The sequence below is a fragment of the Pseudomonas fragi genome (assembly GCF_002269505.1).
Taxonomy (GTDB): domain Bacteria; phylum Pseudomonadota; class Gammaproteobacteria; order Pseudomonadales; family Pseudomonadaceae; genus Aquipseudomonas; species Aquipseudomonas fragi_D.
On record NZ_NQKQ01000010.1, the window covers coordinates 56,056 to 113,726 of the forward strand.

Consider the following 57,671-nt stretch of genomic DNA (forward strand, 5'->3'; position numbering starts at 1 on the left):
GCAACACCCTGTCGACGACACGGGACATTGCGCAGAACCCCAAGCACCTGAAAATCCGAGAACTGGAAGGGGCGTTGCTGGCGCGGGCGGTGAACCAGGTTGATCTGGCATTCGTGTTTGCCAACTACGCGCTGGAAGCGGGCATCGACACCAACAGTGCGTTGATCGTGGAGAAGGGCAAGGATCTATACGTTGAGTATCTGGTTGCGCGCCCGGACAATATTCAAAGCCCGGCCATCCAGAAACTGGCCCGCGCACTGAACTCGCCGCACGTGCGCGAGTTCATTCTGACCCGCTACAAAGGCCAGATCGTGCCGGGATTTTGAGCGCCGTTAGCTGACCTGACCGCCGCTTTGCCGTACATCCTGCACGGTGTTCAGCGCAGTTGTCAGCGCGATGCGCAGCCCCTCAATCTGGGTTGAGAGGGGCATCGATGGCCCACCGGATCGAGCCGCCTGTTCCGGCAGTTCAGGGACGTGGATAAAACCGCTGCGCACCGCCGACCCGGCCAGCGCATGTTGCAGGCAGTAGAACACCTGGTTGCAGACGAAGGTGCCCGCCGTGTGCGATACCGATGCGGCAATGCCTGCGGCCTTCAGCGCCTGCACCATGGCCTTGAGCGGCAAGGTCGTGAAGTAGGCGGCTGGCCCTTGCGGCACCACGGGCGTGTCGATCGGCTGCTCGCCCAGGTTATCGGGGATGCGCGCATCGTTGAGATTGATCGCCACCCGCTCGATGCACACGTCGCTGCGGCCAGGGCCCAGGCCTACGGCGATCACCAGTTCAGGTTCGAACTCCTCCAGCAACTGCTTGAGCCGCGCCGGTGCCTGGGCAAATACGCAGGGCAACTGGCGGGCGACTATGCGGATGTCGTCCTGCAGCCTGCCGTCCAGGGCGCGTACGGCCTCCCAGGACGGGTTGATGGTGTCTTGATCGAACGGTTCGAATCCGGTCAGCAGTACAGTGCGCATGGGGCCCTCACATCAACAGGTAAAGAAGCACGATATTGACCACCAGCATCATCAGCGCGGTGGGCATTTGTGCCTTGATCACCGCATATTTGTCCGGCAGCTCCAGCAGGGCCACGGGGACAATATTGAAGTTGGCCGCCATTGGCGTCATCAGTGTGCCGCAGTAGCCGGAAAACATGCCGATTGCAGCCATCACAGCCGGGTTGGCATCGTAGATGCCGACCAGTACCGGCACGCCGACCCCGCCGGTCATTACCGGGAATGCTGCAAAACCGTTGCCCATGATGACCGTGAACAGTGCCATGCCCAGCACGTAGACCATCACCGCTACCAGGCGATAGTCCATGTTGATGTAGGCGGTGGTGACATGAGCAACGGCGGTACCGACCCCGGCGTCATTGAACAGCAGGCCAAGCATGGCGAGCATTTGCGGCAGCACCATGGTCCAGCCCAGCGCTTCGGTGAGACGGCGTGATTCGCGCAAGCCTTGCAGCGGGGTGTCGCGGGTCAGGATGCAGGCCAGCACCAGGGCCACCATACAGCCGATGCCGAGGGACACGAACGTGGTGTTTTTCGGGTCAAGCAGTGGCACGCCACCGATCTGGGTGTTTTTCAGCAGGATCGAACCAATCACTGTCACCAGAGGAATCGACAGGGCCGGGATAAACAGCTTGTGCCCCAGACGGCCAGCACTGGCCCGTGCTGCCTTGACATGCAACTCGGCGTGGGTGCCACGGCCAACGCCGCCAATACCTGCAATGCCGGCCATGACCAGCACGCCAATACCCACCACGAACGGCGAAAGGCGATCGCCAATCAGGAACACCATGGCGAACAATGCCCAGAACAGGCCGCTGGTCCAGCGTTTGGGGTGGGTGCGGTCGGTCAGGATCATGCCTGCGGTGATCAGCAGCAGCACACCGGCCAGCCAGTAGAAGTACTCAATGGAAATAATCATCGTGCCAGCTCCTGAGCTGCGTCAGCTTCTTCGCGGGCAACTTCGGCCATGCTGCGCTCCAGCATCAAGTCAAAGCGATACAGGCGCAGGGCATGCACGATAAAGGCGCAAATCGCCGTCGGAATTCCCCAGAAAGCAATGTGCAGCGGCTCGACATCAAGCCCCGAACCCAGCAGGAAGGTGTGCATCAGCGCGATTGCGCCGAAGGCCACAAAAACGTCTTCGCCAAAAAACAAACCGATGTTGTCGGTGGCGGCACACATGGCCAGGACTTTCTGGCGCACGGGAGCAGGCAGCTTGCCGTACTTGTTTTCGGCAGCCCCCTCGGCCATCGGGGCCAGCAGCGGCCGGACCATTTGCGGGTGCCCGCCGAGGCTGGTCAAGCCCACGGCGGCGGTGGTCTCACGCACAAACAGGTACATGATCAACAATCGGCCGACCGTTGCGCGCTGGAAGCTGGCGATCCAGTTTTGCGCGTGCAGGCGCAGACCGTGACGCTCCAGCAGGCCGATCACGGCCAGGGGCAGCAGCAGAATCAATTGCAGGGCGCGGGTTTGAAGGAAGCCTTCCCCCATTTCACTGATGATCTTTTCCAGCGGGAAGTTGGCAGCAAGGCCGGTGACGATGGCGGCCGCACTGACCACCAACAGGGGGTTAAAGCGCAGCACAAAGCCGATGATGATGACGAACACGCCAATCAAGGGCCAAAGATTTACGACGGTTTGCATGAGGGGGCAATCCCTTTAGCTGATTACCGCAGCACCAGGGCAGGCTGGCGTGGGCAAGTCGAAAGCGGTCAGGCGCACTTTCGAAAAATCGGTACGCTGCCGGACTCAGCGTGTTTTTTTATTTTTGACACTCTGCGAGCATCATTGGCCGTTATGGTTGGTGGCTTTGGGTTGCGCGTCCAGTCAATAAAAGTTGTCACCCCTGAACAGAAAAGTTTTATCAATCACCGACTTAAGCCGACTGGCAGGTCACTGCGGCAAGGGTTTACAGTACTGCCCTGGTTTTGATTGGGTGGGGCGTCCTGTATGAACATGCGATTTCTTCTGACATTCGTCTGGGTAGCGCGCCTTGGCAGTTTTCGACTGACCGCCGAAAAACTCTCCAGTACCCAGGCAGCCATTTCCAGTCGTATTTCGGTGCTCGAAACCGAGCTTGGTGTGCAGCTGTTCCAGCGCGATTCGCGTGGGGTCAACCTCACCCGTGAAGGCCATCAGGTGCTGGGTTACGCCGAGGAGATGCTGGCGACCCAGCAGCGCTTGCTGCAATCGCTGGGGCAGGCCGACAGGTTTGCCGGGCGTTTGCGCATCGGCGTTATGGACACCGTGATCCATAGCTGGCTGGGTGATCTGATCAGTGCACTGAGCCGCGACTACCCCCAGGTCGAGGTTGAGCTGACCGCCGATACGGCACTGAACCTTAATGAACAATTGCTTAAAGGTCAGCTGGACCTGATTTTTCAGACGGATCTGTTACGCGCCGACGGTGTGCGCAATGTACAGCTGGCCAGTTACCCGTTGAGCTGGATTGTGGCCAAGGACGCTGTGCTGAACCGCAACTACCATGACCTGGCGGATCTTTGTGAGGAGCGTTTGCTGACTTTTTCACGCTTGTCGCGGCCGCATCAGGACATGCTCAACTTTCTGCACCAGCACGAGATTGCCGCGCCACGCATCAGTTGCATCAACTCGGTGGCAGCGATTATCAAACTGGTGGCGGACGGTTTTGGCATCGGCGCCTTGCCGCCGGTTCTGGTCAGCCGTGAGCTGCAGAGCGGGGCCATGATTGCGTTGCCCATCGAGACGGCACCGGGCTTTGCAGTGTATGCCAGTTGGCGCACGGGGGCGGGGCTGGAACTGAATGAAGCGGTCGTCAGCTTGAGCCAGACGGTAGTCGCCGAATACCAGCGCAGCGTTGTGCCTGAACACTTTGTGCTGCCGGGCATCTGATCCGTATTTTTTCACCTTAACTGCGCCTGTTATGTATGCAGGCAGCGGCGCAAAATTCTCCTCAACCTTTCGAGACAGACGAGGACGCGAGTACACAGCAGCGCGTGTGTGTGCCCGGTTGATGCTCTGCGCCTGTTTTATTACGAACGACTGACGGGAAAACATCATGAACAAGATGGCTTGGTTTTTGGGCGGTTTTTTGGTGCTGACCATCGGCATCGGTATTTTGGCGACGATCCCGCCGGGTTGATAAATTCCTCACGACATGTAGTCGCTGAGGAGCGAAGCGAGGCTGCGATCGGCGGCGCAGCCGTCGTGAGATCAGTGCATGCGATGCTTCAGATCAACCGCGTGCCCAGGTTTACGGTCGCTTCGCGACCGATCGCAGCCTCACTCCGCTCTTCAGCGACTACAACGCCTGCTCTATATCCGCCAGCAAATCGGCAACGTCTTCCAGCCCCACAGCCAGGCGCACCAACCCTTCACTGATCCCGTGCCGTGCCCGCTCCTCCAGGGTGTAGGTAGAGTGAGTCATGCTCGCCGGATGCTGCGCCAGTGATTCGGCTCCGCCCAGGCTGACTGCGCGGCTGAACAGTTGCAGTGCATTCATAAAGCGCTTGCCCGCAGCCATTCCCCCTTTAAGTTCAAAGGCAATCATGCCCCCTGGCAGTTTCATTTGTCGGGAAGCCAGGGCGTATTGCGGGAAAGTGGGTAGGCCGGGGTAGGCAACCCACTCCACGGCAGGGTGATCCTGCAGCATCTGCGCAATGCTCTGGGCGCTGCTGCAATGGCGATCCATGCGCAGGGCCAGGGTTTTGATACCGCGCATGAGTAAATGCGCATCATGGGGCGACAAGACTGCTCCGGTCAGGTCCTTCAAGCCTTGCAGGCGAATCCGGTCAGCCAGGTGCTGGCTGGTGAGCACCATGCCGGCGGTGATATCGCTGTGCCCGCTCAGGTATTTGGTGGCTGAATGCACCACCACATCGGCGCCCAACTCCAGTGGCCGCTGCAAATACGGGGTGCAGTAGGTGTTGTCGATCACCACCAGCAGGTTGTCGTGGTTGTGGGCGATGCGCGACACAGCAGGGATGTCGACCAGTTGCATGTTCGGGTTGGCCGGCGTTTCGAAGTAGATCATTCGTGTTGCCGGGCTGATCGCTGCTTGCAGTTCGGCGGGGTTGGCCATGTCCACATGCTTGACCACTACCCCGAACTCACCGATGCCGTGGTGCAGCAGGGCAAAGGTGCAGCCATACAAGGTACGGTTGACGATGATTTCATCGCCGGGGCGCAGCAGGGTCCAGAAGGTGGCGGCAATCGCGCCCATGCCGGAACTGAACGCCACACCCGCTTCAGCGTTTTCCAGCGCCGCCATGCGTGCTTCCAGCAGGGCCAGCGTCGGATTGGATATGCGGGTATAGAAATAGCCGTGCTCTTCACCGGAAAAACAGCCTGCTCCGTATTCGGCCGTGGCAAAGGCAAAGGTCGAGGTCATATAAACAGGGGGGATTACTGCTCCGTTGTGTTCCAGCGAGTTGTAACCGTAGTGGATGGCGCGGGTAGAAAAGCCGAAGTTGTTGTTCTTGTCGTTCATGGCGAACTCTCCGATATTTCCTACAATGCTATGCTTTAAATGAACGTGGAAAATTCCAATTTTGCCTGTAAATACGGCGCTTCTTAGGACAAAAAACAGCAACGCAGACAGGGAGGGGTAATTTATGCCAAACGCTCTGGACAGAACCGATAAAGCCTTGCTTTGCGCGCTGCAGGGCAATGCCCGACTTACCGTTGCAGAGTTGGCCGAAAGCGTTTCATTGACCACTTCGCCGTGTTGGCGACGGGTAAAAATGCTGGAAGATAGCGGAATCATTACCGGTTATCAGGCAGTTCTTTCGCCTAAAGAGCTGGGTTATGGGGTCACGGCGTTTGTCAGTATCATGATGGCTTCTCACTCGCAAGAAGTGGCCAGAAGCTTTGAGCAACGGTTATTGGATATCCCTGAAATCGTCGCCTGTCACAACGTATCGGGGCGTTACGATTTTTTATTGGAAGTCGTGGCCAGGGATCTTGAGTCGTTCGGCGAGTTTGCCCGTGAAGTCCTGCAAGCCTTGCCGGCGGTGAAGGAAATTTATTCGAGTTTTTCGTATAAGTCGGTCAAACCATGGCGAAAGGTGCCAGTTGAAGGCTGAGCGCACTCAAGCGTAGACTGGTTTTGTTAATAAGACGTATGTTGACCAGCATGATATTTGTTAATGCATTGCTCATGTTGAGAGATCCTTCTCGTTGTATGAGTCAATAGTATTAGTGGGGAAGATTGAAAATTGCAGGTTGAATCTTGGGTGGTTTGTAAGTTTTTTTGTGAGTTATATAGTTTTGGTCTGGTTGCTCTTTTTGTGACGGCTGGTGCGCGGTTTTAGTGCTTGGCTTTTACTTTTAATTGCATTGAATAAGAGTAAAAAACCCTGTTGAATCGCGTGGGCAGTGGCGTCGGCGGGCTGGTACTGGAGTTCGCGCAATATCAATACGCTGGCAGACGGGGATGATTTCGAGCGCGTGACTAGGGCTCATCAATGCTGGCCTCAATGGTCAGGCCCACCGTGTGGCGCTGTACCGCGAAGCATTGGGTTTATTGCACGCCAGAGCGGCTTGATCAGGCCATAATGCCTGCGCACTTTGCCCGCAGCCATTTTGGAGCCATAGATCAGTGATGTTCGAGATTAAGCCGATAGACCCCGAAGCATATCGCCAGCAAACTCGCCGCAGTACGCTGTATATCGCGTTGACGTTCGTGCTGCTGGCGCTGTTGCTGTCCGGCTTGCTGGTCATGGTTTTGGGTGTCGCGGGTGGCGACAATTTTCGCTTGAATCTGACCGGGGTCATTATTGCCCTGGTCACGACTATCCTTCTGGTGCGCTACCTGTTCTGGTCTCAGCCCTGGATGGCGCCCGCAGTCTACGGCTGGCAGCTCAAGCGCAGCCTGATGAAGGTAACCAATGTCATGCATCACGTGACGGCGGGAGTCATGGCGGGAGATGTGACGGCGATTAAGCTGCTGCGCTTTTATCACCTGGGGGTGACCCAGATGTACCAGCTGGACGCCAACTCCAGTGCGTTAAGCCAAATGGGACGTGAGATTGATTTGCACAAGGCGCGACTTGAGGCGCTGGGCATCGACACCGAGCAGACCCGACTCGATCCGCAGTGGCTTGATGCGGTGAAAAAGTTTACCCCACTGAAGTAATGCTGCTCACCAGACCTGCGGTGTTTGTGTGGGGGCGAGCCTGCTCGCGAAGTTCGTAAACGATAGCCTGTCTTTACGCGATAATGGCGACGATCGGGAGGTCTTCACCAGCAGGCTCGCTCCCACAGTTGGGGCACGCGAGCCTTGTAGGGTGAGGTTCAGCTGACGACGCGGTAGCACGGCTCATATGCAGCGCCGCCCGGCAGTTTCATGCGGTGTTGTTCAACAAATGCCTGCAGCAATTTGTCCAGCGGCTTCATCACGGCAGCGTCACCGTGGATCTCGTAAGGCCCATACTGTTCGATCAGATGGATGCCTTTCTCTTTGACGTTGCCCGACACAATCCCGGAAAAAGCCTTGCGCAAGTTGATGGCCAATTCATGTGCTGGCATATCGCTACGCAGTTTCAGGCTGGCCATATTGGCGTGGGTCGGGTCGAACGGGCGCTGGAAGCCTTCGTCGATTTTCAATAGCCAGTTAAAGTGGAAAGCATCGTTGCGCTCGCGGCGGAACTGTTTTACCGCCTTGAGCCCGGCGGTCATATGACGGGCTACTTCGGCCGGGTTGTCGATGATGATCTGATATTGCTGTTGCGCTTCTTGACCCAGGGTGGCGCCGACAAACTCATGCAGTTGCTGCAGGTAGGGTTCGGCTTCCTTGGGGCCGGTCAGGACAACCGGGAACGGCACATCCTTGTTTTCCGGGTGCATCAGAATGCCGAGCAAATACAGGAATTCTTCTGCTGTGCCGGCGCCGCCCGGGAAGATAATCACCCCGTGACCGACCCGGACAAAGGCTTCAAGACGCTTTTCGATATCCGGCAGAATGACCAGTTCGTTGACAATGGGGTTCGGCGCTTCGGCAGCAATGATGCCCGGCTCGGTCAGGCCCAGATAACGGCCCCCGGTCAGACGTTGTTTGGCGTGGGAAATGGTCGCGCCCTTCATCGGCCCTTTCATCACACCGGGACCGCAGCCGGTACAGATATCCAGGCTGCGCAGGCCCAGTTCGTGGCCGACCTTTTTGGTGTATTTGTACTCTTCGGTATTGATCGAGTGGCCACCCCAGCACACCACGATTTTCGGTTCGACGCCCGGGCGCAGCGTGCGGGCATTGCGCAGCAAGTGGAACACGTAGTCGGTGATGCCCGCAGAGCTGCTCAGGTCGATGCGCGGGCTGTCCAGGCCGCTCTGGGTATAGACGATATCGCGCAGGGCGCTGAACAACATCTCACGGGTGCTGGCGATCATTTCGCCGTCAACAAAGGCGTCGGCGGGGGCGTTGAGCAGTTCAAGACGCACACCGCGGTCTTGCTGGTGAATCCGTACCTCGAAATCCTGGTAGGCCTCAAGGATGGTCTTGGCGTTATCGACGTGAGCGCCAGTGTTCAGAATTGCCAGTACGCACTGGCGGAACAGTGTGTAGCTGCTACCTGAGCCCACCTCACTCAGCTGTTGTACTTCACGTTGGGAAAGTGTTTCCAGACTGCCTTTCGGGCTGACCGAGGCGTTGATGACTTGTCTTTGGACCATTGCGAGCTTCCTTGAGCGGGGTCGAAAAATTGCTTGGCGCAGCTTTTGAGTTCATGCCATCAGTGCGAGCGAGGCGTCCCGACTCTTGCGTCTTTGGGTTGTGTTTCTTCAAGCATAGTAGCCTTGGCCGTGTAATTAAAAGAGCCTTCAGTTATCTCCCGTTACAGTACCAGCAGTGAGTGCGGCAGCGATAAGATAACCTCGCAAGTCACTGAAACAGAAAAAGGACAGGCAAATGATCATCACCACCACACACAGCATTGACGGCAGAAAAGCCACTGAATACCTCGGGATTGTCAGTGCCGAATCGGTCCACGGCATCAATGTGGTGCGGGATTTTTTTACCGGTGTGCGCGACTTTTTTGGTGGGCGTTCTCAGACGCTGGAGCGAGCGCTGAAAGAAGCGCGAGCAGAGGTCACGGACGAAATTCGTGACAGGGCAAAAGCCATGGGAGCAGATGCGATTATGGGGCTGGGGTTTGAAATCAGCATGCCATCAGGTCGTGGCGGCATGCTGGTGGTGTTTGCCACGGGCACGGCTGTGCGCTTGAATTGAGGCTTGGGGTTTCGACCGCGCAAGGCGGTCGAATGGGCCCGTACGGTTTAAACCGTTTTCGCCAAAGGCACGCCGGCAGTGGTTTTGGACAGTGCGTCCTGCAGTTTCTGCTCTTGCTCGGGGGACAGGGAGGTACGCAAGACCTTGCCCTTGAAGTCCGAGTCTTCCAGTTCTTTCAGTACTTTTTCCGGCTGGAACTTGCGCAGCAGAACGAACAGGGCCGAGGAATCATTGGGAATGGTCTCGCTCAATGACTTGATGAAATCGTCATCGATCCCGTAATCGCTCAACGAACCTGACAGGGCGCCAGTACCAGCACCCAACGCGCCACCGATGGCAAAGCCGGCCAGCGGGTTGAGAAACAGCAGCCCGACCAGTGCGCCCCACAGACCACCGGTGACCAGGCCTGAAGTGGCGCCGATCGCGGTCAGATTTACACTCTGCTTGATATGGATCTTGCCTTCGGCATTACGCACCACAATCACTGCATCTTCCAGCTCTACCAGGTGCTCTTTGCTCAGCGAAACCATCTTGGTGAGGGCACGATCTGCTTTTTCGGTGTCTGAAAATCCCACTACGATTAAATCGGACATGTCTTTCATTCCTTGATGGTACAGGTCCAGCCCGGCGAAGGGCTGAAGGGTGGAGGAGTTTCTCAAGGCGTCGCAATGCAAACACCCTGGTGCGCAGTGGTTCAGCTGTCTGGAGCCTGCTGCGAGGAATGAGCGTGGTCGCTAACCGTGAAACGGTCAAGTCGACAAGACATATCTCTTGAAAAAGAGAACGCTGCGGCAAGGGCAGGCAGTGCCGTGGCAGGTGCGGTGTGCAAATGGGTTGAGGAGGGCTGGCTGAGCAGCCCTGACCTCAAGCCCGGGGCTGATGCCTCACAAGCTTATGGCTGTTCGTTCTTTTCAGGTGCATTCAAGCCAGCCTGGATGCGTTGGTAAATTTCTTCACGGTGAACCGCTACATCCTTCGGTGCATTGATGCCGATTCTGACCTGTTGTCCGCTGACACCTAAAATAGTGATCGTAATATCGTCACCGATGTTTATGCTTTCACCAACTTTGCGGGTGAGTATCAGCATTTTTTTCTCCTTGATGGCTTTGTAAGGCACGTCTCTGAGACGGTGCGGCTTCGGTCATGACTACAGAATACTGCTATGTACGTATTTTTGCGCCGCTCATTACAGACGACATGGCCAGAGGTTTAATTCCCTTTATGGGGAAAATTCTCGCGCATAAGCCTTAAATTGGGGCGCTTTGGATTTGTTCAAGGAGAGCAAGGCCGCTGCCCCAGTGATAAAATCTACCCATTCAAACAGACAGGGGAAACGCAGTGCGTATAGTCATCGTGATGACAGCTATTTTGGCCTTGACGGCTTGCGGTCAGGAGTCTAACGATAAAATCCAGCGGGCTAAAGCAGCTTCTGAAGCAACAATGGCCCAAGCCCCTGTTGCTCACTGGGCTCTGGAGATTACTGAAGGCCAGAGAGCGACCATTCCGGACACTACCGGCAGACTGCTTGACAACGGATTTACTCCTTACATTTTCGAGAGCGGCGGTGTTCAGCACTTCCTGATCGGGCCGTTTACCACCGAGGCTCAAGCACTTGAGGCCCAGCAAAAGATGAAACTCAAGCCCAAGCTGGACGGCATTGAAACCAACGTGATCGAGCTTCCCGCCGCGAAATAAACTGATACAGCGTCGGGTAATCGCCTAAGCGTAGCTGCCACAGGCGTTATTCGGCGCTTTGTGCAGGAAATATTTGCTCACTCGGCGCACATCAGAGCAGCACGACGGCAAGGGCAATAGCCATGAGCAATCACAAGATCGAAATTCGACGCAGCAATGTCGAAAAAATCCTTCTGGGGGCCGAAAGGGTATTTGCCGAAAAGGGCTTTGCCGGTACGGCGATGGCGGATATTGCGGCGCAAGTTCAATTGCCACGCTCCAACCTGCATTATTACTTCAGCACCAAGACTGATCTGTACAGCGCGGTATTGCTGGGGTTGCTGGAAGTGTGGAAGCAGGATGCGCTGTGTTTCGAGACCTATGACGATCCGCGTCTGGTATTGAGCAGTTACATCCGCGCCAAAATGAATCACTCACGCACCCGGCCCCATGGCTCGAAAGTATGGGCCAATGAAATGATTCACGGCGCGCCGACATTGGGCCTGGCGCTGGATGCCAGCCTGTATGACTGGGCCAAGATGAAGGAGGCGAAAATTCGCCAATGGGTTCAGGACAAACGAATTTTGCCTGTGGAGCCGTCCAGCCTGCTGTACATGATCTGGGCTTCAACCCAGCATTACGCTGACTTTGACCATCAAGTGATGATCATCAACGATCACCAGCCGTTGTCCGATATCCAGTTTGAGCGTGCGGTGCAAACCGTCACCAGCGTGATCCTGCGCGGGATCGGGCTGGAGCCCTGAACGCCTGGTTCGTAGTCGCTGCCGAGGCACGAAGGCTGCGAGCTCTTGTCTTGCTGCCACTCGAACAAAGGCTCGCAGCCTTCGTGCCTCGGCAGCGACTACGGGCTAACTACGAAGCCACGCAATACGGATTACGCGGGTCATGGTTCCAGTCCAGAAATGGCAGTCCATTGTTGTGCGGCACCATTTCTATACAGTCCTGCACCGGGCAGGTGATCTGGCACAGGTTGCATCCCACGCATTCATCGTCGATCACTTCGTAACGGTGTGTCCCGTCAGCCTGTTTCAAACTGGCGATGGCCTGGTGTGAGGTGTCTTCACAGGCAATATGGCAACGGCCGCAGCCTATGCAGGTCTGCTGGTCGATTTTGGCGATAACCTGATAGTTGATATCGAGATATTTCCAGTCAGTGGTATTGCCTACAGCCCGGCCCGAGAAATCATCCAGGCTGGTATAGCCCTGACTGTCCATCCAGCGCGACAAACCATCCTTCATCTCGTCCACAATCCGAAACCCGTGGAGCATCGCTGCGGTGCACACCTGAACGGCCCCACAGCCGAGCGCGATAAATTCTGCAGCATCGCGCCAACTGCCTACACCACCGATACCGCATATGGGCAGACCTTTGGTCAAAGGGTCGCGGGCAATTTCAGCCACCATATTCAGCGCAATCGGCTTGACTGCCGAGCCGCAATAGCCGCCATGAGTGCTTTGGCTGCCGACCATCGGTAATGCCACCATGCGCTCAAGGTCGACGCTGGTGATCGAGTTGATGGTGTTGATCAATGACACCGCATCGGCCCCGCCACGATGGGCCGCCCGGGCACTGAGGCGAACATCGGTGATATTGGGCGTCAGCTTGACGATCACCGGCAATGAACAGTAGGTCTTGCACCAGCGTGTGACCATTTCCACGTACTCGGGCACCTGACCCACTGCCGCGCCCATGCCGCGTTCGGGCATGCCGTGGGGGCAACCGAAGTTCAGTTCGATGCCATCGGCACCCGTGGCCTCCACCAGTGGCAGGATATATTTCCAGGACTCTTCTTCGCAGGGCACCATCAGCGACACGATAAGGGCTCGATCCGGCCAGTCCTTCTTGACCTGGGTGATCTCGCGCAAGTTGATTTCAAGGGAGCGATCGGTAATCAGCTCGATATTGTTGATGCCCATAACCTCGCGGTTGGGTCCGTAGTGCGCCGAGTAACGCGAAGACACGTTGACCGCGGCCGGGTCTTCGCCCAGGGTTTTCCAGACCACGCCGCCCCAGCCCGCCTCATAGGCGCGTACTACGTTGTAGGCCTTGTCGGTGGGGGGCGCAGAGGCGAGCCAGAACGGGTTAGGTGCCTTGATACCGGCGAAGACAATCGAAAGATCGGCCATTTACGCAGCCTCCTGATCAAGCATGAGTTGGGCATGCATGGCTTCTGCGGCCAGCTTGCCGTGTTGTACGGCCTGTACGGTCAGGTCTTGCCCCAGGGATGTGCAGTCGCCCCCGGCATAGACCCCGGGAATACTGGTGCGCAGGTGTTCGTCGACTTCGATGCGATCGCCCGCGCGCTTGAGTGTTTGCGCCAGCGGATCGCTCAGGGCTGTGTCATCAAAGGCCTGGCCGATGGCCTTGAACACCGCGTCTGCGGCCAGCTCGAAAGTTTCACCGGTGGTCAGCAGGCGCCCGTCTTCCAGGCGCGTACGGGCAAAGCGCATGCCGCGCACCTTGCCTGTGTTGTCCAGCAACACGTCCTGTGGCTGTGCCCAGGTCATCAGCCGCACCTGATTGGCCTTGGCAATCTCCTGCTCGTGCCCGGTGGCGCCCATGTCCTCAAGCCCGCGGCGATACACCAGGTTCACTTCCCGGGCGCCCAGCCGCGCCATTTGCACGGCCATGTCGATCGCGGTATTGCCCGCACCCAACACAATGCAACGTTCTGCCAGGGGTAATTGGGTCAGGTCGTCGCTTTGGCGCAATTCGCGGATGTAGTCAGTGGCGGCCAGAAGACCTGGCGCGTCTTCGTGGGGCAGGCCCAACTGGCGGCTCGCCGCCAGCCCCAGACCGAGGAACACCGAATCGAATTGGGCATGCAGTTCGCTCAGGCTCAGGTTGTCGCCCAGGCGCTGGCCGTGACGCACCTCGATGCCGCCGACCTGCAGCACGAAATCCACTTCGCGCTGGGCAAAATCGTCCACCAGTTTGTATTTGGCAATCCCGTACTCATTGAGCCCGCCGGATTTTTCCCGGGCTTCGAATATCACAACTTCATGGCCGTGCAGCGCCAGGCGATGGGCACACGCCAGGCCGGCGGGCCCTGCACCGACCACGGCGATGCGTTTGCCGGTGGGCGCGGCGCGCTTGAAGGGGTGTTCGCTGAACTGTGCGTGGTCCACGGCATAACGCTGTAACAAACCGATCAGCACCGGCGCGCACTCTTGCGTGTTGTTGCGCACGCAGGCTTGCTGGCACAGCACTTCGGTGGGGCATACGCGGGCACAACTGCCACCGAGGATATTGGCCGAGAGAATTTTCTGGGCTGCACCCTGGACGTTTTCCTGCTGAATATTGCGAATAAACGACGGGATATCGATGTCGCTGGGGCAGGCGTTGACGCATGGCGCGTCGTAGCAATACAGGCAGCGTGAGCTTTCCAGTACGGCCTGGCGAGCGCTGAGGGGAGGGGCCAGATCGGTAAAGTGGCTGGCCAGCACCTGCGCATTTTCGTGCGGATGCGGTAAATGATTCAGGGACTTGATCACGGTGTTTGCCTCACGGTTGAGGGGATCGTTCTGCCTCTGTCGGGCAGTGGACTGATACTTAGCGTTTAACGGCCACTGGCTGCTGATGCTCGGCGCGTTTTTTCAACAAGTCGAACACGGCGGGGTAGGCCGGACGTTCGATATAGCGCCCGGCGCCGCGTTCGGCCCGCAGATCGCCATCGACCCACACCAGGCGACCCTGGCTAATGGTATGGCTGGGCACGCCGCGCACGGTCTTGCCTTCAAAGATATTGAAATCGACATTTTGATGGTGAGTCTTGGCCGAAATGGTACGTGTGCCCAAAGGGTCCCACAGCACTAGGTCGGCATCGGCACCCACCCGGATCGTGCCTTTGCGCGGGTAGATATTGAAAATTTTTGCGGTGTTGGTGGAGGTCAGCGCCACAAACTCCTGCATCGACAGGCGCCCGGTGTTCACACCCTCATCCCACAGCAACGCCATGCGGTCTTCAATGCCTGCCGTGCCGTTGGGGATCTTGCTGAAATCATCGCGCCCGGCGGCCTTTTGCTCGGCGCAAAAGCAGCAATGGTCGGTGGCGGTAGTGTGCAGGTTGCCGGATTGCAGGCCGTGCCACAGTGCTTCCTGATGCCCGCGAGGGCGGAACGGCGGGCTCATCACATAGCCCGCGGCCGTTTGCCAGTCGGGGTGCTGGTACACGCTGTCATCCAGCAGCAAATGCCCGGCCAGTACCTCGCCATATACCGGTTGGCCCTGACTGCGGGCGTAGGTGATTTCGTCGAGTGCTTCACGGGTCGAAACATGCACCAGGTACAGCGGCGTACCGATGGTCTGGGCAATGCGGATCGCCCGGCTGGCGGCTTCGCCCTCCACCTGGGAGGGGCGTGACAGCGGATGGGCTTCCGGCCCTGTCATGCCCTGAGCCATTAGTTTGCGTTGCAGGTGGTACACCAGTTCGCCGTTTTCGGCATGCACCGTGGGCACTGCGCCCAGCTCCAGGCAACGCTCGAAGCTGGCCACCAGGGTGTCGTCTGCGGCCATGATCGCGTTCTTGTACGCCATGAAATGCTTGAAGCTGTTGATGCCGTGCTGGCTGACCAGTTCGGCCATTTCTTCACGCACCTGTTCGCTCCACCAGGTGATTGCGACATGAAATCCATAGTCTGCTGCCGACTTTTCGGCCCAGCCGCGCCACTGATGAAACGCCTCCAGCAGGGACTGCTGCGGGTTGGGAATGACAAAGTCGATAATCGACGTAGTGCCGCCAGCCAGACCGGCTGCAGTACCACTGAAGAAGTCTTCGCTGGCGACGGTGCCCATAAATGGCAATTGCATATGAGTGTGGGGATCGATACCACCGGGCATCAAATACTGGCCGCTGCCATCAAGGACTTCGCAGTCTGAAGGAACATCAAGATCAGTACCAATTGCGCGGATTAGACCGTCAGCGCAATAAACATCCGCACAATAACTTTCATCATGGGTCACAAGCGTAGCGCCACGGATTAACAGCGACATACGGAGTTCCTCGCAGGCTGACCGGCTAGAGCCGGCTCTAAGTGTTGTTATTAAAATTAGTGGGAAGTTTGCATTCCTGCCACTGGTGACAGGAATAAAATCTAGAGGGTTGTTGAAGAATGATCAAACTTTATTTTTTATGATGATATTTAAATATAACTAACTGATTTATAACGTTATTTAATTTAAATCACCAAAATGATGCACGATCTCACCATTTTGACGCACTTGACAGGATTCAAATATAAGCGAAGTTTCTTATGCAAAATCAGGCGGTTGAGGAAGCGAGTCAGGGCAGGTGAGTCGATTAAGTTAATAAGCACGCACCGAAGTGTTTCGTTTGGCGATATAAAATTAAACGATAGCGGGCGTAAACAGGAATGAGAGTCATTTGAATAAGGGCGTGAAACGGTTTTAAAGCAGCGAGTTGCAAGTAATACAAGGCGGTGTGTGCAGGCGGGGCAAGTAACACGGCACAGTTCTTGATTGTTGCTGCCATGACCGTACGGGCCGAGATAGACAAGTAAGTGTCCAGGCATGGGAGCGCACTGTGTCCCTACACAGCGCCAGGCCGTTTAACCAAGAGCACCACAACAAGAGAGTGATCGAATATGCAACCGAGCAGATCCAAAGTCACCGAACGTAACGGTTTGTACGAACTGGATGCCGGGCCTGAAGTCCTCGATAGCCCCCGGTACAACCCCGACATCGCCCCCACCAAAGTTCATGAACGCACCTGGAACAAGTGGCATATCACCGCCTTGTGGGTCGGCATGTCCATTTGCGTGCCCACTTACACGTTGGGCGGGGTGCTGACTGCGTATTTCGGGCTGTCGGTTGGCGAGGCGCTGCTGGCGATTTTGCTGGCGAATATCGTCGTGTTGATCCCGTTGACCCTCAATGCCTTTGCGGGCACCAAATACGGCATTCCCTTTCCGGTACTACTGCGTTCTTCTTTCGGCATTATCGGCTCCAACGTACCGTGCCTGATCCGTGCCCTGGTGGCTTGCGGCTGGTTCGGTATCCAGACGTTATTTGGCGGGCTGGCGATTCACCTGTTTCTGGGCTCAGTGTTCGAGGGCTGGAAAAGCCTTGGCGGCACAGGGGAAGTCATCGGCTTCATGATTTTCTGGGCGCTGAACCTGTGGGTCGTGTTACGCGGTGCCGAGTCGATCAAGTGGCTGGAAACCTTGTCTGCGCCCTTGCTGGTACTGGTCGGCCTGGGCCTGCTGGTGTGGGCACTGCCCAACGTGTCGATGAGTGAACTGCTGGCCCAACCGCCCAAGCGCCCTGAAGGTGCCAGTGTGTATGGCTACTTCTTTGCCGGCCTGACTGCGATGGTCGGTTTTTGGGCAACATTGTCACTGAATATTCCGGACTTCAGCCGTTACGCAAAAAGCCAGAAGGACCAGATTCAGGGGCAGATTTTTGGCCTGCCGCTGACCATGTTCCTGTTCGCTGCCCTGGGCGTGGTGATGACAGCCGCGTCGGAAAAACTGGTAGGCGTTACCGTGTCCGACCCGGTGAGTCTGATCGGCCATATTCAGAGCCCGGGTTGGGTGGCACTGGCAATGGCGCTGATCATCATCGCCACGCTGTCGACCAACACGGCGGCCAATATTGTGTCGCCCACCAATGACTTCCAGAACATCGCCCCCAAGCTGATCAACCGCACCACGGCGGTGATATTGACCGGCCTGGTGGGCCTGGCGCTGATGGCCCATGAACTGCTGAAAAAGCTCGGTTTGCTGGTCTCGGACGTGAGCCTGGAAACGGTGTACTCCAACTGGCTACTGGGTTACTCCAGCCTGCTGGGGCCGATTGCCGGGATTATGGTGGTCGATTATTTCGTGATCCGTCAGCAAAAACTCGACCTTGCAGGACTCTACCGCGACGGTGTGTACCCGGCCTGGAACTGGAACGGCTTTATCGCCTTTGGCGTACCTGTGGCGCTGACGTTGCTGTCGTTGGGCAGCAGTGCCTTCAGTTGGTTTTATGACTTCGGCTGGTTTACCGGGTCGTTGCTCGGGGCCGTGATTTATTACGGGTTGTATCGCCTGAGCAGTCAGCAGGCAGAAACCGTCAAAGGTACGGTTTGAAGCGCCTTCTTATAAAAAACTGGATGAGGAATACATCATGAACGCCGCACACGACCTTCAGCAGCAACGCGGGCAGTTGATCAACGGCGAGCGCCTGTGGGCCTCGTTAATGGAGCTGGCTCAGCTTGGTGCCACGGTAAAGGGCGGCGTATGCCGCCTGGCCCTGACCGACCTAGACCGCCAGGCCCGAGACATTTTTGTACGCTGGTGTGAAGACGCCGGTTGCACCGTCAGCGTGGATGCCGTGGGCAATATCTTTGCCCGCCGCCCTGGGCGCAATCCCGACTTGCCGCCGGTGATGACCGGCAGCCATATCGACACCCAGCCCACCGGCGGCAAGTTCGACGGTTGCTTTGGCGTGCTGGCCGGGGTTGAAGTGTTGCGCACCCTCAACGATCTCAATATCGAGACCGAAGCGCCACTGGAAGTAGTGGTGTGGACCAACGAAGAGGGTTCACGCTTTGCGCCGTGCATGATGGGTTCCGGCGTTTTTGCAGACAAATTCACGCTGGAAGAAACCCTGGCCAAAACTGATGCCCAAGGCGTGACCGTGGGTGAGGCCCTGAATGCGATTGGCTATGCCGGCAGCCGCAAGGTCAGCGGCCATCCGGTGGGGGCCTATTTTGAAGCCCACATCGAGCAGGGGCCGATCCTGGAGGACGAGCGCAAAACCATCGGCGTAGTCCTTGGCGCCCTGGGGCAGAAATGGTTCGACCTCAACCTGCGCGGTGTCGAAGCCCATGCCGGGCCGACCCCCATGCACCTGCGCAAGGATGCATTGGTTGGCGCGGCGGCGGTGGTTGCGGCCGTCAACCAGGCTGCTTTAGGCCATCAACCCCACGCCTGCGGCACGGTGGGTTGCCTGCAGGCTTATCCGGGCTCGCGCAACGTAATCCCGGGTGAGGTGCGCATGACCCTGGACTTCCGGCATTTGCTGCCCGAGCGGCTGGACTCGATGATTGAACAGGTACGCGGGGTCATTGAAGCCACCTGCAAACAGCATGGCCTGAGTTTTGAACTGACCCCCACAGCAGACTTTCCACCGTTGTACTTCAACCCTGATTGCGTCAATGCCGTGCGCGATGCGGCCAATGAACTGGGCTTGTCGAACATGGATATCGTCAGCGGGGCAGGTCACGACGCCATCTTCCTTGCTGAGCTGGGCCCGGCGGGAATGATATTTGTGCCCTGCGAAGGCGGCATCAGCCACAACGAAATCGAAAACGCCGACCCCAAGGATCTGGCGGCGGGATGTGCCGTGCTGCTAAAGGCGATGTTGGCGGCTTCAAAAACCGTAAGTAATCGCTGAGGAGCGAAGCGAGGCTGCGATGGGGTGCAATGCACAACCCTGTGCTTTGGTCATAACGAAGGGCCTGTGGCAGCGGCTACAGGTTCACCCCCGCATCACGCTCTCACCTGTAGCAGTTGCCGAGTAGAACGAGGCTAGGTGCGGTTTGGTGCGCCACTGCGACGCAGCAGTCGTAAAACCGGACACAACGCTCGTTCAGATAAACCCCGGGCTCAGGTTTTACGGTCGCTACGCAATCGGACACAGTCTCGCTCCGCTCGTCAGTGCTACAAAGATTGCGTCGCACACACTTGCGCCAACAGGTCGGCCAGTTGGCCGCCTCGGAGGATATTGATCTGCTTTTGATCTTGATCTACCTGCCCCATCGGGAGGCCGAGAGGAGGTTCTGCGCAGTGGGCCTCCCGGCATGGATGCCGGGAGAGCCGCGATGGGCCATGGATGGCCCGTGGCGGCGTGCCCACTGAGCGGGACCGCAAGGAGGGAACCTGAGCGCAGCGAAGGCCGTACGCCAGGGGCAAGGCCTTTTTGGTTCCTTTTGTGGCTGTTTGACAAAAGGGACTCGCCGTAAGGGCGAAACCATAATTTCATTCAAGCGCGAATGCTGGATATGTACTCGAGTTAACTGTTTTCCTGTAGCCGTTGACGAGTAGAACGAGGTTACGTCCGGTTGCGCAGCGGCCGTGAAGCCCGGGTGTAGGGTCTAGCTGGCACACCGCAGGTGTCTGCTCTTACGACTGCTGCGTCGCAGTGGCGCACCAAACCGCACGCAGCCTCGCTCCGCGAGTATCTACAGAAACACTGCAACTGTGGGAGCGAGCCTGCTCGCGAAGGTCGTTCGCGAGCAGGCTCGCTCCCACAATAAGGCTTGACCTGCAACAGAGTATTTACAAAGAGCCCATGACCGACAACAGCGTATTTACAGGTTTTGTGCTGACTGATCCCGGACGCCCTGCAACCACCTAAAAGGGAGTGGTGAAAGCCGCTCCCAATTCCTTGTCGACCTATGTGATCTGCCCATAAAACTGCATATGTGTTGCATGATGTTTCTTTTTGCCTAATCTGATCGGCTGCTTTGTATTTGATCTTTTCGAGATAACAAGGGTTTAGAGTCTTCCTAAGACATATCTGTAGGTCGGTGTAGGGGTTTTCTATATATATTTTATTGATGTAATTGTTGAGTGCGGATATCTTTAATTTCAGTAAATTATTTTAGATGTGGAGATTGCTTTATTCGGTATTTGGAATATCGAGATCTAGGTAGTGGAGGTGTGTGTGAATCTGGAAGATATTGGGAATACGCCCTTAGTTGAATTGACGAAAATTGCCTGTAATGGAGGAAGGTTGTTTTCCAAATGTGAGTACATGAACCCCTCTGGTAGCCACAAAGATCGAACCTATTTAAATATTATTTCTTCATTGGAGCGCGAGGGTGTTATTCGGAAAGGGATGACATTGGTTGATTGTTCCACTGGGAATGGTGGTGCAGCGCTCGCGTGGATTGGTAGGAAAACAGGCTATGCCGTGAAGATATTCATGCCGGAGGGTATGACGCAAGAACGAAAAGATCAAATTGCACTTTATGGTGCGCAAGTGATTGAAACACCGCGAGAGAATTTTTTGGAAGGAGCCGTTGATGCGGCGAAGGCATATGTTAAAAACAAAAACTCTAAAGAGGTCTTTTTTTTAGATCAGTCGAGCACATTGCTTAATAAATTGGCATGGCGCGCATGTGGAGAAGAAATCGTCAGAGAACTCAATAGTGTTGGTGTTGTACCTGATTATTTTGTGTGTTCCTTAGGTACTGGAGGAACATTTACGGGCATTGCCGAAGTGTTGAAACAATGCTATGGGGATATCAAAACAGTTGGTATTGAAGTAAATCGTTCGGCACCATTGTATGCAGCCAGGCAAGGGCTGGAATTTGAGCATCGTCCTCACAATCTCATGGGCCTGGGAGCCGGTGTATTGTCGGTTAATACTAGGTCTGAATTGATTGATGACGTTGTGGTCGTGGACGGTGATGCGGCCTGGAACAGAATGAGATCGTTTGTATCTGAAAGTGGTTATGGTGTTGGGCCAACGTGTGGAGCCAATTTGTTAGTGTGTGAGAAAATAGCACGTGAGACAAGTGGTTTGAATATGCTCACACTTTTTTTTGATAGTGCATGGAAATACAAAAGTCGTTGGGATGGTATTTATCCGGAGTATGCGGAGGTCAAATGATGCTGCTTAGAGAAGTATACGAAAGTGCAAAGGTTGTGAGCGTGGGGGCGACACGAATCACTGTGAATGAATTCACGGACCAGTTGCCTGCATTAAGACCGGAAGTGCTTCTCGAAGCAGCTCGCGGTGTTATTAAGGTAATGGACTGGCAAGTTGATAAAATTGTGACGGAGGAAGATAAGGGGGCGCCGCTGGCAACAGCAGTTTCCATCTTGACTGGTATTCCAATGGCTATGGCTCGATGGTACACGTACAGTCTTGATGCAGTGAGTGAAATATGCGTGGATCTGCAGTCGGAATATTATCAGGGGAAGCTTTATCTCAATGGTGTAGCTGCGGGTGATAGAGTCATAATCATCGATGATACGCTGAGTACGGGTGGGGCAATTAATTCATTGGTGGAGGCTGTGCGACGTAGTGGCGGCGAAGTGGTTGATATAGTCTGTGCAATAGAGAAAATACAAGGTAATGGGCGGAAACACGTTTTTGATCAGACCGGTATGATTGTTAAATCTTTAGTGAGGATCACGCTAAGCGACACAGAAGTGATGGTGTTGGACTGATCAGGTAGTGGCTGTGTGTCTTGATTTTAGTTAATTGTATGTCTAATGCTCATTGTGGAAAAGGCACTTATGAAACCGGAGAAGTTGGGTGTGGCATTAGGCTTGTTATTTTGTTTTATCAGTGCCGCCTTTGATGTTTATGTCGCGTTTATGACACAGACCTTCGATACAAAAGTGGTTATTTTCTATTGTTTCACTTCGTCGGCTGCACTTTTCTGGATGTACTGCCTGTGGGGCGACAGGTACAGACTGGTGCGCAAGATCAAGCAAGACTGGCCCCTGGTGGTATGGGTCAATGTGTCGGTTTTGTTGAATTGGGGCGGGCTGTTTTATGCCCTGCGATTTCTGGAGCCAGCGGTAGTAGGGGTTGCTTCAGTGGCCTGCGGCCCGGCTTTGACTTTGCTGGTGTCGAGCTTCGTAAAAGGAGCTGGCAAGGCCAATGCTTTGGAAACCCTGATTGCAGGCTTGGTGTTGCTTTCGGTTGTCATCATGCTGTTTCAGTCTTTTATCGGGGAAAGTGGTGTTTCTTCGACTTCTATAGAGCAGAGACTTGTCGGTATTGTCAGTGTGGTGCTGTGTGCATTGGGCACGGTGTTTTATACGATTGTTTCCAAAAAAATGTTTTCCTGTCACTGGAAAACTTTTGAGATTCTGGCTGTCAGGAACACCCTGATGGTAGTTGTTTGCAGCCTGTATATCAGTATCAGTGATGCATCATTCATTATCGCCAGCCAGTGGCTTTTACCGTTGACTGTACTGGTTGTTGTCGGTCATCTGCTGCCTGTTTATCTGATTCAAAAAACAATCCTTTATCTCAGTCCGATGGCGGTGGCGTTCGTATTGTTGACGCTGCCGGTGTTTACCTTGTTGCTCCAATATATGGATTCGCGGGTGGAGTTTTCGATACCGAGCATTCTTGCGGTCAGCCTTATTGTGGCACTGCTGGCTTGGCTTGCTATTTCAAAAAAGCGAGGTTTGACATGATCAGGGTCGTCATAGTTGACGGTTTCTCGTCGGGTAAATGGCTGGCAAAAAAAATGCACGATGATGGCTGCGTTTTATTGCATGTCGCCTCCAGCCCTGCAATCGATGGTTACTACTACGTCGGGTTTGACTCGGGCCTGTACCAACGCTCAATCGAGCATACGGATATAGCGTGCACGTTGGAGGCGCTCAGGTATTTCGGGCCCGATGTTATTGTCGCGGGTGCTGAAAGCGGGGTTCTGTTGGCTGATCTGCTGAATGAACAGCTAGGGCTGGATTACGCCAACGACTTTGTCCGTACTCGGGCGCGCAGAAATAAATTCCATATGATCAAGTGCATCACAGATGCCGGTTTAGCCGCGCCGGCGCAATGCGCAGTCGATACATGGAACAGCGCCAGAAGCTGGGTGATTGCCCATGGCCAATTCCCGGTAGTCGTAAAACCATTGGAAAGCGCAGGGGCAGACGGGGTTTTCATTTGCCATGATCTTGACGCGTGTGAGCGTGCATTCTTGGGGGTGCTGGGTACGCGAAACAAGTTGAATCTTGAGAACAGCCAGGTGCTGCTTCAGGAGTATTTGGCGGGTACTGAGTATGTCGTCAATATGGTGTCCTTGAATGGGCAACAGTTGGTCACAGAGGTGGTGAGATACACCAAGCGTGTGCTGGAAACGGGCAGCATCGTATATGACATCGATCAACTGCTTGCTTGCACCGACGCTCCCTATGCCGAGTTGGTGGCCTATACCCGCAAGGTGGTCAGGTGCCTGGGTATCCGCAATGGCCCCAGCCATGCCGAGGTCATGTACACCGAGCACGGGCCAAAACTGGTGGAGATTGCAGCACGTACCGACGGGATTCTCAGGCCTGGTGTCTCGGCCCTGACCACCGGGCTGGGACAAATCGATGCGTGCGCACTGTCCATCACCCGGCCCTTTGAGTTTGAGCAGTTATTGGCCAGCAATCAGGACTATGTCCTCTCCAGGCACACTTACAATGTGTGCCTGATCAATCGTTCGGAAGGTGTTTTCTGCACCGGGGCATTTGAGCAGCAACTGCGCAGCCTGGCGTCTTTTTTCGAGGTGGTGTTTTACGTCGAAAATGGACGGCGAATAGCGCCTACCCAGGACGTATTCAGTCAGCCGGGCACTGTTTATCTGGCTCATGCCGATCTGGCACAGGTCGAAGCTGATTACGTTCGCATCCGCGAGATGGAAGAGGCCGGGATTTACCTGCAATCAAAGAATTAATACACCCCTGCAGTCCTGGTGGGAGCCGGGTTTGTCTGGGGGGCATCTACACGATCAGCACCAGAGACAGCGCTGCCTGCTTCGCGAGCAGGCTCGCTCCCACAAAGGCAGGGGAAGGCTTCAGCCCTGCCAGCCACCCCCCAACGCCGTCAACAACCCCACGCTGGCCTGTAACTGCCGGGTATGCAACGCCTGCACCTGGCGCTGGGCCTGCAGGGCGGCGGTTTGAGCGGTGACCACGTCCAGGTAGCTCACCGCGCCGGCCTCATAGCTGTTGGTGGCAATCGCCCGGGTGTGTTCGGCCGCGTTGGCCGCGGCCTGTTCATCGAGGCTTTCCTGCTGCAGGTCGCGCAGTTGGGCGAGGTTGTCTTCTACTTCACGCACCGCCTGCAGCACCTGGCTGCGGTAGTGGGCCGAGGCTTCGGCAAATTCGGCCTTTGCCTGGCGTTCCTGCCCATCCAGCCTGCCACCGTCAAAAATCGGCAGGTTGACCAACGGCCCCAATGCCCAGAACCGATTACCGGCAGACAGCAAGTTGCCGCTGCCCTGGGTTTGCCCGCCAAGCAGGCCGGTCAGGCTGAAGTCCGGGTACCAGGCGGCCTTGGCCACGCCGATCCCGGCATTGGCGGCAAACACCCGACGCTCGGCCGCAGCGATGTCCGGGCGCCGCTGCAGCAGGGTGCTGGGCAGGGTTCGCGGCTGATCCGGCAGGTTTAACGTCTGGGTGTTGGCCGCCAGCTGGAAGTCGCTGGCAGGCTCGCCCACCAGTTCACCTATGGCGTGTTCGGTCAGGTTGCGCTGGGCGCGGACGTCATCCAGTTGCGCCTCGGCTTCGGCCAGCTGGCTCTGGGCGCGGGTCAGGTCGAGTTCGGAGGCGATCTGCCCTTGATAGCGCGAGCGGGTCAATGCCAGGGCCTGGCCGTAATCATCCAGCGAACGGGACAGGATCTGCTGCTGCGCATCCAGCCCGTCAAGTTGCACATACAAACTGGCAAGCTGGCGTTGCAGGCTCAGTCGGGCCACGGCCAGGTCATCCGCCGAGGCCTGGGCCTGCGCATCACCCGCTGCAACCTGATTGCGGATTTTACCCCACAGATCGAGGTCGAAATTCAACGCAAATCCCGCCGTATTGCTGTTGTAGATCGAAGGTTGAGTACTGCCGCGTAAGGGGCGGTTGTCTGATTGACGCTGGCGCAACGGCTGACCACTGGCGGTAATTTGTGGAAAGAGCCCGGCATGCAACTGGCTGGCATACGCCTGCGCCGCATCAAAGTGGGCCAGCGCGGCGGCCAGATCCGGGTTGGCACTGAGCAACTGCTGTTGCAGGCTGTTCAGGCGCTCATCCTGGTATACCCGCCACCACTGCGTTGACAGCTGGTCGGCCGGTTGCGCGCTGTGCCACGGGCCGTCGCTGCTTTGCTCGCGGTAGTGTGCGGGCAGCTGCAGGTCGGGTGCCTTGTAGGTCGGCGCCAGCGAGCAACCCTGCAACGCCAGGGCCAGTAACAGGGCGCTGCGTTTAAGCCTTGGCTGCATGGGGGGCTCCTGCGTCGGCAAGCTTGACCGAATCGCCTTCGCGCAAGGCATCGGGCGGGTTGTCAATAACCGTGTCGGTGGCCGTCAGGCCTTGATCGATCACCAGCCGCTCGCCCAGATCAAGGCCGATATGGATCGTTTGCAGATGCACATGCCGGGCATTGTCGAGCACTGCCACCTGAGTGCCCTGGGCACGGAAGATCAGGGCGCTGGCCGGGATGCTGACGCCGTGGGTGTCGGCCGGGATTGACAGCACTGCCTCGGCATAGTCGCCGGGCATCAGGGCGTCGCCAGGGTTGAGGGCGACAAACTGGGCCATCAGGGTGCCTGAGCGCTGATCAATGGCAGTCGAGTTGCCGATCAGTTTTGCGTTGAACGTCTGTCCCGGATGCTCCGGCACACTGAGCTGCACCTGCATGCCGGGGCGGATCACGCTGGCGTAGTTCTGCGGCACCGGCACATAAAGGCGTAGCTGGTGAGTATCGGCAAGGTCAAACAACTCGGTATCGCTGTCGGTGTCGGCCTTGATCAACTGGCCAATGTCCGTGTTGCGCGCGGTGATGGTGCCAGCAAAAGGTGCGCGAATGGTCTTGTAGGCTTCGAGTGTCGACAGTCGTGCGTAATCTGCCTCTGCGGCTTGGGCATTGGCCTTGGCTGCAGCAGCATTGGAGCTTTTTTCATCGGCTTCCTGACGCGACACCGAATGGCTGGCCAGCAGGTTTTGCCAGCGCGTGGCAGTAGTGGCCGCGAGCCGGGCGTTGGCTTGTTCCTGCAGCATATGGGCGCGGGTTTGCGCCAGTTGTTGATCCAGATCGGGGCTGTCGATCACCGCCAGCACCTGCCCGGCCTTGACCTTGCTGCCAATGTCGGTTTGCCAGCTTTGCAGGTAGCCATTGACCCGGGCATGGATCGGCGCCTTGCTCCAGGCCTCCAGATGCGCGGGCAGGCGCAGGGTATCGCCATGGGCGTTATGGATCGGCTGGAACACGCTGACCACCGGCAGCGCTGCCGCTTCAGTCCATTGACTCACTGCGTGCTCGTGGCGACTGCGGGCGGCAAGGCCGTTGGCGACCAGCAGGGCCGCCAGCGTCAGGCCACCGATGCCCAGGTACATCAAGCGCTTGCGCGAGGGTTTTTGATCAGACGACATGGGACGTTTCTCCAGCAGCAGCGCGTTTTTTTTCACGGCCGTGCACCAGGCTAAAGACCACGGGCACGAACAGCAGGGTGGCAACGGTAGCCAGCATCAGACCGCCTATAACGGCGCGTCCGAGGGGGGCGTTCTGTTCTTCCGACAAGGCCAGCGGGAGCATGCCGATCATCATCGCCAGTGCGGTCATACACACCGGTCTGAAGCGCGTGTAGCCGGCTTCGAGTGCCGCCTTGAGGGCGTCGCCATGCTCGGCCAGGCGCTCGCGACAGAAGCTCACCACCAGGATCGAGTTGGCCGTGGCCACACCCATACATAGAATGGCTCCGGTCAAGGCGGGCACAGACAGCGAGGTGCCACTGAGGAAGAGCATCCACACAATTCCGGCCAGGGCTGCGGGCAGGGCGGTGATGATCACGAACGGATCGACCCACGACTGGAAGTTGACCACGATCAGCAGGTAGATCAGCACCACCGCACCGAGCAAGCCGAAGCTCAGGCCACTGAAGGCCTCATGCAGGGCATCGATCTGGCCATGCAGGCTGATGATCGCGCCTTTGGGCCGCAGGTCGGCTGCGCCATCAATCACCTTTTGCACATCGGCCGCCACCGAGCCCAGATCGCGGCCTTGAATATTGGCATACAGGTCCAGCGTCGGCTGGATGTTGTAGTGGCTGACCACGGCCGGGCTTTCGACGCGGGTGATGGTCGCCAGCCCGCCCAGGATCTGTGACTGGCCGTTGCTGCCGGTCACGGGCAGGGCTTCAAGGGCCGGCAGGCTGTCCAGGCGGTATTGCGGCGTTGCGGCCACCACACCATAAGACACACCGTTCTGCGGGTTGAGCCAGAAGGTCGGTGCCACCTGGGAGCTGCCCGCCAGGGACGCCACCATGCTGTTGGTGACATCACGCTCGGTAATCCCCAGGCCATTGGCGCGCAGGCGATCGACCTTGACCTGTAAAGACGGGTAACCCACCGACTGCTGAATCCGCAGATCGGCTATGCCGGGCACATGCTGCAGGCGCCGTTGCAGTTCCAGGGCATAGGCGCGGTTGGCCTCGTCGTCATGCCCGGAAATCTTCACGTCCAGCGGTGCCGGGGCACCGAAGTTGAGGATCTGGGTGCTGATATCTGCAGGCATAAAGGCAAACTGGCTGCCGGGAAAACTCTCGGGCAGGGCTTCTCGCAAGCGTTTTACATAGTCGGCCGTGGGGCTGTGACCCTCTTTAAGCGTGACCTGAATATCGCCGTCCTGCGGGCCGATAGTGCCGCTGCTGCTGTAGGCCATGTCGATACCGCTCAACGGAATGCCGATATTGTCGATCACCGTGTCCAGTTGGTCGGCGGGGATGATTTCGCGGATACGTGATTCGATGCGATCAAAGTCCGCAGCGCTTTCTTCGATGCGCGTGCCCAGCGGCAAGCGTACGTGCAGGGCCAGGGCCCCGGCATCGGTGGCCGGGAAAAAGTCCTGGCCCAGGCTTGGCAGCAAGGCAAAGGAGGCCAGTACACAGGCCATAAAGCCCAGCAGAAAGCGTTTGCGGTTGGCCAGGGCCAGCTCCAGTACAGCGTAGTAAGTGTCCCGTACAGCCGAGAACCGGCGCTCGAAACCCGCCTGAAAATTCAGCAGTGCCCGCACTGGTGGCGAGTGCTGGCGGGTGTGCTGATCACCCTCGTGATGGTTGATGTAGCCGTCTTCCGGGTGATGCCCGGCCCCTTGCTCCGGTACATGTGGCTTGAGCAGAAACAGCGCCAGGGTCGGCACCAGAGTGCGCGACAGAATAAACGAGCTGCCCATGGCGAAAATCACCGACAGCGCCATCGGCCGGAACAGGTAGCCGGCAATGCCCTGCAACATGAACATGGGCACAAACACGATGCAGATACACAGCAGCGATACGAAGGCGGGGCCGACAATCTGCTTGGCGCCGTCGAGAATCGCGTCGCGCACCGACTTGCCTTGCTCAAGATGCCAGTTGATGTTTTCGATGGTGACCGTGGCATCGTCCACGAGAATCCCCACTGCCAGCGCGAGCCCGCCGAGGGTCATGACATTGAGGGTTTGCCCGCTCAGGGCCAGCAGGGCGATGGCTGACAGCACGGCCAGCGGGATCGACACGGCAATGATCAGGGTTGAACGCCAGCTGCCGAGAAACAGCAGAATCATTGCGCTGGTCAGCAGGGCAGCAATGATGCCTTCCTGGGCCACGCTGCCCACCGACTGCTTGACGAACACCGAGGCGTCGCCCAGCAATGAGGTTTTCAGTGACGGCGGCAAGGTTTCATTGATGCGCGGCAGCATTGCGCGAATGCCGTCGACGATCGACAGGGTAGAGATGTTGCCGTTCTTCAGCGCCGGCATCAGCACCGCCCGATGGCCGTCGACGCGCACGATATTGGTTTGCGGCGGCGAGCCGTCACGTACGTGGGCCACCTGGCCGATGGTGATCAGCGCACCATTGACGGTCTTGATTGGCAGGTCATTGAGTTCGTCGATGGCCTTGGGGCTGTTGTTGAGCAACACCGTGTATTCATAGGTACCGAGTTTGGCGGTGCCCACCGGGATGATCTGATTTTGCGCTGCCAGGGCATTACCCACGTCCTGAGCCGACAGACCTTTGGCTGCCAGGGCCTGGGGGTCCAGGTCGAGGGTGATCTGGCGTTGCTTGCCGCCCATCGGGGTGGGCATGGCCAGGCCGGGCAGGGCGCTGAGGGGCAGGCGGATGTTGTTCTGCACCAGGTCGCGAATTTTTGCTTCCGAAAGTGTCGGACTGGAGAACGCCAGTTGCAGGATCGGCACCGTCGAGGCGCTGTAATTAAGGATCAGCGGCGGGGTAATGCCCGGTGGCATCTGCTTGAGTACGGTCTGTGACACGGCGGTCACTTGCGCGTTGGCGGTACGAATATCGACGCCTGGCTGAAAGAAAATTTTCACGATGCCCATGCCCGGCAGTGACTGCGACTCGATATGTTCGATGTCGTTGACCGTGGTGCTCAGCGAGCGTTCGTAGGTGTAGATCACCCGGCCGGCCATGTCCGCCGGGGCCAGGCCGGTGTACTGCCACACCACGGCGACTACCGGAATGCCAATGTCAGGGAATACATCAGTGGGGGTGCGCACAGCGGCGAGCGGCCCGATGATGCAGATGAAAATCGCCAGCACGATAAACGTGTACGGCTTGTGCAGTGCGGTCTTTACCAGCCCGAGCATGCCAGAACCTCCGAGGAGTGGGATTGCAAACCTCGGCAGTCTCACCGGTCAAACCTAACGATCACCTTTCAGCAACGTGAAGGATCCTTTAGGAAAGGGCTGAAATTCCCTTCATTTTCATTCATTTGGCCGCAGGCCCGATGAGCGCCAAGCTTGAGACCTATTCGACGGGCCGGCTTTGTCCCCTGTCGTACTTTTTGCATTTCTCTGTGAGGCGTACTTGCGATGACTCTTAAACCGCTGTTGCTGATTCCGTCCCTGAGCCTGGTGCTGTTGCTGTCGGCCTGTGCCGGGCCCATGCCCAAGCAGGACCCGGGCGAAGCCTGGATCGGTCTGAAAGAAGAGGGCAACAGTGACCTGATGGCCGAGCGTGTAGATGGCAAAAACATCAACGATGGCCGCTACTTTGAAGTCACTCCCGGCGCCCACCGCCTGGACGTGACCTTGTTTGAAGGCGCGACGGGTGATGAAAACCAGGTGGATTGCCAGGGCAAGGTCAACTACAGCGGGTTCAAGGCTGGTGAGCATTACGAGCTGATCGAGTCGAGCCTGGGGCCTGAGGTGAGCGCAAGGCTGGTGGATGGCCATGGTAAGGAAGTGGCGCATACGGCGGATTTCAACTGTATGCCGGGGTGAGATTGCGATCCCTGTAGTCGCTGCCGAGGAACGCAGGCTGCGATCGCGTGGTGCGGCACTCGGACGAAGCTGTCGTGAATCATGCACCTCGGTGGATCAGGTACATTGATGAGTCAGGTTTTGCGGGCTTTGCCCGATCGCAGCCTGCGTTCCTCGGCAGCGACTACAGATATCAACTGAGCGATTTGACGATCTTGCCCAGCGTCTCCATGGCCTTTTCGCAGGCAGCGTCCCACGGGCTGCCATAGTTCAGGCGGATGCAGTTGCGAAAGCGCTGGGTGGCCGAGAAGATCGGCCCCGGTGCGATGCTGATGCCTTGCGCCAACGCCATCTGGAACAGCTTGAGTGAGTCCATCTGCTCGGGCAGTTCCAGCCACAGGAAGTAGCCGCCAGACGGCTGGCTGACCCGTGTCTGGGCCGGGAAGTAGCGGGCAATGGCTGCCAGCATCGCGCTCTGCTGTTCTTCGAGGGCATAGCGCAATTTGCGCAGGTGACGGTCGTAGCCACCGTGCTGCAAGTAATCGGCAATCGCGGCCTGAGCCGGCATGGAGGCGCAGAGCGAAGTCATCAGTTTCAATCGCTCGATTTTCTGCGCGTAACGCCCCGCAGCCACCCAGCCAATGCGATAGCCGGGCGCCAGACTTTTGGCAAACGAGCCGCAATGCATCACCAATCCTTCGGTATCAAACGCCTTGGCCGGTTTGGGCGGATGCTGGCCGTAATACAGTTCGGCGTACACATCGTCTTCAATCAGTGGCACCTGATGTGTGCGCAGCAGTTCGACCAACGTCTGTTTCTTGGCCTCGGGCATGGTCGCGCCAATCGGGTTCTGGAAGCTGGTCATGCACCACACGGCCTTGATCGGGTGGCGCTCGAGGGTTTGCGCCAGTACGCCGAGATCGATGCCGTCACGCGGGTGGACCGGGATTTCCACGGCCTTGAGCTTGAGCCGTTCCAGCACTTGCAGGCAGGCGTAGAACGCCGGGGCTTCGATGGCCACAAGGTCGCCAGGCTCGGTCACGGCCTGCAGGCACAGGTTCAGGGCTTCGAGTGCGCCATTGGTGATCAGCAGTTCTTCCATGGGCAGCATCAGCCCGCCAACCATGTAGCGCAGGGCGATTTGCCGGCGCAATTGCGGGTTGCCGGGGGACATGTCGGTCACCACCATGCGCGGGTCCATTTCCCTGCTGGCGGTGGCCATCGACCGTGCCAGGCGCTGCAGCGGGAACAGCATCGGGCTGGGGAAGGCCGAGCCGAAGGGCACGGTGTGCGGATCCTTGATCGAGTCCAGCACCGAAAACACCAGGGCGCTGACATCCACTTGGGTGGACTCGGTAACGTGGCTGCTGAACACCGGCTCGCAAAACGGACTGGGTGCATGGGTATTGACGAAGTAGCCCGAGCGCGGCTTGGCCCGGATCAGGCCGCGGCGCTCCAGCAGGTAATAGGCCTGAAACACTGTCGAGGGGCTGACGCCGTAAGTCTGGCTGGCATAGCGCACCGAAGGCACGCGCTGACCGGGGCCGAGCACCCCGGAGCGGATCAGTTCAGCAATATCGTCGGCAAATTTTTCGTAGCGTTTCATGGGATAAGGCTCGGTCCGGCGTTGGATTACTGGCGGGGCAATGGTGTGGGAGCGGGCTTGCTCGCGATGGCCTGACTGCGATTTGCCTGGCACACCGCAGCGATCCTGTCGCGAGCAAGCCCGCACCCACACACAGTATTTGCAGCTTAACGGTTCAGCGGGGCAACAAAACGGCTTTTGGCCACACTGCGCACGCCCGGTTCGTCGGTGTCGGTGACTACAAACTCGATGGTCTGCGAGCTGCTTTTTGGTCGCTCAGCCAGTAGCGCCACCGACACCGGCACATCGACAATCTCGCCGGGGGCCAGGGTCAGTTCGGTTTTGCCCTGCAACTGGAAGTCTTCGCCATCCTGCAACGAAACCCTGTAGTGCTGCGGTTCCTGGGTCTTGTTAATGATTTTCAAACTGTAGATGTTCTCGATCTGACCTTGGCTGTTTTCACGAAACAGACCGCGGTCCTTGATCACATCCAGGGACACCATGGTGCGCATATTCAGGGCCATCACCAGCGCGCCGATCATCACCAGCAGCACCACGGCATAGCCGATCAGGCGCGGGCGCAGCAGGTGTGTCTTGCCGCCCTGCAGTTCATGCTCGGAGGTATAGCGCACCAGACCCGGTGCGTAACCCATTTTCTCCATCACCGAGTCGCAGGCATCGATACAGGCCGCGCAGCCGATGCATTCCATCTGCAGGCCGTCGCGGATATCGATCCCGGTGGGGCATACCTGCACGCACAGGGTGCAGTCTATGCAATCGCCCAGTCCGGCCTGCTTGGGCTCGACTCCACGTTTGCGCGGGCCACGGCTTTCGCCACGGGCCACGTCATAGGAAATGGCCAGCGTGTCCTTGTCGAACATCACGCTCTGGAACCGTGCGTACGGGCACATATGCATGCACACCGCCTCGCGCAGCCAGCCGGCGCTGATATACGTGGCGCCGGTGAAAAACAGCATCCAGAACAGGCTGATACCGGCGATTTCCAGGGTTAGCAGTTCTGTGGCCAGTGGGCGCACCGGGGTGAAATAACCCACAAAGGTCAGGGCTGTCATCACGCTGATGGCCAGCCACAGCGAGTGCTTGGCCGTACGGCGCAAAATCTTGTTCAGGCGCCACGGGGCTGCCTGCAGCTTTATGCGTTGGTTTCTGTCACCTTCGGTGATCTTTTCGCACCACATAAACAGCCAAGTCCAGGTACTTTGCGGGCAGGTGTAACCACACCATACCCGCCCGGCAAATACCGTGATAGCAAACAGGCCAAAGGCAGCAATGATCAGCAATGCCGAGAGCAGGATGAAGTCCTGCGGCCAGAACGTCGCGCCGAAAATATGAAACTTGCTTTCAGACAAGTCCCACAGTACTGCCTGACGGCCGTCCCAGTTGAGCCAGACGGTGCCAAAGAACAATAAAAACAACAGGCCAGCCCCCACGATTCGCAGTGTGCGAAACAGGCCGGTGAAGCTGCGGGTATGAATCACGTTGTCGCTGGACTTGTTTTTTATTTTTGCGGCTCTAGGTCGGGCAGCCTCAAATGACTCAAGTATCTGGACGGGTATTTGTTCGCTCATGGTCTTTCGCTCATCAGCCTCCATCAGGCCCGAGCACTATGCCCAGCGAACTGTTTGCATAACAGACTCAGTTATTTGAATAAAAACCGGATCAGATGAGCTTGGCAGGCGCTCTGCGACAATGTGCTGCACCCGGGCTGTTTCCCGGTATTGCTGGCTTTGCGCGCCTTTAACGCAGTCAGGTGGAACAGGGGGTGATCGAGGTCATGAAAATCTGCGAATCACCCGTCGTCGTAGTCAGTTAGCCTCACACCTTTCGCGGCGCTTGCTCACATGGCGGGTCACCAATGGGTTGCGGGTCACGCTCGGGCGGCTCCTGTTCCGGTTGTGGCCTGGGAACGGACGGCAAGGCTGGCTGGTCGATATTAGGGTCGGGTGTTTCCGGTGCAATGGGGATGCTCATCACGATGACCTCATGCTGACGGGATGTGGGGGCTGTCGCGCGGTTGACCCGCTGAAGGCAGCTTTGATTCCCCTGATGTGACCGACGGCGCAAAACAGTGTGCGGGTCGCAAAATTTGCATGTGTTTTGCATAAACCAAGGGCAATTAGCCCTCACGTTGAGCCCCACAACAGCTAGTCTTGGGGGGGACTGTGGATTGTAGGACATAGGCCAAGTCGATGACTGAGATGTATGCACAGGCATGCACAACCTTTACCGGACGGAGAGCAGCATGAGTTCGAGCATGGATACTGGTAAAGGTAAAGACTCGCTGTTACCCGCCCCTACGGATATCGACGCACTGATCAAGGCCGAACACCCCGATCCGTTTGCGGTGCTGGGGCCTCACGCCGATGGCAGGGGCGGGCAGTATATTCGGGCGTTCCTGCCGGGTGCAGTGAGTGTCAACGTGCTCGCACGGGATAATGGTGAAGTGCTTGGCCGGCTTGTTGATGAACAGGTACCCGGTCTGTATGTCGGGCATTTCGCTCAAGCACGGCCGTATTTGCTACAGGTTAATTGGGGGGATGCTGTGCAAACCAGCGAAGACCCCTACAGCTTTGGCCCGTTGCTAGGTGAGATGGATCTGTACCTGTTTGCCGAAGGCAATCATCGCGATTTAAGCAGCTGCTTCGGGGCGCAATTGATGCAGGTCGATGGCGTACCCGGGGTGCGCTTTGCCGTGTGGGCGCCGAATGCGCGACGGGTCTCGGTGGTGGGTGATTTCAACGGCTGGGATGGCCGTCGCCACCCCATGCGCCTGCGTCATGCCAACGGCGTGTGGGAGCTGTTTGTGCCGCGCCTGCAGGCAGGTGAGGCGTATAAATATGAAATTCTGGGTGCTCACGGCATTTTGCCGCTCAAGGCCGACCCCGTGGCCCTGGCCACTCAGTTACCGCCGGATACCGCGTCAAAGGTTGCCTCGCCCCTGGCCATCGACTGGCAGGACGGCGACTGGATGCAGACGCGGGCTGCCCGTCAGCGCCATGATGCCCCGCTGTCGATCTACGAGCTGCATGCAGGCTCGTGGCAGTGCGAAACCGACGATGCTAGCGACATCGCACGTCAGTACAGCTGGTCCGAGCTGGCCGATCGCCTGATCCCTTACGTGCAGCAACTGGGTTTTACCCATATCGAGCTGATGCCGATCATGGAGCACCCGTTTGGTGGCTCCTGGGGCTATCAGCCCCTGTCGCAATTCGCGCCGACGGCCCGTTATGGTTCGCCGGATGATTTTGCTGCGTTCGTCAATGCCTGCCACGTAGCCGGTATCGGGGTGATTCTGGACTGGGTGCCCGCACACTTTCCCAATGACACTCACGGGCTGGCGCAGTTTGATGGCACTGCGTTGTACGAATACGCCAACCCGCTTGAAGGCTTTCATCAGGACTGGAACACCCTGATTTACAACCTCGGTCGCACCGAGGTGCATGGCTTTATGCTGGCTTCGGCCTTGCACTGGCTCAAGCACTTTCACATTGACGGGTTGCGGGTCGATGCGGTGGCATCGATGCTTTACCGCGACTATTCGCGCAAAGCTGGCGAATGGGTGCCTAACCGCCATGGCGGTCGGGAAAACCTCGAAGCCATCGAGTTTTTGCGCCATCTCAATGATGTGGTTGCCTGCGAAGTGCCGGGTGCGCTGGTGATTGCCGAAGAATCCACGGCCTGGCCCGGCGTCAGCCAGAGCACCGATCAGGGCGGGCTGGGGTTTTCCTACAAGTGGAACATGGGCTGGATGCACGATTCGTTGCATTACATCCAGCAAGACCCGGTGTATCGCGCGCACCATCACAACGAGTTGAGCTTTGGCCTGGTCTATGCCTGGACCGAGCGTTTTATCCTGCCGATTTCCCACGATGAAGTGGTCCACGGCAAGCACTCGCTGATCGACAAGATGCCCGGTGATCGCTGGCAAAAATTCGCCAATCTGCGTGCTTACTTGAGTTTTATGTGGGCACATCCGGGCAAGAAACTGCTGTTTATGGGCTGTGAATTTGGCCAGTGGCGTGAGTGGAATCATGATCAGCAACTGGACTGGTATTTACTGCAATACCCCGAGCACCGGGGGGTGCAAAAACTGGTTGGTGATTTGAACCGTTTGTACCGCGAGCAGCCAGCCCTGTATGAGCAGGATGATGTGCCGCAGGGCTTCCAGTGGTTGATTGGTGATGATGCGGCCAACAGCGTTTATGCCTGGCTGCGCTGGAGCAGGGATGGCCAGCCTTTGCTGGTGGTGACCAACTTTACCCCGGTGCCGCGCGAGGGGTATCGCATTGGCGTGCCGTTTGCCGGTACCTGGCAGGAGGTGATCAACAGTGATTCGGCGCTGTATGCCGGTTCTGACTATGGCAATGGCGGTGGGGTGGTGACCCAGGATGTAGCCAGCCACGGCCAGGGTGTGTCGCTGGCTCTTAATCTGCCGCCGCTGGGGGTGTTGATCTTGCGGCCGGTGACAGGGTAGATCAAAAGCGCCCTCACCCTGGCCCGCTCCCTCCGGGAGAGGGTTGGGGTGAGGGCAGGCCGGTACCTCGGTATTACAGATGCACCTCAACCGCCAACGGTAAATGATCCGATAAATGGCTCCACGGTTTATTGCCGAGGATCTCTGGATTGTGGCTGCGGGCATTGCGCAAGTAGATACGATCCAGGCGCAGCAGTGGCCAGCGCGCCGGATAGCTCTTGGCCACTTGGCCATGATGGCGTTCAAACACCTCATGCAGGTCGTCGCGCTGGCGCAGGGCGGCGTTGCCTTGCTGCTTCCAGTCATTGAAATCACCGGCAATGATCACCGGCTCATGGGGCGGCAAAGATTTGAGCAGTTGGTTGAGCAAGACAATCTGTAGCTGTCGATGGCTTTCCAACAGGCTCAAATGCACGCAAATGGCATGCACATTGTCATGTCCTGGCACATCCAGCACACAGTGCAGCAAGCCGCGCCGCTCTGGCCCGGTGATCGACACATCGAGATTGCGCGAGGCCTTGATCGGGTATTTAGACAACAGCGCATTGCCGTGATGACCGTCGGGGTAAACGGCATTTTGCCCGTAGGCAAAGTCGCTCCACATGCTGTCGGCGAGGAATTCGTACTGTGAGGTGGCAGGCCAGTCTTCGTAGCGGGAGGCGTGCTTGCCGTGCTCGCCCAGCACCTCCTGCAAGAACACCAGGTCGGCACCGGTACTGCGCACTGCTTCGCGCAACTCGGGCAGGATGAAGCGGCGGTTGAAGGCGGTGAAGCCCTTGTGGGTATTGACCGTCAGCACCTTGATTTGATGCACGGCAGGTGCTGTTGCCGGGGTGGCAGATAAAAGTGTGTTGCCGACAGCATGTTCAGTAGGCATGGTCACTCCTCTGTCAGGGGCAGTTTAAAGCGGCAAGCTCAAGTAGCAGCTTGCCGCTTTTTATGGGGGTGCACTTGATATTTATCAATACATTCACGACACCTCGGTGTGTTGCAGCTCAAACAGCACCAGCGAGCGCCCGGTGACCTCGTAGGGCTTGTTGAAGGGCAGGTGCTGCGGGCCCTTGATGGTCGGGTCGGTGGTGTCGAGCCGGCATGACCAACTGATGCCGTGGGGCACTTTCGGCAGGTTGAAGTTGACCGGGTCATGGTTGGCATTGACCACGATCAGCAACGTTGCGTCGGCCCCGGCGCGCTGCACCCCGGACACTTGCGCGCGGCCATCGAGCAGCATGCCCATGCAACGGGCCTGGGCGTCTTCCCACTGTTCGGTGGTCATCTCGTTGCCGTCGGGGGCCAGCCAGGTCACGTCCTTGAACTCGGGTGTGTCGACTGAGTGACCCACCAGGAACAGGCCGCGCCGCAGGATCGGATATTGCAGGCGTAACTTGATCAGGCGTTTGACAAAGGCCTGCAGGGATTTGCCGGCCTTGTCCAGTTCCCAGTTGATCCAGCCGATTTCGCTGTCCTGGCAATAGGCGTTGTTGTTGCCGTGCTGGGTGCGCGCAAATTCGTCGCCCGCCACCAGCATCGGTGTGCCCTGGGCCAGGAACAGGGTGGCCATGAAGTTGCGCATCTGGCGCTGGCGCAAGGCATTGATTTCGGGGTCATCGGTGGGGCCTTCGACACCGTGGTTCCACGAAATATTGTTGTTGCTGCCGTCCTGGTTGTTTTCGTCGTTGGCTTCGTTGTGCTTGTCGTTGTAGGACACCAGGTCGTGCAAGGTGAAGCCGTCATGGGCGGTAATGAAGTTGACCGAGCTATAGGGCCTTCGGCCCCGCTGGTTGAACAGGTCGGCCGAGCCGGTCATGCGCCCGGCAAACTCGGCCAGCTTGCCTTCGTCGCCTTTCCAGAAGGCGCGCACGGTGTCGCGAAAACGGTCGTTCCACTCTGCCCAACCGGGCGGGAAACCACCCACCTGATAGCCGCCGGGGCCACAGTCCCAGGGTTCTGCGATCATTTTTACCTGGCGCAGCAGGGGGTCTTGGCGGCAGGCCACCAGAAAGCTGTGACGCTCGTTAAAACCGTCGTGATAGCGCCCCAGAATCGTCGCCAGGTCGAAGCGGAAACCGTCGACGTGCATCTCCCGGGCCCAATAGCGCAGCGAGTCGGTGACCATCTGCAAGACGCACGGATGGCTCAGGTCCAGGGTGTTGCCGGTTCCGGAATCGTTGATGTAATAGCGTTTGTCCTCGGGCATCAGCCGATAGTACGAAGCGTTGTCGATGCCGCGCATGGACAGGGTCGGGCCTTGTTCGTTGCCTTCGGCGGTGTGGTTGTAGACCACATCCAGAATCACTTCCAGCCCGGCCTTGTGCAGGTGCGCCACTGTTTCCTTGAACTCGGCAATCTTGCCGCTGGCCAGGTAGCGCGGGTCAGGGGCGAAAAAGGCGATGCTGTTGTAGCCCCAGTAGTTGGTCATGCCTTTTTGCAGCAGGTGCTGGTCGTTGACGAAGGCATGCACCGGCAGCAGTTCGACACTGGTCACGCCCAGGTCGGTGATGTGTTCGACCACCTCGTCCACCATCAAGCCAGCAAAGGTGCCGCGTACCGCCTGCGGCACGGCCGGGTGGCGCATGCTGATACCCCGCACATGGGCCTCGTAGAAGATGGTGCGCTCCCAGGGCACGCTCAGGCGGCGGTCGTGCCCCCAGGTGTGCGCCGGGTCGATGACCTTGCACTTGGGCACGAAGGGCGCGCTGTCCCGTTCATCAAAGCTCAGGTCGGCATCCGGGTGACCGATGGTGTAGCCAAACAGGGCTTCGGACCATTTCAGTTCACCCACCAGCTGTTTGGCGTAGGGGTCGATCAGCAGTTTGTGATGGTTGAAGCGATGGCCGTTTTCCGGCTCGTAGGGGCCGTAGACGCGGTAGCCGTAGACCTGCCCAGGGTGGGCATCGGGCAGATAACCATGAAAGGTTTCGTCGGTGTATTCGGGCAGTTCGATTCGTTCCAGTTCCACTTCACCCGCCGCGTCGAACAGGCACAGTTCGACTTTGGTGGCGTTGGCCGAGAACAGGGCGAAGTTGACGCCCAGGCCATCCCAGGTGGCACCGAGGGGGAAGGGCAACCCTTCGCGGATGCGCAAGGGGTCGCCAGTGGGCGCTGCTGACGTGTGTTTACTCATGACCTGCTCCTGCACAACCGGATTTTTGGGCGTAGATGGCCTGCGGGGGCGGGCTGGTTCGCGATTGCACTACTGCGGTTCAATCCGTTGGCCGGGCAGAGGCAATCGCGAGCAGGCTCGCTCCCACAAGTGAGGGGGGCACTCAAGACGAGGCAGGTTTGCGCGGTGCCCGGGGTTTTTTCTCGGCAGCCGGTTTTGCGGCCTTGGACTTGGGTGGCGTCTTGGAGGGGGCCAGGGCTTGTGCCTGGGCCAGTTTGTGCGCCATCTCCCAGTGACGTGCCTCCTGGCCCTGCGGGCGACCTTCAGACTCCCAGATCTGATAGGCAAATTCACGAATGTGCTTGTCGTCATTACTCATGGTGAAGCTCCTTGCTCATGGGTGATTTAGCGGTCTCGTTCGTGGGCTTGCTGGCGCGCGCAAGCCAGCAACTCAAAGCGTTGCGTTGCATCGATTGCGTCCAGCACCGTATTGCAATCGCCTGGCAGTCGTCGGCACCAGTTGGGGTGGCCGCTGACGGTACCGGGCAAATTGGCTTGTTCTTCAAGCCCCAGCGCATCCTCAATCGGCAGCAGCACCAGGGGGGCACGGGTGTGCCCCAGAAAACGGATGCTGGCGTCCAGTGTCGGGGCGTTACCCTGGGCTTCTTCCTGAAAATTTTGCGGGTCCTGGCGCAAGGCGCGGTCCAGGCCTTCGCACTCGCGCTGGCGTTCCTCGCGCCAGCGTTGCGCGGTCACCGGGTCAATCAGGTTCAGGCGCTCGTTCCAGTCGATATCGCGCCCGTGCAGCCAGCCAGTGAGTGTCGGCAGGTCATGGGTGCTGGTGGTCGCAAGAACATCGTCCGGCCAGTCCAGGATCGGTTTGAAACGCCCGCCATAGTCCTGCTCGAACAGCAGCACGCGAATGCCCAGGATTGCCCGCTCGCTGAGTTTTTCCCGCAGCCCGTCCGGTACGGTGCCGAGGTCTTCACCGAGCACGATGGCCTGATGACGCACTGATTCCAGGCAGACCAGGCGCAACAGGTCATCGATGGGGTAATACAGATAGGCGCCTTCATCGGGCGAAGCACCCAGGGGGATGACCCACAGGCGTTGCAAGCCCAGCACATGGTCGATGCGTAACCCGCCAGCATGGGCAAAATTGGCTCGCAGCATCTCGATAAAGGCGCGAAAACCATTGCGTTTGAGGCCTTCAGGGGAAAATGCCGAAATGCCCCAGCCCTGGCCTGCGCGGTTGAGCGCATCGGGTGGAGCGCCCACGGTCAGTTGCGCCAGCAGTTCATCCTGGCGGCACCAGGCCTGGCTGCCGGCACCATCGGCGCCCACGGCCAGGTCGGCAATCAGGCCGATGGCCATGCCGCTGCTGCGGGCCGTGGCCTGGGCGCGGTCCAGGCAGCGGGCAATCAGCCACTGACAAAAAGCGTAATAGCCGATGAGCGGCTGGTGCCCCTCGGCAAATCGCAACAGCGCCGGGCTGTCCGGGTTGCGCCATTGTTCGGGCCACTCGCGCCAGTCGAAGCTGTGATGTCCGGCCACACAGGTTTCCTGCAGGGCTTCAAAGCGACAGTGGTTTTCCAGTGCTTCGCCACCCAGCTCGCGAAAGTGATTGAAGTCAGCTTGCAGCGACTGTTCGCCCTGGGCAAAGTCGATGTAGAGCTGGCGCAGCAATGTCTGTCTGGCCAGGGTTGCGGCCGGCCAGTCGATCAGTGGCAACTGTTCAAGGCGCTGCAACTCGTCTTTCAGGCCTGTGGCCTCAATGGCCCTGTGCAGGGCCTCTTCGCCAAGGATGCTGGCAGGTGTGGCATACAAGCTGTTGAGAAACAGGCGACTGGACGGTGAGTAAGGGCTGTAGTGTTTGGGCGCGCTGCTGAACATGGCGTGCAGAGGGCTGATTGCCAGCGCATCGGCGCCGCGCTCACCCACAGCCTGGAGCAGGGTTTCCAGCGCCCGGGTATCGCCAAAGCCGCCATCGCCGTGGCGCCGCAGTGAGTACAGCTGCACGCTCACGCCCCATGCCCGTGGCGCCGCCTGATGCAGGGCATCGCCGATGCTGAAGCACTTGGCCGGAGCCACAGCCAGGGTGAACTGTTGATCTTCCAGCTGTACCCGGTGGTAGCCGACGGGGATCATGCCCGGCAACATGGCGTCGGCATCCAGCTGGATCGGCAGCGCATCGCCGTTCTCCAGATGCACGATGCACTGACTGTGGGGGTGAAAATAACGTGACAAGTCCAGAGCCTTGCCGACATCTGCCGTGAGCAAGGGCGGCAGGCGTTTGTTCTGCTGCTCCAGCTGCAGGTTGAGCAGGCTGGTTTCGATGGCTTCGGCGCTGTCGGCGGGCAGTCCCAGCCCCGCCAGAATGGCTTCCAGCACCTGGGGCCTGACCCTCTGCGGCTGGCCGTTGGCATCAATCCAGTCAACGGCCAGTCCGGCACGGCCGGCGAGTACTTCAAGTTGCGCTTCGCTCATTGGCGGTTCCCTTGATGGAGATAAATGAACGAACGTCAGGCTGATCCCCGGGGGTCATGGCTTCACAGCGCGAAGCAATGACTTGGCAACCAGTTGCTCATACAGCTCGGCATAGGGTTCCACGGCCTTGCACCAATTGAATGGAGCGGCCATTGCGCGGCAGCGCATGGCATTGAACAGTTTGGGGTAGCTGAATACCTTGAAGGCGCGCTTGAGTGCTTCTTCGTAGCTGGCCACGGTGGACTCGTCGAACAGAAAACCGGTCACGCCGTTTTCGATGGTGTCGGCCAGGCCACCGGTGTTGCGGGCTACAGGCAGCGAGCCAAAGCGCTGTGCATACATCTGGCTGAGGCCGCAGGGCTCGTAGCGCGACGGCATCAACAAAAAGTCGCTACCGGCGAACATGCGCCGTGCATCGGTTTCATTGAAACCGATGCGCACACCTATCTGACCCGCAAAGCGCAGCGCAAGTTCGCGCATGGCCTGTTCCTCTTCAGGCTCGCCGCGGCCGATGATGCAAATCTGCCCGCCCGAGGCCACGATAAACGCGGCCACAGCTTCGGTCAGGTCCAGGCCTTTCTGGTACACCAGGCGCGACACCACGGCGAACAGGGGGCCTTTGGACGGTTTAAGGCCGAACAAGGTGCGCACGTGAGCGGTATTCACCGCCCGGGCGTCCCAGTCGCCGATACCGAACGGGGCGACCAGATGCGGATCGGTGGTGGCTTCCCAGCTTTCATCGATGCCATTGGGGATACCGCTCAACAGGCCTTGCTGGGTCTTGCTGGCCAGAAAACCGTCAAGCCCGCAACCAAAGGCCGGGGTGGTGATTTCGGCAGCGTAGGTGGCGCTGACCGTGGTGATATGGCTGGCGTAGGCCATGCCGGCCTTGAGAAAGGACAGCTTTCCGTAAAACTCCATGCCGTCCTGTTGCAGGGCATGGTTGGGGATGCCCAGCTCCGGGCAGCAGGCGCGACTGAATACGCCCTGGTAGGCCAGGTTATGGATGGTAAACAGGGTGGGCGTGCGCTGGCCGCGCCAGTGCATATAAGCCGGAGCCAGCCCGGCAGGCCAGTCATGGGCGTGCACCAGATCGGGTTGCCAGTGGATCTGTGCCAGGTTGGCGGCAATATCGGCCGCAGCCAGCCCCAGGCGGGCGAAGCGGATATGGTTGTCGGGCCAGTCACGGCCGTTGTTGGCGCCGTAGGGCGTGCCTTCGCGCTCATACAGTTCGGGGCAGATCAGCACATAGATGACCAGCCCGTCCTTCATGTCCATGCGCCCGATCTTGCAGGCGGGCAGGGCGGCATGACCGCCCAGCTCGCCAATGATGTGGATCGGGTTCTCGCTGTTGAGCACCTGTGGATAGCCGGGGATCAGCACCCGCACATCATGCAAGTGACGCATGGCCCGCGGCAGTGCGGCAGACACATCGCCCAGGCCACCGGTTTTCACCAGGTCGGCCAGTTCTGACGTGACAAACAGCACCTTCTTTTTATTGGGATTGGCGTTGATCACCGCCAGCGCGGGCCTCCCTGCAGGGGCCGTATCCGGCAGTGAAATCAGCTCATTCACAACTTGCGGGGTCAGACGTTGTTCTTGATGTGGCGCAGCAGCACTGATCATGAATCTCTCCCGTTGTATTTATTGATCTGCTAACGGCCACCCGGCCGGCACTTCCCCACTTACTGATTGGCCATGTCATCCACGGCAAAATGCACAAAAGATGATTCAGGCGATGCAAGGAATGCACCAACAGCTGCAACCCAGTCCTAAGTTGACCTATCACGGGCGAAGAAGATTCGATTGTTCAAATACGACAATTACACGCCGTAGACACGACAGCGTTGAGTGTAGGAGAGATACATCAAGGTGCTAGGAGAATGTCTATATTTTTGTAGGACAATTAGAAAGGCTGTGTAGGAAAATTATCTAACCCAAGATGTGTGTCGGGGTTATTTCAGTGTTTCGTACGATACAAACTCACCGTAGTCGCAGCCGTCGTTCCTCGGCAGCGACTACAGGGCTGTTACTCAGTATGCTTCCAAAACAGGGCGGGCGCACCGATGTGGTGCGCTCGCCTCATGCATTTCAGTTGCCAGGGTACTCGGCGATCACCTGGTCTTTACCGTCGTTGCCCAGGCCGATCACCTGGTAGGCGTCCTTGCGGTCACCCATTTCCATCCCCGGCGAACCCATGGGCATGCCCGGTACCGCGATACCCTTGAGATCGTTGCGCTTCGTCAGGGCAACCACTTGTTCAGCGGGTACGTGACCTTCAACGAATTTGCCGTTGATCACTCCGGTGTGGCACGACGCCAGCCGAGGTTGCACGCCGAGCCGCTGTTTAACGCTGCTCATGTCTGTTTCTACATGGTCATTGACCTTGAACCCGTTGGTCTCCAGGTGGGAGATCCAGGCTTTGCAGCAACCGCAGTTGGCATCACGGTGTACATCAATGGTCAGTTGATCGGCCGCTTGTGCCAAAGAGCTCAACAACAGGGCCGAGAGAGCGACAAGGCGCAATGGAGTTTTCATCGAGATCCTCTTTACGAAAAAAGTGTCAGCCTGAGCGACAAGGCCTGTCAGGCAACTGATGGCAAGATGACAAATCTGTCAGGTTGGGGCGCTTTGGGCTCATTCAAGGCCTATGGCCGTCGCTCAGTTGCCTCGCTACCATAGGCCCTTACGATTCTGACGTGTACCGCTTATGGCTCTTGCAGCTCCGCCAGATTTTTCTGATACCGCAGTGCGGGTTCAACCCTTGGCGCGCACCTACCCGCGTGGTTTGTATATCGAGCGGCACCAGCACGACTGGGGCCAGTTGTTATACGCCACGAGCGGCGTGATGTGGGTCGATACGCCGGATGAGGCACTGGCCGTGCCGCCGCAGCGAGCGGTCTGGCTGCCACCGCAGGTGCCGCATGGCATCCGCGTGGTGTCGGATCTGCAAATGCGCAATATCTATTTACCGCCCAGGCTGGCGAATACGCTGGACAACCGGGTGCAGGTCATAGAAGTCGGGCGGTTGCTGCGTGAGTTGATCATCAACCTGGTGGAGCAGCCCCATGACCAGGCGCAGTACATCGAAGCGCTGCTTGAGCTGACCCTGCTGGAGCTGCAGCGCGCCCGGCGCACATTGCTTACCGTGCCAATGCCCGACACCCCGGACCGACGTTTGCTCAACCTGTGCCAGTCGGTCATGGCCAGCCCGTCGCTGGCCATTGCCTTTGAGCAGCACGCCGAAAACGCCGGGGCCAGTGTGCGTACCCTGGCCCGCTTGTTTCAGGGTGAGCTGGGCATGGGTTTTGCTCAATGGCGGCGGCAGGTTCAACTGGCCACTGCGGCTGCCGAGTTGATCCAGGGGGGTTCGGTAAGTCAGATCTCACGCTCGTTGGGGTATTCACCCAGCAGCTTCAGCGATATGTTCCGACGTGAGTTGGGCATAAGCCCTTCGCGGTATGCCTCCAGTTCAGCTCCGCAAGCCTGAATTTGGCCGGTAGGCAGTAGCCACTGACCGGAACCCGTCGATTAGCGGCCATACACTGGGTGCCTCTTTACAGCATTCGAAGGGCTGAATATGAAAGCACTGCAGTTTTGCGCAACCGGCGATCTGGCCGCACTGCGTCTGGCGGACCTGGCGCTGCCGGTAGTGGGTGCAGACGAAGTACTGGTGCAGGTCAAGGCCGCCGGTTTGAACCCCAGTGATGTGAAAAATGTGCTCGGACGCTTTCCCTACACCACCTTGCCACGGGTTCCCGGTCGCGATTTTTCCGGGGTGATTGTGGATGGCCCGCAAGCACTGGTGGGCAAGGAAGTGTGGGGCACGGGTAAGGAGCTGGGCTTCTATCGGGACGGTTCCCATGCAGGCTATCTGGCTTTGCCGGTTGACGGCGTAGCCTTTAAACCCAAGTCACTGAGCTTTGCCCAGGCCGCCAGCCTGGGGGTGCCCTACACCACGGCGTGGGATGCCCTGCAGCGCAGCGGTGTAGGCGTTGATACCCGTTTACTGGTGCTCGGTGCCAATGGCGCTGTAGGTACGGCTGCCATCGCGCTGGCGAAAGTGCTTGGTGCAAAGGTGCTGGCCGCCGTGCGTCGCCGCGAGCAGGCGCAGGTGCTGCAGGCACAGGGCATTGAGGTGCTGGTGCTGGATAACCCGCAAACGCTGGGTGAGCAGGTGAATGAGGTATTTGAGGGCGGCGCCGAGGTGATTTTTGACACCACGGGTCACTGGCTGCCTGCGGCCGTGCCGGCGTTGCGCACTTTTGGGCGAATTGCCTTTATTGCCGCGCCGCTGGACGGTCATGTGCATCTGCCTGCGCTGGCCCTGTATCGCAAGGGCGGTACGCTGGTCGGGGTCAACACGTTGCTTTATAGCTGCGGTGACTGTGCGCAGATGCTCAATCAGTTTGGCCAGTACTTTGATCAAGGCCTGCTGCCTGCGCCCGGCGGTTTTCAGGAAGCTGACCTGGTGGACGGCCTGGACAGTTATGCCCAGGTCAATGCAGGTACATGCACCAAAGTGGTGCTGATTCCCTGAGCCTGTCCCGTTGGAGCAAGCCCGCTCCTATCTTTACTGCCCCAGGCGCAAGCTGGTGCGAATGCCATTGACCTCGGCTTCATTGGCTTTGTAGCCATCTGCAGGGCCAGCGTAGGACAAGGCGTAGGCGTTATTGCCTTGCGTGGCGGCGACCAGGGTCTGGGTGATCACGTGGTTGCCGTTCTGGGTGATCTTGCAGGTGGTTTGCAAGGCCTCAAGACCGCCGAGGGTGCTGCTGTGGATCTTGTTGCAGGCGCTCTGGTATCCGCCTTTGGCGAAGTTTTGCTGCAGGGTTTTGCGCATTTGCAGCAAAACCGCCTCCATATTGACCTTGTGCTCCGGGGCCAGGGTCGACTGGGTCAGCTCCATGACCATTTGCGGGTCGCCACTGGCGTCGTTCTTCACCGCTCGCTGGCGCACGCTGTTGTCGTCAGGCGCGGGCGGTACGGCCTGAACTTCCCAGCCACCGGGCCAGGTGATCATCAGACCGTCGGCGCTGGCCGCGGGCACGGCAGCCAGCAGGCACAAGCCGATAAAAACAGGGAAACGTCGGGCAAAATGCATGGGTCTCGGGCCTTTTGAGCGATAGATGGATTGCAATAGTGTATCAATAGGTGTCGAAGTATTGCTTTGCAGCGTGACATCATTTTCGACCATTGCTCAGCTAAACCTTTGCTTCTTATGTCTAATCCCGGACAATCGCGCCCCTCTTATGGCCGGGGCGATGTCAGCAAGGTGATTCTTGTCCGCCCCGGCTGCGTGGTAACGACCGGCTAGCGGAGATTTGACCGGATGAATGACCAGGCTAACAGCGTTGACGAACGCTTCGACGAGACACCAGCGACCTTGAGCCGCTGGAACCGTCATGACACCACCTGGATGCTGGGCCTGTTTGGCACGGCGATTGGCGCAGGTACTTTGTTTTTGCCGATCAACGCAGGGCTTGGCGGCTTTTGGCCGTTAATGATTCTGGCATTGCTCGCGTTCCCGATGACCTTTTACGCCCACCGCGGCCTGACCCGCTTCGTTCTCTCCGGGCGTGAAGGCTCAGATATCACTGACGTGGTTGAAGAACATTTCGGCCTGCGCGCAGGTGCTGTTATTACGCTGCTGTACTTCCTCGCCATTTTCCCGATCCTGCTGATCTACAGCGTAGCGCTGACCAACACGGTCGGCAGCTTTATGCTCAACCAGATGCATATCACCCCGCCGCCACGGGCGATCCTGTCGCTGGTACTGATCCTGGGCCTGCTGATTGTGGTGCGCTGCGGTGAGCAGGTGATCGTCAAGGCCATGAGCATGCTGGTCTACCCGTTTATCGTGGCATTGCTGTTTTTGGCGGTTTTTTTGATCCCGCACTGGAACGGCGGCATCCTCAGTACCGCGACTACGCTGCCTGCGCCTTCGGTATTGCTGCATACCCTGTGGCTGGCGATTCCGGTGATGGTGTTCTCCTTTAACCACTCGCCGATCATCTCGGCCTTCGCCGTTGATCAAAAGCGCCGCTACGGTGCCAACGCCGATGAGCGCAGCTCGCAGATCCTGTCCCGCGCTCACCTGCTGATGGTGGTGATGGTGCTGTTCTTCGTGTTCAGTTGCGTGCTGACCCTGTCGCCGGAACAACTGGCCGAAGCCAAGGCGCAGAACCTGTCGATCCTGTCCTACCTGGCCAACCATTTCAGCAACCCGACCATCGCTTTCGCCGCACCGTTGATTGCATTCGTGGCCATCGCCAAGTCTTTCCTGGGCCATTACATCGGCGCCAGCGAAGGCCTTAAAGGCCTGGTACTGAAAACCGGCAAGCGCCCGAACGCGAAGAGCCTCGACCGCATGACCGCCGCATTCATGCTGGTGGTGTGCTGGGCCGTGGCCACGCTCAACCCGAGCATCCTGGTGATGATCGAAACCATGGGCGGGCCGGTGATTGCCGCCATTCTGTTCCTGATGCCGATGTACGCGATCCGCCGGGTTCCGGCCATGCGCCAGTACTCGGGGCAGATCTCCAACGTGTTCGTGACGGTTATCGGCCTGATCGCGATCTCCTCGCTGGTGTACTCGCTGATCCCTTGATGCATGCCCCTGTCGCCGCCGTCCTGGCGGCGACACTGCGCGGATTGACCCGCGCAAGCCGCCCAGGGCTTGAGTCCGGCCGGTACTGCGAATATGATTGCGACACATTCCTATTCGCAGTGTGCTGACCGCACGTCCGAGGGTTCCCGTGTCGCCATCTCCGCCGAACCCGACGTTGCTGCACGCAGATGTGCAAAACCTTTACAGCGATCATCATGGCTGGCTGGTCAACTGGCTGCGCCGACGCCTGCGCGATACCGACAATGCCGCCGACCTGGCCCAGGACACCTTTCTTTACGTGCTCGGCAAGCCTGAACAGGTGACCCATTTGCGCGAGCCGCGGGCCTGGCTGAGCAGCATTGCCAAGGGCCTGTTGATTGACCGCTTTCGTCGCCACAAGGTTGAGCAGGCCTACCTGCAAGCGCTGGCGCACCTGCCCGAGCAGCAGATGCCTGCCCCGGAAGAGCGCCTGATCCTGCTTGAAACCCTGACCCGAATTGATGCGCTGCTCGATGGCCTGAAGCTCAATGTGCGCACTGCGTTTTTGCTGTCGCGCCTTGAAGGGCTTGGCTATCAGGCCATTGCCGAGCGCCTGGGCGTTAGCGTCAGCTCGGTGGAAAAGTACATGGCCACAGCCATCCGCCATTGCTTTCTGGCGCGTCAGGCCCTGTGAGCGCGGGTTCGTCACAGCCTGAATTTGCACCCCATGTGCTCGATCAGGCGATTGACTGGCTGGTCAAAACCCAGTCCGGTGCGGCAGAGCCGCAAGTATTTGCGGCGTGCGAGCAATGGCGCGCCGCCGACGCCAGTCATGAAGCCGCCTGGCAAGCCCTGCAAATGACTGAAAGCACCTTGCGCCAGGCCTCGGCACTGCCAGGGCGCGTGGCCCTGGACACCCTGGCCGGCAGTGGTCGCCTGAGTTCACGACGTCAGGCTTTCAAGCTACTGGGTCTGGGCCTGTTGGGCGCGGGAGCGGGTGCTTTGGCGCTGCAGCAACTTTCGTGGCGCAGTTTTGGGGCCGACTATGCGACCGGCGTGGGAGAGCGGCATTCGTTCAATCTGCTCGATGGCACGCGTTTGCAGCTCAATACCGACAGTGCTGCTGATGTGCTGTTCACTGAGCAACAGCGCCTGATTGTATTGCGCGAAGGTGAGATATTTATCCGTACGGGTCAGGATCCGAGCTCTGCAAGCGGGCGCAGGCCATTTTGGGTGCATACCCGTGAAGCGCGTCTGCAGGCAATTGGCACCGTATTCGATGTCCGTCAGGAGTCGGGGCGTACTCGATTAATGGTCGAGGAGGGCGTAGTAGCGATTCACTTGCCCGATAGTCGGCCAGTACTGGTGCAGGCAGGTAGCGAATACCTTATTGACACTCAATCGGCACGACCGCAGCCCGCGTCCGTCTTTAGTCCCAATGGCTGGGTCAGCGGTGTGCTGGTGGCCAGGCAGATGCGCCTGCAGGATCTTGTACAAGAACTGGCGCGCTATCGCCACGGCTGGTTGCAGTGTGATCCGGCGGTCGCTGAATTGCGGGTCTCCGGGGTGTTTCAACTCGACCGCATTGACCAGGCACTGGAGGGTTTGAGCCAGTCGCTGGCAGTGCGTATTGAGCGCCGGACACGGTTCTGGACGCGGATTGTGGCGGCTTAGTCCGTAGCAGCTGCAAATTCAAATAGTTATCAAACTTCTTTGCGGGTTTTCGGCTGGTCTTCGACAGATAGGCATAAGACTTATCCATTGCAGGAGCCCCGCGCCAATGTCCCGTGTTTTTCGCAACCCTTTATTGCCTGGCCGCAGCCGCCTGGCCATTGCCTTGCACATCGTTTTGCTGGGCACCGCGGCGCAGCCGCTATCGCTGGTCAGCGCTGCGCACTTGAGTGTTCAGCGCAGCTTCGATGTACCGGCCAGCAATCTGCAGGACTCACTGAACCGCTTCGCCCAGCAGGCCAATATCTCCCTGCCTTATGACCCGGCGCTGGTGCAAGACAAGCAGGCGCCAGCTCTCAAGGGTCGTTTTGATGTGGCTCAGGGCTTGCAGCAACTGCTCAGGGGCAGCGGTTTGACTGCTAGCGAAGGCGCCAGCGGAGTCTGGACTTTGTATCCTCTGACTTCCGCCAATGTAGACGGCCAGTTGCAATTGCAAGCCACCAGCGTCACGGGTCTGGCATTGGGCAGCACCACTGAGGGCAGTCACTCCTACACCACGGGTGAAACCAGTACGGCGACCAAATTGCCGCTTTCGCTGCGCGAAACGCCGCAGTCGGTCACGGTCATTACCCGTCAGCAAATGACTGACCAAGGTTTGGGCAGTATCGCTCAGGTATTGTCGCAAACGCCCGGTATCACCGTGGTGCATGACGACAGCGAGCGCTACAACTTTTACTCCCGCGGTTTCACCCTCGATAACTTCCAGTACGACGGTGTGCCGACCTCGGATTTCACCACCAATACCAACGGCCTGGGCATGCGTGACATGGCCATTTACGATCGCGTAGAGGTAGTGCGCGGTGCCACTGGTTTGATGAGCGGTGTGGGTAGCCCGTCGGGGGCCGTGAACCTGGTGCGCAAGCGCCCGACCAAGGAGTTTCAGGGCTATGTATCGGGCAGCGGCGGCTCATGGGACCGCTATCGCAGCGAGCTGGACCTGTCCGGGCCGCTAACGGAAAACGCTGCGCTGCGTGGGCGTGTGGTTGCCGCTCACGAAGATGGCCGCTCCTTTATCGATCGCTATTCCTCGACCAAGGACGTGTTCTACGGCATCGGCGAAGCGGATTTGACCGACGACACCACGCTTTACGCCGGTATCGACTATCAGCGGATCAATTCCAACGGCTCCAGTTTTGGCCAGTTGCCGCTGTATTACAGCGATGGCAGCCGCACCCACTTCAAGCGCTCGATGAATCCCGCAGCCAAGTGGGCCTATGCCGACAGTGAAAGCACCAAGTACTTCGCCGGTGTTGAGCAACGTTTTGCCAACGACTGGCTCCTCAAAGTCGAGGCCAGCCACTGGAAGGGCAACACCGAGCAGTTGCAGGGCAACCTGGTGGGCTGGGGGCCTTTCCCGGACAAGGCCACCGGCGAAGCGCAGTTTATGAGCGGGACCAAAACCTTCAAGATCAATACCGACACGCTGGACGCCTATGCAACCGGGCCGTTTGAGCTGTTGGGGCGTACCCATGATCTGGTGGTAGGGGTGAACGTCAGTGACCGGCGCACGGACTACCTGGCGATGAATGCCGATGACCTGACCGTCAATTATGAGAACTGGAACAACGATGCGCCGCGGCCTACAGATTTGAGTCGGGGCTTGAAGCAAAAGTACAAGACCAAAGAGTCGGCAGCCTACGCAGCATTGCGCCTGAAACCTGTAGACGATCTGTCGATCATCTTGGGAACCAGGGTGGTGGACTACGATCGCAAGGGCACAATGACCTATAACGCGGCGCAAACCGTGCCAACCACAGATAACAGCAAAAAAACCGGCAAGATGATTCCTTATGCCGGGATCGTCTACGACTTGAGCGAAAACCACTCGGTCTATGCCAGCTACACGGATATCTTCACGCCGCAAAGCTACTTCGACCGCGACGACAAGGTTCTGCCGCCGATGACCGGCCAAAGCTATGAAGCCGGTCTGAAGTCCGAGTATTTCGGTGGTGCGCTGAACACCAGTTTTGCCCTGTTCATGATCAAGCAGGACAACTACGCCGAATACGATGGTGTGCGTGATGATGGCCAGGATGCCTACAAGGCAATCAGCGGAACCAAAACCAAGGGCTTCGAGGCTGAAATATCCGGTGAAATCATGACCGGCTGGCAATTGCTGGCGGGCTACACCTACGCCCAGCCACGGGACAAGGATGGCAAGCGGATCAACAGCAACCACCCTGAGCAATTGTTCAAACTGGCCACCAGCTATCAACTGACCGGCGACCTCAAGGACCTCAACGTGGGCGGCAACCTGACCTGGCAGGGTTCGACCTACAGCGAGCTGGATTCATCGATCAAGACCGAGGCCAAGGAAGGCAGCTTTGCCGTGGTCGGCCTGATGGCCCGCTATGACATCAGTAAAAACCTCAGTGCGTCGGTCAATCTGAACAACGTCTTCGACCGTGAGTACCTCAGCGGTTACGGCCTCTACTCGACGTATTACTACGGTGACCCGCGCAACCTGATGCTGGGCATGAAGTACCGTTTCTGACGAGGTTTTCATCTCGCGTCTGCCCTGCGTCGGCTATGGTTAAAAACCACGAAACCGGAGGCCGGCAATGAGCAATTCCACCATTCATCATGCAGCAGCAGACGGTTACAAGCAGGGCGCCGACACCTATGTGCGCGGGCGCCCGGATTACCCGGCGGGTGTGACCGCATGGTTGTCAGAAACCCTTGGCCTGGGCCCCGGGCAAACCGTGCTTGAAGTCGGGGCCGGCACCGGCAAGTTCACCACGCGCCTGTTACAGACGGGCGCGCGGGTGATTGTGGTCGAGCCGGTGCAGGCCATGCTCGACAAGCTCTCCGGCAACTATCCCGAAGTCGAAACTCATCAAGGCACTGCCCAGGCCATCCCCTTGGACGATGCCAGTGTCGATGTGGTGGTGTGCGCGCAGGCTTTCCACTGGTTTGCTACCTCTGCCGCGCTGACCGAGATGTATCGCGTGCTCAAGCCTGGCGGGCAACTGGGGCTGATCTGGAACCTGCGTGATGCCAGTGTACCTTGGGTGGCGCAACTGGATGCACTGGTCAATCAGTGGGAAGGCGATGCGCCGCGCTTTTACACCGGCGCATGGCGTCAGGCATTTCCTCATCCGGGTTTCGGCCCTTTGCGCGAGCAGCAATTTCGCCATTCCCACGACGGACCGGTAGAAGACGTAATCTTCAACCGGGTGCGTTCCACCAGCTTTATCTCGGCCCTGGCACCGGCCGAGCGTGATCGGCTGGAACAGCAACTGACGGCTTTTGTCGCCTCGCACGACGCGTTGAATCACGGCGCCACCGTCAGCGTGCCGTATGTCACGTCGGCATTTGTCACCCGCAAGGACGCTTGACCTGCATCAATGTGCCCGACTCGCACAGGCATAGCCTGAGCTCAATCCATGTTCCAGGAGGTTGCCATAGATGAGCATCATCGTGACCGGGGCTGCCGGGTTTATCGGCAGTAATCTGGTAAAGGCGCTTAACCGGCGCGGCGAGCGCGACATCATTGCCGTGGACGATCTGACTGACGGCGACAAGTGCCGCAATCTTGCCGACTGCGATATCGCCGACTACTTCGATAAACGCGAATTCGTAGAGCGTTTCGCCACCCATCAATTGGGCGATGTGCAAGCCGTGTTCCATCAGGGCGCCTGTTCCAGCACGGTCGAAAGTGATGGGCGGTTGATGATGGACAATAACTACCGCTACAGCTGCGATGTGTTGCAGGCCTGCCAGGAGCAGTCGGTGCCTTTGCTGTATGCCTCTTCGGCGGCGGTGTATGGCGCCAGGCGGGAGTTTCGCGAAGCCCGCGAGTATGAACAGGCGCTCAATGTATACGCCTGGTCCAAGTTTCTCTTCGATCAGCGCGTACGCCAGCTGTTGTCCGGGGCGCGCAGCCAGATCGTCGGCTTGCGCTACTTCAATGTCTACGGCCCGCGTGAGCAGCATAAAGGGCGCATGGCGTCGATGGTCTGGCACTGTTTCAACCAGTATCGTGAGCGTGGTCATGTCGAGTTGTTTGGCGAATACGGCGGGTACCCGGCGGGCGGGCATGAGCGCGATTTTGTTTCAGTGGAGGATGTGGTCAAGGTCAATCTGCACTGGCTGGACCATCCGCAGACCAGCGGCATTTTCAACCTGGGTACCGGGCGTGCGCGGTCCTTCAATGATCTGGCGCTGGCGACGATCAACAGTGTGCGCGCTGCCGAGGATAGACCGCCCCTGACCCTTGAAACGGCCTTGCTGGACGGTGTGTTGCGCTATTGCGAGTTCCCTGATGCGCTCAAGCACAAGTATCAGGTGTACACCTGCGCTGACCTTGCTCAGTTGCGTGAGGCGGGTTATCGCGAGCCGATGCTGGGCCTGGAGGAGGGCGTGCAGCGCTATTGCGCAGGGCTTCTTGCATCTTAGGTCGTGGGAGCAAGCCTGCTGGCGAAGGGTGTTTCGCTAGCAGGCTTGCTCCCACAGGATGAAGTTATTTACCTGACAACAGTGCTTCCAGTTTTTCCTGGTCGCGGGCGAACTGGCGAATACCTTCGGCCAGTTTCTCGGTGGCCATTGCATCTTCGTTGGAGGCCCAGCGGAATTGCGCTTCGTTGAGGCTCAGGCGCGGTTCGCCCTGGTTGCCCGGCGCCAGTTTGCGTTCCAGCTTGCCTTCGTCCAGTGCCAGTTTTTCCAGCAGGTCCGGGCTGATGGTCAGGCGGTCGCAACCGGCCAGTTGCTCGATCTGGTTGAGGTTGCGGAAGCTGGCGCCCATCACCACGGTGTTGTAGCCATTGGCTTTGTAGTAGTTGTAGATGCGGGTAACGGACTGCACGCCCGGATCATCGGAGCCTACATAATCAATACCGGTGGACTTCTTGTACCAGTCGTAAATCCGGCCCACGAACGGCGAGATCAGGAACACCCCGGCATCGGCACAGGCAGCCGCCTGGGCAAACGAGAACAATAGGGTCAAGTTGGTTTGAATGCCTTCCTTTTCCAGTTTCTCGGCTGCGCGAATGCCTTCCCAGGTTGAAGCCAGCTTGATCAGGACGCGGTCGCGGCCTACGCCGGCCTTGTCGTAAAGCTCGATCAACTGGTGGGCTTTTTGCAGCAGGGCCGGTTCGTCGAACGACAGGCGGGCGTCGACTTCAGTGGAAATGCGCCCCGGAATCACGTTCAAGATACCGCTACCCACGGAGACCGCGAAGTGGTCGCAGGCCTGGCCGACATCACCTTTGGCGTGGCTAATGGCGTTTTGCAGCAGTTCTGCGTAGCCGGGCATCGCGGCGGCCTTGAGCAGCAGCGACGGGTTGGTGGTTGCATCCACAGGTTTGAGGCGGGTAATCGCGTCGAGGTCGCCGGTGTCTGCGACCACGGTGGTGAACTGCTTGAGTTGTTCCAGCTTGGAAGTCATGAGCGTCTCTGTCGGAAAGGTATTAATGGCAGTACAGATTGAGTGCGTTATCAATCAATAGTTCGTTGAACCCAGAGTGGCAGAATGCCGCTGAATGCGTTCTCAGTGCAACTGATGGTGCGGATTTAATCTGTCGCAGTGCCAATATTCCGGTTTTACAGTTCCAGCTTGCCCCATCCTGGCTTGGGCGGCTCTGGCTCGGCGGTCTGCACAGCATTGACGGTTTTGCCGGTGGCCAGTTCGACCCGGCGCGCCACTTCCGGGTCGTCGGCAAAGGGCATCAGGCTGGCTTCGTCGATATCGTTTGCGGTTTTGTGCTTCAGGCACCAGCCCACCGCGAGATACAGGCTGATCACGGCGGCGCTGTTGAGGGCCAGTTCAAACATGTGCAAGGCTCCTTGCTGGGAGGCAGCGCACGCCTTGAGGCCTGCGCTGCAATAGGGTCAGGCGATCTGTGCGCTCAGTTCGGCCTGTTTGAGGTTGCCTACGCGCACTGTGCGCCAGACGTTGTAGGCCATCAGCAGCATGCCGCAGAGGAAAAACACCCCGCCCACCAGGCGCACGACAAAGCCCGGGTGGCTGGCCTGCAGTGACTCCACAAATGAATAGGTCAGCGTGCCGTCATCGTTGATCGCCCGCCACATCAGGCCCTGGGTGATGCCGTTGACCCACATCGAGGCGATGTAGAGCACGGTGCCGATGGTGGCCAGCCAGAAATGCAGGTTGATCAGCGGGGTGCTGTACATCTGCTCGCGGCCGAAGATTTTCGGGATCATGTGGTACAGCGCCCCGAAGGTAATCATCGCTACCCAGCCCAGTGCCCCGGCGTGAACGTGGCCGATGGTCCAGTCGGTGTAATGGGAGAGGGCGTTGACGGTCTTGATCGCCATCATCGGGCCTTCAAAGGTCGACATGCCATAGAACGCCAGCGACAGCACCAGAAACCGCAGGATCGGGTCGGTGCGCAATTTATGCCAGGCCCCCGAGAGGGTCATCATGCCGTTGATCATGCCGCCCCAGCTGGGTGCCAGCAAAATAATGGACATGGCCATGCCCAGCGATTGCGCCCAGTCCGGCAAGGCGGTGTAGTGCAAGTGGTGAGGGCCGGCCCAGATATAGAGAGTGATCAGTGCCCAAAAATGCACGATCGACAGGCGATAAGAGTAGATAGGCTTGCCGACTTGCTTGGGCACGAAGTAGTACATCATCCCAAGAAAACCGGTAGTCAGGAAAAAGCCCACAGCGTTGTGCCCGTACCACCACTGCACCATGGCATCGGTGGCACCGGAGTACACCGGATACGACTTGAACCAGTCCACGGGAATGGCCAGGTGGTTGACCACATGGAGCATGGCAATCACCAGGATAAAGGCGCCGAAGAACCAGTTGCCGACATAGATGTGCTTGCTTTTTCGGCGCACCACGGTGGTGAAAAATACGATGGCATAGGCCAC

At 58.3% G+C, this 57,671-nt stretch carries 49 protein-coding genes (2 of these 49 only partly in view); 23 read left to right on the forward strand and 26 right to left on the reverse strand.

Annotated features, from left to right (window positions below; all coding sequences use genetic code 11):
• Positions 1-326: the final stretch of a MetQ/NlpA family ABC transporter substrate-binding protein gene (locus CJU81_RS11115; protein WP_095036633.1), read on the forward strand. It extends 445 nt beyond the left edge of the window; only the last 326 of its 771 coding nucleotides appear in the window; its start codon lies off the left edge, out of view; it ends in the stop codon at positions 324-326.
• A 6-nt stretch (positions 327-332) separates the two neighbouring features.
• Here the strand turns inward: CJU81_RS11115 and pcp are convergent, their stop codons facing one another.
• The 3 genes from pcp to CJU81_RS11130 are packed head-to-tail and all read right to left on the reverse strand — an operon-like array spanning position 333 to position 2,657.
• The gene (gene pcp, locus CJU81_RS11120; RefSeq protein ID WP_095036634.1) at positions 333-971 is read right to left on the reverse strand and encodes a pyroglutamyl-peptidase I; all 639 of its coding nucleotides are present in this window, start codon (positions 969-971) and stop codon (positions 333-335) included.
• A gap of 7 nt (positions 972-978) precedes the next feature.
• Positions 979-1,929, reverse strand: a complete 951-nt coding sequence (locus tag CJU81_RS11125; RefSeq protein WP_095036635.1) for a DUF979 domain-containing protein — start codon at positions 1,927-1,929, stop codon at positions 979-981.
• Positions 1,926-2,657 (reverse strand): DUF969 domain-containing protein, encoded by a 732-nt coding sequence (locus tag CJU81_RS11130; RefSeq protein ID WP_095036636.1) that lies wholly within the window; start codon positions 2,655-2,657, stop codon positions 1,926-1,928. Before CJU81_RS11130 ends, CJU81_RS11125 begins: the two co-directional genes overlap by 4 nt.
• Before the next feature lie 306 nt (positions 2,658-2,963).
• Here CJU81_RS11130 and CJU81_RS11135 point away from each other — a divergent pair, with 306 nt between their 5' ends.
• Positions 2,964-3,884, forward strand: a complete 921-nt coding sequence (locus CJU81_RS11135) for a LysR family transcriptional regulator (protein ID WP_095036637.1) — start codon at positions 2,964-2,966, stop codon at positions 3,882-3,884.
• Positions 3,885-4,293: 409 nt separating this feature from the next.
• Here the strand turns inward: CJU81_RS11135 and CJU81_RS11140 are convergent, their stop codons facing one another.
• Entirely contained in the window at positions 4,294-5,481 is a 1,188-nt protein-coding gene (locus CJU81_RS11140) for a methionine gamma-lyase (protein ID WP_095036638.1), read from the reverse strand.
• A 124-nt stretch (positions 5,482-5,605) separates the two neighbouring features.
• On the opposite strand from CJU81_RS11140, the gene CJU81_RS11145 reads away from it, so the two are divergent.
• Both CJU81_RS11145 and CJU81_RS11155 read left to right on the forward strand, forming a co-directional pair.
• The gene (locus CJU81_RS11145) at positions 5,606-6,076 is read left to right on the forward strand and encodes an Lrp/AsnC family transcriptional regulator (RefSeq protein WP_095036639.1); all 471 of its coding nucleotides are present in this window, start codon (positions 5,606-5,608) and stop codon (positions 6,074-6,076) included.
• A 518-nt stretch (positions 6,077-6,594) separates the two neighbouring features.
• Entirely contained in the window at positions 6,595-7,128 is a 534-nt protein-coding gene (locus tag CJU81_RS11155; RefSeq protein ID WP_095036640.1) for a DUF3087 family protein, read from the forward strand.
• Between the two features lie 158 nt (positions 7,129-7,286).
• On the opposite strand, the gene ppnN is transcribed toward CJU81_RS11155, so the two are convergent.
• Positions 7,287-8,660: a nucleotide 5'-monophosphate nucleosidase PpnN gene (ppnN, locus tag CJU81_RS11160; RefSeq protein WP_095028244.1), complete on the reverse strand. Its 1,374-nt coding sequence runs from the start codon at positions 8,658-8,660 to the stop codon at positions 7,287-7,289.
• A gap of 235 nt (positions 8,661-8,895) precedes the next feature.
• Here ppnN and CJU81_RS11165 point away from each other — a divergent pair, with 235 nt between their 5' ends.
• Positions 8,896-9,216, forward strand: coding sequence for a YbjQ family protein (locus tag CJU81_RS11165; RefSeq protein WP_095002452.1), 321 nt, complete (start codon positions 8,896-8,898; stop codon positions 9,214-9,216).
• Positions 9,217-9,263: 47 nt separating this feature from the next.
• On the opposite strand, the gene CJU81_RS11170 is transcribed toward CJU81_RS11165, so the two are convergent.
• Entirely contained in the window at positions 9,264-9,809 is a 546-nt protein-coding gene (locus tag CJU81_RS11170) for a DUF1269 domain-containing protein (protein WP_016780418.1), read from the reverse strand.
• A gap of 299 nt (positions 9,810-10,108) precedes the next feature.
• Positions 10,109-10,303, reverse strand: a complete 195-nt coding sequence (gene csrA, locus CJU81_RS11175) for a carbon storage regulator CsrA (RefSeq protein ID WP_016780419.1) — start codon at positions 10,301-10,303, stop codon at positions 10,109-10,111.
• 251 nt (positions 10,304-10,554) lie between these two features.
• Here csrA and CJU81_RS11180 point away from each other — a divergent pair, with 251 nt between their 5' ends.
• Positions 10,555-10,911 carry a hypothetical protein gene (locus CJU81_RS11180; protein ID WP_095036641.1) on the forward strand — a complete coding sequence of 119 codons (357 nt, stop codon included), beginning with the start codon at positions 10,555-10,557 and terminating at the stop codon, positions 10,909-10,911.
• A gap of 122 nt (positions 10,912-11,033) precedes the next feature.
• On the forward strand, positions 11,034-11,654 hold the full coding sequence (locus CJU81_RS11185; protein WP_095028247.1) for a TetR/AcrR family transcriptional regulator: 621 nt from the start codon (positions 11,034-11,036) through the stop codon (positions 11,652-11,654).
• 109 nt (positions 11,655-11,763) lie between these two features.
• Here the strand turns inward: CJU81_RS11185 and preA are convergent, their stop codons facing one another.
• From preA to hydA, 3 genes are read right to left on the reverse strand one after another with little or no spacing between them, the layout of a single operon-like run.
• On the reverse strand, positions 11,764-13,038 hold the full coding sequence (preA, locus tag CJU81_RS11190; RefSeq protein ID WP_095036642.1) for an NAD-dependent dihydropyrimidine dehydrogenase subunit PreA: 1,275 nt from the start codon (positions 13,036-13,038) through the stop codon (positions 11,764-11,766).
• The gene (locus CJU81_RS11195; protein ID WP_095036643.1) at positions 13,039-14,406 is read right to left on the reverse strand and encodes an NAD(P)-dependent oxidoreductase; all 1,368 of its coding nucleotides are present in this window, start codon (positions 14,404-14,406) and stop codon (positions 13,039-13,041) included.
• 58 nt (positions 14,407-14,464) lie between these two features.
• Positions 14,465-15,904, reverse strand: coding sequence for a dihydropyrimidinase (gene hydA / locus CJU81_RS11200; RefSeq protein WP_095036644.1), 1,440 nt, complete (start codon positions 15,902-15,904; stop codon positions 14,465-14,467).
• A 611-nt stretch (positions 15,905-16,515) separates the two neighbouring features.
• On the opposite strand from hydA, the gene CJU81_RS11205 reads away from it, so the two are divergent.
• The 6 genes from CJU81_RS11205 (at position 16,516) to CJU81_RS11235 (ending at position 24,332) form a co-directional block, all read left to right on the forward strand.
• Positions 16,516-18,003, forward strand: coding sequence for an NCS1 family nucleobase:cation symporter-1 (locus CJU81_RS11205; protein ID WP_095036645.1), 1,488 nt, complete (start codon positions 16,516-16,518; stop codon positions 18,001-18,003).
• A gap of 37 nt (positions 18,004-18,040) precedes the next feature.
• A complete protein-coding gene (locus CJU81_RS11210) occupies positions 18,041-19,312 on the forward strand; it encodes a Zn-dependent hydrolase (protein ID WP_095036646.1) in 1,272 nt (423 codons plus the stop codon).
• Positions 19,313-20,584: 1,272 nt separating this feature from the next.
• On the forward strand, positions 20,585-21,535 hold the full coding sequence (locus CJU81_RS11220; RefSeq protein WP_095036648.1) for a cysteine synthase family protein: 951 nt from the start codon (positions 20,585-20,587) through the stop codon (positions 21,533-21,535).
• The gene (locus CJU81_RS11225) at positions 21,532-22,098 is read left to right on the forward strand and encodes a phosphoribosyltransferase family protein (protein WP_176464829.1); all 567 of its coding nucleotides are present in this window, start codon (positions 21,532-21,534) and stop codon (positions 22,096-22,098) included. Before CJU81_RS11220 ends, CJU81_RS11225 begins: the two co-directional genes overlap by 4 nt.
• Before the next feature lie 69 nt (positions 22,099-22,167).
• Positions 22,168-23,082: a DMT family transporter gene (locus CJU81_RS11230; protein ID WP_095036725.1), complete on the forward strand. Its 915-nt coding sequence runs from the start codon at positions 22,168-22,170 to the stop codon at positions 23,080-23,082.
• On the forward strand, positions 23,079-24,332 hold the full coding sequence (locus tag CJU81_RS11235; protein ID WP_095036649.1) for an ATP-grasp domain-containing protein: 1,254 nt from the start codon (positions 23,079-23,081) through the stop codon (positions 24,330-24,332). The genes CJU81_RS11230 and CJU81_RS11235 overlap by 4 nt, the downstream gene beginning before the upstream one ends.
• A gap of 120 nt (positions 24,333-24,452) precedes the next feature.
• On the opposite strand, the gene CJU81_RS11240 is transcribed toward CJU81_RS11235, so the two are convergent.
• From CJU81_RS11240 to CJU81_RS11250, 3 genes are read right to left on the reverse strand one after another with little or no spacing between them, the layout of a single operon-like run.
• Positions 24,453-25,865, reverse strand: coding sequence for an efflux transporter outer membrane subunit (locus CJU81_RS11240; RefSeq protein WP_095036650.1), 1,413 nt, complete (start codon positions 25,863-25,865; stop codon positions 24,453-24,455).
• A complete protein-coding gene (locus CJU81_RS11245) occupies positions 25,849-27,015 on the reverse strand; it encodes an efflux RND transporter periplasmic adaptor subunit (RefSeq protein WP_095036651.1) in 1,167 nt (388 codons plus the stop codon). Before CJU81_RS11245 ends, CJU81_RS11240 begins: the two co-directional genes overlap by 17 nt.
• The gene (locus tag CJU81_RS11250) at positions 27,005-30,226 is read right to left on the reverse strand and encodes an efflux RND transporter permease subunit (RefSeq protein ID WP_095036652.1); all 3,222 of its coding nucleotides are present in this window, start codon (positions 30,224-30,226) and stop codon (positions 27,005-27,007) included. Before CJU81_RS11250 ends, CJU81_RS11245 begins: the two co-directional genes overlap by 11 nt.
• Before the next feature lie 225 nt (positions 30,227-30,451).
• Between CJU81_RS11250 and CJU81_RS11255 the strand changes: the two genes are divergently transcribed.
• The gene (locus CJU81_RS11255) at positions 30,452-30,862 is read left to right on the forward strand and encodes a PA0061/PA0062 family lipoprotein (RefSeq protein WP_095036653.1); all 411 of its coding nucleotides are present in this window, start codon (positions 30,452-30,454) and stop codon (positions 30,860-30,862) included.
• A 172-nt stretch (positions 30,863-31,034) separates the two neighbouring features.
• On the opposite strand, the gene mapR is transcribed toward CJU81_RS11255, so the two are convergent.
• The 3 genes from mapR to CJU81_RS24055 form a co-directional block, all read right to left on the reverse strand.
• The gene (gene mapR / locus CJU81_RS11260) at positions 31,035-32,447 is read right to left on the reverse strand and encodes a GntR family transcriptional regulator MpaR (protein ID WP_095036726.1); all 1,413 of its coding nucleotides are present in this window, start codon (positions 32,445-32,447) and stop codon (positions 31,035-31,037) included.
• 146 nt (positions 32,448-32,593) lie between these two features.
• Complete coding sequence (gene ccoG, locus CJU81_RS11265) at positions 32,594-34,015, reverse strand: cytochrome c oxidase accessory protein CcoG (protein ID WP_095036654.1); 1,422 nt, start codon at positions 34,013-34,015, stop codon at positions 32,594-32,596.
• 247 nt (positions 34,016-34,262) lie between these two features.
• Complete coding sequence (locus CJU81_RS24055) at positions 34,263-34,418, reverse strand: hypothetical protein (protein WP_176464830.1); 156 nt, start codon at positions 34,416-34,418, stop codon at positions 34,263-34,265.
• Positions 34,419-34,701: 283 nt separating this feature from the next.
• Between CJU81_RS24055 and glgB the strand changes: the two genes are divergently transcribed.
• The gene (glgB, locus tag CJU81_RS11270) at positions 34,702-36,921 is read left to right on the forward strand and encodes a 1,4-alpha-glucan branching protein GlgB (protein WP_441007417.1); all 2,220 of its coding nucleotides are present in this window, start codon (positions 34,702-34,704) and stop codon (positions 36,919-36,921) included.
• A gap of 73 nt (positions 36,922-36,994) precedes the next feature.
• Here glgB and CJU81_RS11275 read toward each other — a convergent pair whose 3' ends face one another.
• The 6 genes from CJU81_RS11275 to CJU81_RS11300 form a co-directional block, all read right to left on the reverse strand.
• The gene (locus tag CJU81_RS11275; RefSeq protein WP_095036656.1) at positions 36,995-37,798 is read right to left on the reverse strand and encodes an endonuclease/exonuclease/phosphatase family protein; all 804 of its coding nucleotides are present in this window, start codon (positions 37,796-37,798) and stop codon (positions 36,995-36,997) included.
• A 93-nt stretch (positions 37,799-37,891) separates the two neighbouring features.
• A complete protein-coding gene (gene glgX, locus CJU81_RS11280; protein WP_095036657.1) occupies positions 37,892-40,045 on the reverse strand; it encodes a glycogen debranching protein GlgX in 2,154 nt (717 codons plus the stop codon).
• 142 nt (positions 40,046-40,187) lie between these two features.
• Entirely contained in the window at positions 40,188-40,403 is a 216-nt protein-coding gene (locus tag CJU81_RS11285) for a DUF2934 domain-containing protein (protein ID WP_095036658.1), read from the reverse strand.
• A gap of 26 nt (positions 40,404-40,429) precedes the next feature.
• Complete coding sequence (malQ, locus tag CJU81_RS11290; protein ID WP_095036659.1) at positions 40,430-42,511, reverse strand: 4-alpha-glucanotransferase; 2,082 nt, start codon at positions 42,509-42,511, stop codon at positions 40,430-40,432.
• Positions 42,512-42,565: 54 nt separating this feature from the next.
• Complete coding sequence (glgA, locus tag CJU81_RS11295; RefSeq protein ID WP_095036660.1) at positions 42,566-44,137, reverse strand: glycogen synthase GlgA; 1,572 nt, start codon at positions 44,135-44,137, stop codon at positions 42,566-42,568.
• Between the two features lie 465 nt (positions 44,138-44,602).
• On the reverse strand, positions 44,603-45,049 hold the full coding sequence (locus CJU81_RS11300) for a DUF411 domain-containing protein (RefSeq protein WP_095036661.1): 447 nt from the start codon (positions 45,047-45,049) through the stop codon (positions 44,603-44,605).
• 172 nt (positions 45,050-45,221) lie between these two features.
• Between CJU81_RS11300 and CJU81_RS11305 the strand changes: the two genes are divergently transcribed.
• A complete protein-coding gene (locus CJU81_RS11305; RefSeq protein ID WP_095036662.1) occupies positions 45,222-46,001 on the forward strand; it encodes an AraC family transcriptional regulator in 780 nt (259 codons plus the stop codon).
• Positions 46,002-46,091: 90 nt separating this feature from the next.
• Complete coding sequence (locus CJU81_RS11310; RefSeq protein ID WP_095036663.1) at positions 46,092-47,051, forward strand: quinone oxidoreductase family protein; 960 nt, start codon at positions 46,092-46,094, stop codon at positions 47,049-47,051.
• A 33-nt stretch (positions 47,052-47,084) separates the two neighbouring features.
• On the opposite strand, the gene CJU81_RS11315 is transcribed toward CJU81_RS11310, so the two are convergent.
• The gene (locus CJU81_RS11315; protein WP_095036664.1) at positions 47,085-47,615 is read right to left on the reverse strand and encodes a DUF4946 domain-containing protein; all 531 of its coding nucleotides are present in this window, start codon (positions 47,613-47,615) and stop codon (positions 47,085-47,087) included.
• A gap of 228 nt (positions 47,616-47,843) precedes the next feature.
• Between CJU81_RS11315 and CJU81_RS11320 the strand changes: the two genes are divergently transcribed.
• From CJU81_RS11320 to rfaD, 6 genes are all read left to right on the forward strand, one after another.
• Positions 47,844-49,121: a serine/threonine transporter gene (locus tag CJU81_RS11320; RefSeq protein ID WP_095036665.1), complete on the forward strand. Its 1,278-nt coding sequence runs from the start codon at positions 47,844-47,846 to the stop codon at positions 49,119-49,121.
• 148 nt (positions 49,122-49,269) lie between these two features.
• Complete coding sequence (locus CJU81_RS11325; RefSeq protein ID WP_095036666.1) at positions 49,270-49,794, forward strand: sigma-70 family RNA polymerase sigma factor; 525 nt, start codon at positions 49,270-49,272, stop codon at positions 49,792-49,794.
• Positions 49,791-50,774 (forward strand): FecR domain-containing protein, encoded by a 984-nt coding sequence (locus CJU81_RS11330; protein WP_095036667.1) that lies wholly within the window; start codon positions 49,791-49,793, stop codon positions 50,772-50,774. The genes CJU81_RS11325 and CJU81_RS11330 overlap by 4 nt, the downstream gene beginning before the upstream one ends.
• A 106-nt stretch (positions 50,775-50,880) precedes the next feature.
• Positions 50,881-53,325, forward strand: coding sequence for a TonB-dependent siderophore receptor (locus CJU81_RS11335; protein ID WP_095036668.1), 2,445 nt, complete (start codon positions 50,881-50,883; stop codon positions 53,323-53,325).
• A 67-nt stretch (positions 53,326-53,392) separates the two neighbouring features.
• Positions 53,393-54,169: a class I SAM-dependent methyltransferase gene (locus CJU81_RS11340; protein ID WP_095036669.1), complete on the forward strand. Its 777-nt coding sequence runs from the start codon at positions 53,393-53,395 to the stop codon at positions 54,167-54,169.
• Positions 54,170-54,239: 70 nt separating this feature from the next.
• Positions 54,240-55,229 carry an ADP-glyceromanno-heptose 6-epimerase gene (gene rfaD, locus CJU81_RS11345; protein ID WP_095036670.1) on the forward strand — a complete coding sequence of 330 codons (990 nt, stop codon included), beginning with the start codon at positions 54,240-54,242 and terminating at the stop codon, positions 55,227-55,229.
• A 64-nt stretch (positions 55,230-55,293) separates the two neighbouring features.
• Here rfaD and tal read toward each other — a convergent pair whose 3' ends face one another.
• From tal to ccoN, 3 genes are all read right to left on the reverse strand, one after another.
• Positions 55,294-56,217 carry a transaldolase gene (tal, locus tag CJU81_RS11350; RefSeq protein WP_095036671.1) on the reverse strand — a complete coding sequence of 308 codons (924 nt, stop codon included), beginning with the start codon at positions 56,215-56,217 and terminating at the stop codon, positions 55,294-55,296.
• A gap of 155 nt (positions 56,218-56,372) precedes the next feature.
• Complete coding sequence (locus CJU81_RS11355) at positions 56,373-56,603, reverse strand: hypothetical protein (protein ID WP_095036672.1); 231 nt, start codon at positions 56,601-56,603, stop codon at positions 56,373-56,375.
• 57 nt (positions 56,604-56,660) lie between these two features.
• Positions 56,661-57,671: the 3' portion of a cytochrome-c oxidase, cbb3-type subunit I gene (gene ccoN / locus CJU81_RS11360; RefSeq protein WP_095036673.1), read on the reverse strand. It continues 417 nt past the right edge of the window; the window shows 1,011 of its 1,428 coding nt (coding positions 418-1,428); its start codon lies off the right edge, out of view; it ends in the stop codon at positions 56,661-56,663.

Coding starts and splice junctions, on each gene's coding strand:
- pcp (WP_095036634.1), bottom strand. CDS start 971: ATGCGCACTGTACTGCTGACCGGATTCGAACCGTTCGATCAAGACACC.
- CJU81_RS11125 (WP_095036635.1), bottom strand. CDS start 1,929: ATGATTATTTCCATTGAGTACTTCTACTGGCTGGCCGGTGTGCTGCTG.
- CJU81_RS11130 (WP_095036636.1), bottom strand. CDS start 2,657: ATGCAAACCGTCGTAAATCTTTGGCCCTTGATTGGCGTGTTCGTCATC.
- CJU81_RS11135 (WP_095036637.1), top strand. CDS start 2,964: ATGAACATGCGATTTCTTCTGACATTCGTCTGGGTAGCGCGCCTTGGC.
- CJU81_RS11140 (WP_095036638.1), bottom strand. CDS start 5,481: ATGAACGACAAGAACAACAACTTCGGCTTTTCTACCCGCGCCATCCAC.
- CJU81_RS11145 (WP_095036639.1), top strand. CDS start 5,606: ATGCCAAACGCTCTGGACAGAACCGATAAAGCCTTGCTTTGCGCGCTG.
- CJU81_RS11155 (WP_095036640.1), top strand. CDS start 6,595: ATGTTCGAGATTAAGCCGATAGACCCCGAAGCATATCGCCAGCAAACT.
- ppnN (WP_095028244.1), bottom strand. CDS start 8,660: ATGGTCCAAAGACAAGTCATCAACGCCTCGGTCAGCCCGAAAGGCAGT.
- CJU81_RS11165 (WP_095002452.1), top strand. CDS start 8,896: ATGATCATCACCACCACACACAGCATTGACGGCAGAAAAGCCACTGAA.
- CJU81_RS11170 (WP_016780418.1), bottom strand. CDS start 9,809: ATGTCCGATTTAATCGTAGTGGGATTTTCAGACACCGAAAAAGCAGAT.
- csrA (WP_016780419.1), bottom strand. CDS start 10,303: ATGCTGATACTCACCCGCAAAGTTGGTGAAAGCATAAACATCGGTGAC.
- CJU81_RS11185 (WP_095028247.1), top strand. CDS start 11,034: ATGAGCAATCACAAGATCGAAATTCGACGCAGCAATGTCGAAAAAATC.
- preA (WP_095036642.1), bottom strand. CDS start 13,038: ATGGCCGATCTTTCGATTGTCTTCGCCGGTATCAAGGCACCTAACCCG.
- hydA (WP_095036644.1), bottom strand. CDS start 15,904: ATGTCGCTGTTAATCCGTGGCGCTACGCTTGTGACCCATGATGAAAGT.
- CJU81_RS11205 (WP_095036645.1), top strand. CDS start 16,516: ATGCAACCGAGCAGATCCAAAGTCACCGAACGTAACGGTTTGTACGAA.
- CJU81_RS11210 (WP_095036646.1), top strand. CDS start 18,041: ATGAACGCCGCACACGACCTTCAGCAGCAACGCGGGCAGTTGATCAAC.
- CJU81_RS11225 (WP_176464829.1), top strand. CDS start 21,532: ATGATGCTGCTTAGAGAAGTATACGAAAGTGCAAAGGTTGTGAGCGTG.
- CJU81_RS11230 (WP_095036725.1), top strand. CDS start 22,168: ATGAAACCGGAGAAGTTGGGTGTGGCATTAGGCTTGTTATTTTGTTTT.
- CJU81_RS11235 (WP_095036649.1), top strand. CDS start 23,079: ATGATCAGGGTCGTCATAGTTGACGGTTTCTCGTCGGGTAAATGGCTG.
- CJU81_RS11240 (WP_095036650.1), bottom strand. CDS start 25,865: ATGCAGCCAAGGCTTAAACGCAGCGCCCTGTTACTGGCCCTGGCGTTG.
- CJU81_RS11245 (WP_095036651.1), bottom strand. CDS start 27,015: ATGTCGTCTGATCAAAAACCCTCGCGCAAGCGCTTGATGTACCTGGGC.
- CJU81_RS11250 (WP_095036652.1), bottom strand. CDS start 30,226: ATGCTCGGGCTGGTAAAGACCGCACTGCACAAGCCGTACACGTTTATC.
- CJU81_RS11255 (WP_095036653.1), top strand. CDS start 30,452: ATGACTCTTAAACCGCTGTTGCTGATTCCGTCCCTGAGCCTGGTGCTG.
- mapR (WP_095036726.1), bottom strand. CDS start 32,447: ATGAAACGCTACGAAAAATTTGCCGACGATATTGCTGAACTGATCCGC.
- ccoG (WP_095036654.1), bottom strand. CDS start 34,015: ATGAGCGAACAAATACCCGTCCAGATACTTGAGTCATTTGAGGCTGCC.
- CJU81_RS24055 (WP_176464830.1), bottom strand. CDS start 34,418: ATGAGCATCCCCATTGCACCGGAAACACCCGACCCTAATATCGACCAG.
- glgB (WP_441007417.1), top strand. CDS start 34,702: ATGGATACTGGTAAAGGTAAAGACTCGCTGTTACCCGCCCCTACGGAT.
- CJU81_RS11275 (WP_095036656.1), bottom strand. CDS start 37,798: ATGCCTACTGAACATGCTGTCGGCAACACACTTTTATCTGCCACCCCG.
- glgX (WP_095036657.1), bottom strand. CDS start 40,045: ATGAGTAAACACACGTCAGCAGCGCCCACTGGCGACCCCTTGCGCATC.
- CJU81_RS11285 (WP_095036658.1), bottom strand. CDS start 40,403: ATGAGTAATGACGACAAGCACATTCGTGAATTTGCCTATCAGATCTGG.
- malQ (WP_095036659.1), bottom strand. CDS start 42,511: ATGAGCGAAGCGCAACTTGAAGTACTCGCCGGCCGTGCCGGACTGGCC.
- glgA (WP_095036660.1), bottom strand. CDS start 44,137: ATGATCAGTGCTGCTGCGCCACATCAAGAACAACGTCTGACCCCGCAA.
- CJU81_RS11300 (WP_095036661.1), bottom strand. CDS start 45,049: ATGAAAACTCCATTGCGCCTTGTCGCTCTCTCGGCCCTGTTGTTGAGC.
- CJU81_RS11305 (WP_095036662.1), top strand. CDS start 45,222: ATGGCTCTTGCAGCTCCGCCAGATTTTTCTGATACCGCAGTGCGGGTT.
- CJU81_RS11310 (WP_095036663.1), top strand. CDS start 46,092: ATGAAAGCACTGCAGTTTTGCGCAACCGGCGATCTGGCCGCACTGCGT.
- CJU81_RS11315 (WP_095036664.1), bottom strand. CDS start 47,615: ATGCATTTTGCCCGACGTTTCCCTGTTTTTATCGGCTTGTGCCTGCTG.
- CJU81_RS11320 (WP_095036665.1), top strand. CDS start 47,844: ATGAATGACCAGGCTAACAGCGTTGACGAACGCTTCGACGAGACACCA.
- CJU81_RS11335 (WP_095036668.1), top strand. CDS start 50,881: ATGTCCCGTGTTTTTCGCAACCCTTTATTGCCTGGCCGCAGCCGCCTG.
- CJU81_RS11340 (WP_095036669.1), top strand. CDS start 53,393: ATGAGCAATTCCACCATTCATCATGCAGCAGCAGACGGTTACAAGCAG.
- rfaD (WP_095036670.1), top strand. CDS start 54,240: ATGAGCATCATCGTGACCGGGGCTGCCGGGTTTATCGGCAGTAATCTG.
- tal (WP_095036671.1), bottom strand. CDS start 56,217: ATGACTTCCAAGCTGGAACAACTCAAGCAGTTCACCACCGTGGTCGCA.
- CJU81_RS11355 (WP_095036672.1), bottom strand. CDS start 56,603: ATGTTTGAACTGGCCCTCAACAGCGCCGCCGTGATCAGCCTGTATCTC.